Consider the following 47,181-nt stretch of genomic DNA (forward strand, 5'->3'; position numbering starts at 1 on the left):
ACTTTCAACACACTAAATAGCAAAATACAAAAGATGAGGTGACAATTAAAATGGGCCAGATAACAGGAGACTGGCAGGCCGCGCTGAAGAATGAATTTCATCAGCCATATTATGCCAAACTATATAAAACAATAATGGAAGAATACCGCACCAGAAAAGTATTCCCACCGCCCCAGGATATGTTTAATGCTTTCGAATACACCCCGTTAAACGATGTAAAAGTAGTTATTCTGGGTCAGGATCCCTATCATAACGATGGACAGGCCAACGGCCTTTGCTTCTCTGTAAGAGAAGATATAGACATTCCCCCGTCTCTGGTAAACATTTATAAAGAACTCCACAGCGACCTGGGCTGCTATATTCCTGACAACGGCTGCCTGGAAAAATGGGCAAAACAAGGCGTATTTCTTCTGAACACAGTACTGACTGTCCGCGCCCACCAGGCGTTTTCACACAGAGGAATCGGCTGGGAACAGTTTACCGATGCGGTTATCCAGACCCTGAATGATCAGGACCGCCCGATCGTATATCTTCTCTGGGGAAGACCTGCCCAGATGAAAAAAGCAATGCTGAACAATCCGAAGCAGCTGGTACTCACAGCTGCACATCCAAGCCCGCTGTCTGCGTCAAGAGGATTTTTCGGATGCAGGCATTTCAGCCAGACCAATGAATTTCTGGAGAAAAACGGGCTTGCCCCCATTGACTGGCAGATTGAAAATATCAAAAAGGAACAATAAGAAATGGGGAAAAAGAACGATAACACACTTGTAAAAAATGCTTCATTCCTGATGATCGCGGCATTGATCTCCAAGATCATCGGAATGCTCTATAAAAGTCCGCTTTCCAATACTCTTGGAAATAACAGTATGGGTCTTTTCAATTATGCCCAGAATGTTTACTTTATCCTGCTGATGATCGCTTCTTTCAGCATTCCGCAGGCAGTATCCAAGATTATGGCAGAAAAGCTGGCTTTTAAACGTTACAGAGACGCCCAGAAGGTATTTCACTGTGCGCTGTTATATGTAATCATAATGGGAGGCGTAGTAGCACTTTTTTGTCTTTTAGGCTCGTCCATTCTGGTGCCGGAATCCATGTCCGGAGCCAGACTTGCACTGAAAATGCTGGCACCAACCATTTTCCTGTCAGGAATTCTTGGTACCTTCCGAGGTTATTTTCAGGCATATCGAAACATGCTCCCTACCTCATTGTCCCAGATTGTGGAACAGTGTTTTGTAGCGGTTTTTGCAATCCTGATGTCTACTGTCATGCTGAATAAATTCAGTAGTGCGGAAGAATCTGTACGAAATGCCTGGGGGGCTGCCGGAGCTACTATGGGAACCGGTGCCGGAGTTGCATCAGCATTGCTTTTCATGCTTTTTGTATACTGGGTAAATCGAAAGAATATCAAAAAGAGACTGGCAAGGGATACTCATTCCCGTGATGAGGCCACCGGTGAGGTTATGAAGAATATCGTTCTCATCGTAATGCCGATCATCCTCAGCTCTTTTATTTACAATGTAAACGGCTTTATTAACAGTTATATGTATTCCGGTATTCAGGGCTTTAAGGGAATTGACCATGACACTATTACAAGCCTTTATGCGGAATATGGTTATTATATGACCCTGATCAATATTCCCCTTACGCTTGCAAGCACAGCCCCCACATCCATGATTCCGGAAGTTTCTGCCCAGTATGCCAAGAGGGACATGGACAGTGCCAGAGACAAGATTGACCGCGCAACCTGGATCAGTATGTTTATTTCCATTCCATGTGCAGTTGGACTTGCAGTTCTTGCCGGCCCGATCACAAGACTTCTGTTTCCGCGAACAGAGGGGGCAGCAGCTCAGCTGATGATGCTTGGTGTCATTACCATCATCCTCAATGGAAATTCCAATATTTCCAATGGTGTGCTACAGGGAATCGGAAAGCCCAATATCCCCATGATCAATGCGGCAATTGCCCTGGTGGTGGATGTGATCGCCATGGCAATTCTGCTGTTTGCAACTGACCTTGGCGTATATGCCATTGTAGTGGCTATGATTATTTATGCGGTTGTTATGTGTCTGCTGAACGAGCGGGCGATGAAACAGTATATGCAGTACAAAAATCCATGGAGAAGTGCTTATCTGAATCCACTTCTGGCATCTGTGCCTATGGCTGTAGTGGCTGGATTTTCCTATTATGGAATTTATAAGCTGATCCATTCCAATTTTATCAGCCTTGGAATCGCAGTGGTTCTTGGAATGGCTGCCTATTTTATTGTATATCTGGCAGTGAGCAAGCCATCTGATGAGCAGTTTGCCATGATGCCAGGCGGAGCCTACCTGAAGAAAATTGCAGGGAAGCTGCCGTTTTAGAACATGGTTTTTAAATATGCTATTAAAATTATAATATATTGACTTTTAGATATGCATAGGTTATAATGCCATTCGGCAAGAAAGAAGCGATATGTTCAATGTATGCAGCACGAAAGCCCTCAGAGCGGCAACTCTGAGGGCTTTCTTCTTGTATTTTTTCGGAATACGAACCGAGGCTAGTTGTTATTTTTCGCCTCTTCTGTCTTCAAATTCTTCTGTGCAGTAGAAAGCATCAGTTTAATTCGGTTCAGCTGGTTTACCTCGCTTGCACCCGGGTCGTAGTCGATGGCTGCAATATTAGCCTTCGGATACTGACGGCGGATTTCTTTGATAACACCTTTGCCAACAATGTGGTTCGGCAGGCAGCCGAATGGCTGGATACAAACAATATTCGGAACATCATCATGGATCAGCTCCATCATTTCACCGGTCAGGAACCATCCCTCGCCAGTCTGGTTACCCTCAGAAACAATGGGGCGTGCCATCTTCGCCAGATCACGGATATCTGCAGTAGGATGGAAATGACGGCTTTCCGCAAGTGCCTCATTTGCAGTCTTACGAACCCAGTCGATTGCCTTAATACCTATATTTCCAAAGAATGCCTTGGATTTCTTAAATCCAAGATTGTCGACCTTGAAATTCTGATTGTAGAAGCAGTAGGACATAAAGTCGATCAGATCCGGTACCACAGGCTCAGCTCCTTCCGCTTCCAGAAGCTCTGCAAGGTGATTGTTTGCAGCCGGAAGGAATTTAACCAGAATCTCACCTACAATACCAACACGAGGCTTCTTCTCATCACTGATCGGGATGGTATCGAAATCGTGAACCATTTCCCGGCACATTTTCTTAAACTGGCTGTGGCTTAATGAGCTGCCGGTAAGAAATGCAATCACACGTTTTTCCCAGATCTTATGCTTACGGTTTACAATGCCTTTCTCCAGTTCATATGGGCGCATGCGATAAATACATTTCATAAGAATATCACCAAACACAGCGGCATACACAACAGCCTTCACCAGCGGAAGAGTAAGCTTAAATCCAGGGTTGCTCTCCAGACCGCTAAGGTTAAGGGAGATAACCGGAACCTGTTCCATTCCCGCCTTCTTAAGGGCACGGCGGATAAAAGCAATATAGTTGGACGCACGGCATCCACCGCCTGTCTGGGACATGATAACTGCAGTCTTGTTCAGGTCGTATTTGCCTGATAAAAGAGCGTCCATAATCTGTCCCACAACGATCAGGGAAGGATAGCAGGCATCATTATTTACATATTTCAGACCTACATCAACAGCGTGCTTATTGTCATTTGGAAGCACCTCCAGATGATAGCCGTTTGCATTAAAAGCAGCTTCCAATAAGGAGAAGTGCACCGGTGACATCTGCGGGCAGAGGATGGTGTAATCCTTGCGCATCTCCTTGGTAAACGCAACCTTTTCAATAGAGGACGGTTTAATGGTGCGCTCCCTTTTCTGTGCATCCTTTGCACGGAGGGCTGCAAGAAGAGATCTGACACGGATCCTTGCGGCACCAAGGTTGTTAACCTCATCAATTTTTAGGCAGGTGTAAATCTTGCCGCTGCCATCCAGAATTTCGTAAACCTCATCGGTGGTGACCGCGTCAAGTCCGCAGCCAAAGGAGTTCAGCTGGATCAGATCCAGATCATCACGGGTTTTCACAAAGTTTGCTGCTGCATACAGTCTGGAGTGGTACATCCACTGGTCATTGACACGAATCGGGCGCTCAACAGGTACCAGATGGGAAACAGAATCCTCAGTGAGGACTGCCACACCATAGCTGTTGATCAGATCCGGGATACCGTGATGAATCTCAGGGTCAATATGGTAAGGACGACCAGCCAGAACGATGCCCCGGCGGCCTGTCTCCTTCAGGTACTGAAGTGTCTCCTCACCTTTTTTCTCAATGTCCTTATGTACGGCAGCCATTTCCTCCCATGCCTTGTGAGCGGCTTCCTTCACCTCAGATTCCGGGATATCCGGGAAAATCTCAGTCAGTCTCTTTGTAACGATCTCTTCAGAGGTCAGGGCCAGGAACGGATTCATAAAGGTAATGGACGGATCGTGAAGCTCGTCCACATTGTTCTTAATATTCTCTGCATAAGAGGTAACGATAGGGCAGTTGTAGTGGTTGACTGCATCCGGGAATTCATTTCGCTCGTAAGGGATACACGGGTAGAAAATGAATTTCACACCATTTTTGATCAGCCAGGTCACATGTCCGTGGGCAAGCTTGGCCGGATAGCACTCGGATTCACTTGGAATGGATTCAATGCCCAGTTCATAAATCTTTCTGGTGGAGGTAGGAGAAAGCACTACCTGATATTTCAGCTCAGTAAAGAAGGTATACCAGAAAGGATAATTCTCAAACATATTTAAAACTCGCGGAATACCAACTTTTCCCCGGGTAGCCTTATCCGGTGAAAGAGGAGGATAGGAGAAAAGCCGTTTGTACTTGTATTCGTAAAGGTTGGGGATATGATCCTTATTCTTCTCCTTACCAATACCGCGCTCACAGCGGTTACCGCTTACGAACTGACGCCCGCCAGTGAATTTGTTGATGGTAAGACGACAGTTATTGGTACATCCGTGGCAGTTGGCCATGGAGGTGGTATATTTCAGCTCGTTGATCTTGTCAATGGAAAGCATGGTGGTTTCACGGCCTTCTGCGTGGTAGCGCTCCTTGGCAATGAGGGCAGCACCGAAAGCTCCCATAATACCGGCAATGTCAGGACGAATCGCCTCACAGCCTGCTATACGCTCAAAGCTTCGAAGTACACCGTCGTTGTAGAAGGTTCCGCCCTGTACCACAATATGACGTCCCAGCTCTTTGGCATCGGAAACCTTGATAACCTTGTAAAGCGCATTCTTAATAACAGAGTATGCAAGACCTGCGGAAATATCAGCTACGGATGCGCCTTCCTTCTGGGCCTGCTTTACCTTGGAGTTCATAAATACGGTACATCTTGTTCCAAGGTCAATCGGGTGTTCTGCAAAAAGGGCAGCCTTGGCGAAATCCTGTACGGAGTAGTTCAGAGACTTGGCGAAAGTTTCGATAAAGGAACCGCATCCGGAGGAACATGCCTCGTTCAGCTGTACACTGTCTACGGTCTGATTACGGATCTTGATGCATTTCATATCCTGTCCGCCGATATCGACGATACAGTCAACCTCCGGGTCGAAGAAAGCTGCTGCATAGTAATGGGAAACGGTCTCAACTTCCCCCTCATCCAGCAGAAGAGCGGCCTTCATCAGAGCCTCGCCGTAGCCTGTGGAACAGGAAAATGCAATGTGGGCATCCTCTGGAAGAATGCTGTAGATCTCCTGGATAGAACGGATGGCTGTCTTAAGCGGGCTTCCGTTATTATTGCTGTAGAAGGAGTAAAGCAAGGTTCCGTCCTCACCTACAAGAGCAGTCTTGGTGGTGGTGGAGCCTGCATCGATACCCAGATAGCAGTTTCCGTGATATTGGGAAAGATCGCCCTTCTTTACCTGATAGGCACTCTGACGCTTATTAAATGCCTCATAGTCTTCCTCCGTGGCAAAAAGAGGCTCCATACGTTCTACCTCGAAATCCAGTTTGATGGAGTTCTTCAGGCGGTTTGTCATATCTGTAAGGGAAACTGTTACCTCATCCTTCGCATTCATAGCAGAACCCATAGCTGCGAAAAGATGGGAATTTTCAGGTGTGATAGCGTGCTCGTCATCCAGCTTCAGGGTACGGATAAAGGCAGCCTTCAGCTGATCCAGAAAGTGAAGGGGACCACCGAGAAATGCAACATGGCCGCGAATCGGCTTGCCGCAGGCAAGACCGGAAATGGTCTGGTTTACAACTGCCTGGAAAATGGAAGCGGAAAGATCCTCCTTGGTGGCACCATCGTTGATCAGAGGCTGGATGTCAGTCTTGGCAAATACACCGCAGCGGGCTGCGATGGGGTAAAGCGCTTTGTAATTCTTCGCGTATTCGTTCAGCCCGGTAGCATCAGTCTGAAGCAGGGATGCCATCTGATCGATGAAAGAACCGGTACCTCCTGCGCAGATACCATTCATACGCTGCTCAATATTGCCGCCTTCGAAGTAGATGATCTTGGCATCCTCACCGCCAAGCTCGATGGCAACATCCGTCTGGGGCGCAATCTTCTGAAGAGAAGTGGATACCGCAATTACCTCCTGTACAAAAGGAACGCCAAGGTGGTTGGCGAGTGTAAGTCCGCCGGAGCCTGTGATTACCGGATGAAGGGTAAGCTCTCCAAGTTTGCCATAAGCTTTCGTCAGAAGCTCCGCCAGTGTTTCCTGGATGTTGGCGAAATGACGCTGGTAATCTGCGAAAAGTAGGGTGTCGTTTTCATCAAGTATTGCAATTTTGACAGTGGTGGAACCAATGTCAATTCCTAATGTATATTTGTTGCTCATGTAAAGAATATGCCTCCTCATCTGTTGCATATGTGCTTAAATCGTTACCAGTGAATAGTAACCTTAAATCTTCTTATTTATATGTGAAAAATTAAATGCAAATATTCCGTAATATTATACGATACCCCGGCTTAAATGACAATGTAAAAGTTTAACAAGGATTCTTGCAGCAAGTGTTGAATTTTCGTTTATTTCGGGCTATAATGAATAAAGTTTTTGGTAAAAAGAAAGGATTCACATATGGCAAAATATACACTTATGAAAACAGAAGGCCGTGCCAAGCGTGCCCAGTTTGAGACAGTACATGGAACCATCCAGACACCTGTGTTTATGAACGTAGGAACTGTTGGAGCCATCAAGGGTGCAGTATCCACCATGGATCTGAAGGATATCGGAACCCAGGTTGAGCTTTCCAATACCTATCATCTCCATGTAAGAACAGGAGACAAGCTGATCAAGGAATTTGGCGGACTTCACAAATTTATGGTCTGGGACAGACCGATTCTCACTGATTCCGGCGGCTTTCAGGTGTTTTCCCTGGCAGGACTTCGTAAGATCAAGGAAGAGGGGGTCTATTTCCAGTCCCATATTGACGGTCATAAGATTTTTATGGGACCAGAGGAGAGTATGCAGATCCAGTCTAATCTGGGCTCTACCATTGCCATGGCATTTGACGAATGTCCAAGCAGTGTGGCAAGCAGAGAATATGTACAAGCTTCTGTAGACCGCACTACCAGATGGCTGGAGCGCTGCAAGGCAGAGATGGCCAGACTGAACGGGCTGCCGGATACAGTGAATAAAGAGCAGCTGCTTTTCGGAATCAATCAGGGAGCTATCTATGCAGATATCCGTATTGCGCATGCAGATACCATTTCCAAACTGGATCTGGACGGCTACGCAGTTGGCGGTCTTGCAGTTGGGGAAACTCATGAGCAGATGTATCATATTCTGGACGAAGTCGTGCCTCACCTTCCGCAGAACAAACCTACCTATCTGATGGGAGTAGGTACTCCTGCCAATATTCTGGAAGGAGTCGCAAGAGGAATCGACTTCTTTGACTGCGTATATCCAAGCCGTAACGGACGTCATGGACATGTGTACACCAATCGCGGTAAGCTGAATCTGTTTAATGCGAAATATGAATTGGATCCGTCCCCAATCGAAGAGGGATGTCAGTGTCCTGCCTGTCAGCATTACAGCAGAGCCTATATCCGCCACCTTCTGAAAGCGAAAGAAATGCTGGGAATGCGCCTTTGCGTGCTTCATAATCTTTACTTCTACAATCACCTGATGGAGGAAATCCGGGATGCACTGGATCAGGGCAATTTTGCAGAATATAAAGAAATGCGTCTGGCTGGTTTTGAAGAGGGAAAAATTAACAGCAGATACAGTAAATGAAATTAATATAAAAAATCGGAAAAATACTTGAAGAATCAAATTATTTTGTGTATTATATACTATAATGCGCTGGTGAAAAAGACAGGGCGTGATAGTAAGATACAGGAGGAATAGCAAATGGACGCATCAAGCGGAATGAGTATGGGATTTACCATCGTATGGCTGGTTGTACTTTTCGGTATTATGTATTTTCTGATGATCAGACCTCAGAAGAAAGAGCAGAAGAGAGTACAGGCGATGCTCAGCGATATGGCTGTAGGTGACAGTATTGTAACTACAAGCGGCTTCTACGGTGTCATCATCGACATGACAGAAGAAGACGTGATCGTAGAGTTCGGTAACAATAAGAACTGCCGTATCCCTATGAGGAAACAGGCAATTGCCGAAGTTGAGAAAGCAGAGCAGGCTTCTGCATAATCAGATTCATCCGAATATGACAGAAACTAAGAACAGGCTTCATTCCATAAAGGGATGGGGCCTTTTTTCTTCCGTGAATGTTTTTTGAGAATGGGAAAAAAGGCAGTTTTTTGACAGTTTTTTACTTTAACATGTTGAAATATTAAAGAAAGTGCGTTATTATAATAACAATTATCCATTGGTGTCAGGCGAGAGGTGATTTTCCGCTGGCATTCAGAAACGAAGGAGAGGAAATTATTATGAATTACAACATTTCACTGATCCCCGGAGACGGAATCGGTCCGGAAATCGTTGCAGAAGCAAAAAAAGTTCTGGACAAAGTATGTGAGAAATATGGACATACTTTTTCTTATTCTGAAGTACTTTTAGGCGGAGCTTCCATTGATGTACATGGAGTACCGCTTACAGACGAGGCAATCGCTACAGCGAAAGCTTCTGATGCAGTTCTTATGGGCTCTATCGGTGGAGATGCCAAGACATCCCCATGGTATAAGCTGGAGCCATCCAAACGCCCGGAGGCAGGACTTCTTGCCATTCGTAAGGCACTGAATCTTTTTGCAAACCTTCGCCCTGCATATTTATACAACGAACTTCGTGCAGCATGCCCTCTTCGCGATGAGATCATTGGAGACGGATTTGACATGATCATCGTACGAGAGCTTACAGGCGGTCTTTATTTTGGCGAAAGAAAAACAGTAGAAGAGAACGGTGTAAAGAAAGCCATCGATACCCTTTCCTACAACGAAAACGAGATTCGCAGAATTGCCATCAAGGCATTTGACATTGCCATGAAACGCCGCAAAAAAGTAACAAGCGTTGACAAGGCAAATGTTCTGGATTCCTCCAGACTTTGGAGAAAAGTAGTAGAAGAGGTAGCGAAGGATTACCCGGAAGTTACTCTTGAGCATATGCTGGTTGACAACTGTGCAATGCAGCTGGTGAGAGATCCCAAGCAGTTTGATGTTATTCTCACTGAGAATATGTTCGGCGATATTCTTTCTGATGAGGCCAGCATGGTGACAGGATCTATCGGAATGCTTTCCTCTGCCAGCCTGAACGAGACAAAATTTGGTCTTTATGAGCCAAGCCATGGCTCTGCACCTGATATTGCAGGTCAGAATAAGGCCAACCCGATCGCAACCATCCTTTCCGCAGCCATGATGCTTCGTTTTTCCCTGGATCTGGATGAGGAAGCAAATGCAGTTGAGACTGCTGTACAGAAGGTTCTGACTGCCGGATACCGTACCGGTGACATTATGTCTGAGGGATGCACTCTGGTTGGAACGAAAGAGATGGGTGACCTGATCGCTAAGGAAATTTAGAATTCGAAATAAACAAAAAGCAAATGGATCATTTTTCCCGGCTATGAAGCAAAAAGGAGATATAAGTTATGAGAAGTGACGCAGTAAAAACAGGCACACAGCAGGCACCTCACCGTTCCCTGTTCAATGCCCTTGGAATGACAAAAGAAGAAATGGAGCGTCCATTAGTAGGAATCGTTTGTTCCTATAATGAGATCGTACCAGGCCACATGAACCTGGATAAAATCGCACAGGCCGTAAAGCTTGGCGTGGCAATGGCTGGAGGAACTCCGGTCATGTTCCCTGCAATCGCTGTCTGTGACGGTATTGCAATGGGACATATCGGTATGAAATATTCTCTTGTAACAAGAGACCTGATCGCAGATTCCACAGAGGCCATGGCACTGGCTCACCAGTTTGACGCTCTTGTTATGATCCCGAACTGTGACAAGAACGTACCGGGACTTCTGATGGCAGCAGCCAGAATCAACGTTCCTACCGTATTCGTAAGCGGAGGCCCGATGCTGGCTGGTCACTTAAACGGACACAAGACAAGTCTTTCCAGCATGTTTGAGGCTGTTGGTGCTTACGCAGCAGGCAAGCTTACAGAGGAAGGCCTGACTGAGTGTGAGAACAAAACATGTCCGACCTGCGGTTCCTGTTCCGGTATGTACACTGCAAACAGTATGAACTGCCTTACTGAGGTTCTTGGTATGGGACTGAAAGGAAACGGAACCATCCCGGCTGTATATTCCGAGCGTATCCGTCTTGCAAAGCATGCAGGAATGCAGGTTATGGAAATGTACCGCCGCAACATCCGTCCAAGAGATATTATGACAAAAGAGGCACTTCTGAATGCCCTTACGGTAGATATGGCTCTTGGCTGTTCCACAAACAGTATGCTTCATCTTCCGGCAATTGCACATGAGATTGGCTGGGATTTCGATATCAGCTTTGCAAATGAAATCAGTGCAAAGACTCCGAACATCTGCCACCTTGCACCTGCAGGCCCTACCTACATGGAAGACCTGAACGAAGCAGGCGGCGTATACGCAGTTATGAACGAGCTGAATAAGAAGGGACTCCTTCACACAGAGTGCATGACTGTAACCGGAAAAACAGTAGGCGAGAATATCAAGGACTGTGTAAACCTGAACCCGGAAGTAATCCGCCCGATCGACAATCCATACAGTACCACAGGCGGACTTGCTGTACTTCGGGGCAACCTTGCACCAGACGGAAGCGTTGTAAAACGTTCTGCAGTTGTTGCGGAGATGATGGTTCATGAAGGACCTGCAAGAGTTTTTGACTGCGAGGAAGATGCAATCTCAGCAATCAAAGGCGGCAAGATCGTAGAAGGTGACGTTGTTGTCATCCGTTATGAGGGACCGAAGGGTGGTCCTGGAATGAGAGAAATGCTGAATCCTACCTCTGCAATCGCAGGTATGGGACTTGGTTCTTCTGTAGCTCTTATTACAGACGGACGTTTCAGCGGTGCGTCCAGAGGCGCTTCCATCGGACATGTTTCACCAGAGGCAGCAGTAGGCGGTCCCATCGCCCTTGTTGAGGAAGGGGATATCATCAGCATCAATATTCCGGAACTGAAGCTGGAACTGAAGGTTTCTGATGAAGAGCTTGCAGCAAGAAAAGCAAAATGGCAGCCGAGAGAGCCGAAGGTTACAACCGGATACCTGGCAAGATATGCAGCAATGGTTACTTCCGGAAACCGCGGTGCGATTCTCGAGGTTCCGAAAGCGAAATAATAAGATTCTTATCCGGACATGTGAATAGAATTATGGTTCATGAAAGCATGGTTCTTTCATAGCAAATGTCCGGGATTTTACAGTATAATATACCAGGAGGAAACAAAATTGCAGCTTACAGGAGCGGAGATCATCATAGAATGTTTGCTGGAGCAAAGTGTGGATACCGTTTTCGGATATCCAGGCGGAGCTATTCTGAACGTTTATGACGCCCTTTACCGATACAGTGATAAAATTAAACATGTACTTACTTCCCATGAGCAGGGAGCTTCCCACGCGGCAGACGGTTACGCCCGTGCGACAGGAAAGGTCGGAGTGTGTCTGGCAACTTCCGGCCCAGGTGCAACCAACCTGGTAACCGGAATTGCCACCGCGTGTATGGACTCTGTTCCTGTGGTAGCAATTACCTGTAATGTTGGAACTGCCCTTCTTGGAAAAGATTCCTTCCAGGAAGTTGATATCGCAGGCATTGTAATGCCTGTGACAAAACACAGCTATATTGTCAAAGATGTAACAAAACTTGCAGACACCATCCGCAAAGCTTTTATCATCGCCAAAAGCGGTCGTCCTGGTCCGGTACTCGTAGATGTGCCAAAGGACGTAACCGCAGCAAAATGTGAATATATCCGTCACACCATCACAGCCGTAGAGCCGAAGGTTGACACCATCCGTCCGAAGGATGTGGATACAGCAGCCCAGATGATCGCAGCAGCGAAAAAGCCATTTATTTTTGTTGGCGGCGGTGCTGTGATCGCAGATGCATCTGAAGAAGTCCGTGCACTTGCCCACAAGATCCAGGCTCCGGTCTGCGACAGCCTTATGGGAAAAGGGGCTTTTTCCGGAGAGGATGAGCTTTACACAGGTCCGGTTGGAATGCATGGAACCAAAACTTCCAACTACGCAATGTGCGAGTGTGACCTTCTGATCACTCTTGGTGCACGCTTCAGCGACCGTGTGACAGGAGATACAAAGACCTTCGCACCGAAGGCAAAGATCCTGCAGATTGATGTAGATGCAGCGGAGATCAACAAGAATATTGCAGTTGATGCCTCCGTGATCGGAGATCTGAGGGAAGTGCTGAAGCTTCTCCTTGTGAAAATCCCGGAAAAGCGCCATGATGAATGGGTACAGCATATTCAGGATATGAAAGCTAAGTATCCGCTGAATTACGATCATTCCCAGCTTACCGGACCCTACGTGATCCAGAAGCTTTATGAACTGACAGGTGGAGATGCAATCGTTTCCACAGATGTAGGACAGCACCAGATGTGGGCTGCCCAGTATTTCAAATTTAAGGAGCCGAGAACCTTCCTGACATCAGGAGGGCTTGGTACCATGGGTTACGGCCTTGGCGCAGCAATCGGAGCAAAGATGGGCTGCCCGGACAAAACCGTGGTAAATATAGCAGGAGACGGCTGTTTCCGTATGAACATGAACGAGATCGCCACGGCAGTTCGCTGCGGCAAACCTCTTGTCCAGATCATTCTGAACAATCATGTTCTGGGAATGGTACGTCAGTGGCAGACTCTGTTCTATGAACAAAGATATTCTCAGACCATCTTAAATGATGGTGTGGACTTCGTGAAAGTTTCTGAAGCAATGGGAGCAAAAGCAATCCGTGTTACGAAGATGGAAGAAGTAGAGCCTGCACTTAAGATGGCGCTTTCATCAGAGGGTCCGGTAGTTCTCGATTGCTGGATCGACCAGGATTTAAGCGTATATCCTATGGTTCCTGCAGGAGCAAGTTTAGACGAGGTATTTGATGAGGAGGATGTGAAGAAATGAGCAGAGTGTACAATTTTTCCGCAGGACCGGCGGTCCTTCCAGAAGAGGTGTTGAAAGAAGTCGCAGATGAAATGATGGATTACAATGGTACCGGCATGTCCGTTATGGAAATGAGCCACAGAAGTGCTGCATTCCAGGAAATCATTGACACAGCTGAGAAGGATCTTCGTGAGCTGATGAATATTCCGGACAACTATAAGGTACTTTTCCTTCAGGGCGGCGCTTCCCAGCAGTTTGCCATGATCCCAATGAACCTTATGAAAAATAAGGTGGCTGACTACATTGTAACCGGTCAGTGGGCAAAGAAAGCATACCAGGAAGCACAGAAATACGGAAAAGCAAACAAGATTGCTTCTTCCGAGGATAAGACTTTCTCTTACATTCCGGATTGCAGCGATCTGCCGATCAGCCCGGATGCAGACTATGTTTATATCTGTGAGAACAACACCATTTATGGAACCAAGTTCAAAGAGCTTCCAAATACAAAAGGCAAAACACTTGTGGCAGATGTATCCTCCTGTTTCCTTTCCGAGCCGGTTGATGTAAGCAAATATGGTATTATCTATGGCGGCGTTCAGAAGAACATCGGACCTGCAGGTATGGTAATCGCCATTATCCGCGAGGATCTGATCACAGAAGATGTTCTTCCGGGAACACCTACCATGCTTACCTATAAGACACATGCAGACGCTGGTTCCCTTTATAATACACCGAATGCATATTGCATCTACGTATGCGGTAAAGTTTTCAAATGGCTGAAGAAAATGGGCGGTCTGGAAGAGATGAAGAAACGCAACGAGGAGAAAGCAAAGATCCTTTACGATTTCCTTGATTCCAGCAAGCTTTTCCATGGCACCGTTGTTCCGAAAGACCGTTCTCTTATGAATGTTCCTTTTGTAACAGGAGATAAAGAGATGGATGCGAAATTCGTTGCTGAGGCTGCCAAGGCAGGTCTTGTGAACCTGAAAGGCCACAGAACCGTTGGCGGTATGAGAGCAAGTATTTATAACGCAATGCCAAAGGCTGGTGTGGAAGCGCTGGTTGCATTCATGAAAAAGTTTGAGGAGGAAAATGCCTGATGTTTCAGTATCATTGCCTGAATCCTATTGCCCAGAAAGGCCTGGACATTTTTGATGATAATTATAAAAAAGCAGATACTCTGGATGACTGCCAGGCAGTTCTTGTAAGAAGTGCCAAGCTGCATGACATGGAGCTGCCGGAGAGTGTTGCTGTGATCGCACGTGCCGGAGCCGGAGTCAATAACATTCCGGTGAAAGAGTGTGCAGAGAAAGGCATCGTTGTATTTAATACTCCTGGAGCCAATGCAAATGGTGTAAAGGAGCTGGTTCTTGCCGGTATGCTTCTTGCTTCCCGTGACATTGTGGGAGGTATTGAGTGGGTACAGAGAGAAAAAGACCAGGAAGATATTGATAAGCTTGCTGAGAAACAGAAGAAACAGTTTGCAGGCTGTGAGATCATGGGCAAAAAGCTTGGTATCATCGGTCTTGGTGCTATCGGAAGCATGGTGGCAAATGCAGCAGCTTCCCTTGGGATGGAGGTTTATGGATATGATCCATACATTTCCATCGATGCAGCATGGAACCTTTCCCGTACTATTAAGCACAGCAAGAGCTTAGATGAGATTTACAGCAAGTGCGATTATATCACTGTACATGTACCGCTTCTGGATTCCACAAAGAAGATGATCAACAAAGAGGCTTTTGATAAGATGAAAGACGGTGTTGTACTTCTGAACTTTGCCCGTGACCTTCTGGTTGACGAGGATGCGCTGATTGAGGCGCTGAACAGCGGCAAGGTGAAAAAGTATGTAACGGACTTTGCCAACCATACAGTTGCAGGTCATGAGGGCATTCTGGTAACTCCTCATCTTGGAGCATCCACAGAGGAATCTGAGGAGAACTGTGCAGTTATGGCTGTGAAGGAGGTTCGTGATTTCCTTGAGAATGGTAATATCAAAAACTCCGTAAACTTCCCGAACTGTGATATGGGTACCTGCGTAGCAGTAGGACGTATTGCCATTACACATAAGAACATTCCTAACATGATCAGCCAGCTGACCAAGATCCTTGGTGCTGAGGGCCTGAACATTGCAGACATGACCAACAAGAGTAAAGGTGAGTATGCGTATACTCTGATCGATCTGGAGAGTGCAGCTTCCGCAGAGGCGCTAGATGCGCTGAAGGCTATTGAAGGTGTTTCAAAGGTTCGCGTGGTGAAATAAATTCGAATACAGATAATTGACATTAAGACAACAGAATGTTAATATAAGTATAGAAAAAGAGTATTGCCGATAGACGGTTAGTCCATATACTGGTTAGCAAAAATTGCCGCTTAGTTTACAGACAGGGCGGCTATTTTTGTGTATTATTTACATCTTTACCCAATGTGTATCCTATTGTAAAGCAGGTTAAGCCGAAGCTTACAACTGCTATAAGGTCAACAATACTCATTGGCTTAGCCCTCCTTTCCACTGAATTCCCTTACGGGTTTCTATGTAATCAGAGGGTCACAGTCCCTCTGTTGAAGGACTAACCGCCTACCGTTATGGCAACACCCATATAATAATTATATCAGCTTTGGTAAGGAAACACAACCTGGATATTTAACAATAGAATAAAAAATATTTTAATAATAAAAACAGAAACAACTAATTCGGAAGAATTAGTTGTTCCTGTTTTTATTGTTTATATGTTTTATTTTTTATGTAGATTATCTGCCATTCTTTGCAATAAATTCCTCAACCTCTTCGCGAGTTGGCATCACGCGGAGAGCACCCTTGCGGGTAGTGATAAGAGATGCGCCTGCGTTTGCGAAGGTAAGCATTTCCATCAGGTTCTCGTCGGAGAGGTCTTCCAGACCGTGCTCCAGAACATAGTTCAGGATGCTGGCACAGAAGGTGTCTCCGGCACCTGTGGTCTCAATGGTGTGCTCCTGAAGGAATGGAGCGCATTCTACGCGGCGTCCCTTGTAATAAGCGCGGCTTCCGTCTTTACCCATGGTGATAAGAACCAGCGGGATGTGATATTTCTCTTCGATCAGCGCAGCACCCTTGTCATAGTCTGTAGTATCGAAAAGGAATTCCACTTCGTTGTCAGAAATCTTCAGAACGTCACATTTGGTAAGACCGTACTCAATCTCGACACGGGCATCCTCAAGGGATTTCCAGAGTGGCGGGCGCAGATTCGGGTCAAAGGTGATGATACAGCCGGCTTCTTTTGCCACCTCAATGGCGTGACGTGTAGCTTCACGTACGCCCTCATGGGTAGAAGAGAGAGTTCCGAAATGGAAAATACGGGAGTCGCGGATCAGGTCATCCGGAACCTCATCCTTTGTCAGCATCATGTCAGCACCTGGATTACGATAGAAGGAGAAGTCTCTGTCTCCATCCGGATAGGTGTGGACAAATGCCAGTGTGGTATGTACTTCTTCATCCATAATAAGAGCTCTTGTATCAATTCCAACTTCTTCCACAGCAGCCTTCAGCTGGTTTCCGAACATATCCTTTCCAACTTTTCCGATAAAAGCGGTTTTCTTGCCAAGGCGCTCAAGCATAGCCAGAACATTACATGGAGCTCCGCCCGGGTTCGCTTCCATGATTGGGTTGCCCTGCGCGCTGGTTCCATTCTCGGTGAAATCGATGAGAAGCTCGCCAAGTGCAGTCACGTCGTAGTTTCGATTACTCATTGAAAAATCCTCCTTAGGTGTTTTCAAAATCATATACCAATAATTTAACGCAGAGGTGTGTATTTGTCAAACAAATTTCTTTCTTTTTCCCGCTTAAAATGGTAAAATAGAAATATCAAAATTATGGTCGGATCGATGGGAAAAATATAACAATATTAACATATTTTCCGGAAATCCGACAGTCCGTGAAAATTGGCGGGGAAATGGAGAGACTTATGAGCAAAACAGTATATGATTATATGGACTGGCCAGAAATTGAAGCGGTTGTATACGGGGAAGAGACAGCGCCAAGAGATGTGATGGGACCCAGACTGACACCGGATGGTGTACTGATACAGGGCTTTTTTCCGGAAGCCAGAGCTGCGGCAGTGGTTACAGGGCGCACGAAATATGAAATGGAGCTGGAGGACGAGGCTGGCTATTATGCAGTGCTGATCCCAGGCAGAAGAATTCCGGATTATGAATTTCAGGTAGAGTTTGAGAAGGAGACGAAGAACTTTAAGGATGCCTACGCATTTGGCGGACTTCTCACAGAAGAGGATGAAAGAGCCTTCCTTGGCGGCGTATATTATGAAGCCTATAAGAAAATGGGCGCACATCCCATGGTGATGAATGGGGTAGCAGGCACTCATTTCGCAGTGTGGGCACCCAATGCAGTTCGGGTAAGTGTGGTTGGCGAATTCAATAATTGGGATGGCAGAGCACTCCCCATGCATAAGATGCCCATGTCAGGCCTTTTTGAACTTTTTATCCCGGGAGTAAAGGCGGGGGACGCCTATCGTTATGAAATTAAGGCAAAAGGGGATGTGCTCCTTCAGAAAGCAGATCCTTATGGAAACAGAACCCAGCCTGCACCATTGTGGAATTCTGTTGTAGCGGATGTCTCTGATTTTACATGGAATGACAGCAGTTGGATGGCTGAACGTAAGAAATATGATGGCCGCAGGCAGCCGGTTTCCATTTATGAGACAAGCCTGGGACAGTGGGAATCAGGGAAAGAGCTGGTGACCTTTGCGAAAGAAAAGGGATATACCCATGTGGAACTTCATCCGGTTATGGAATTTCTGGAGGATGGTTCAGATGGATATCCTACATCTGCATATTTTGCAGTCAGCACACGTTATGGCACACCAGCAGATTTTGCAGCGCTGGTAGATGAGCTTCATCAGGTGGGAATAGGCGTGATCCTTGACTGGTCACCGGCTCAGTTCCCGAGATACGCAGGTGGTCTGGAGAAATTTGACGGAACGCCCCTTTATGAAGTGAAAGACCCGGAAATGGCAGTCCACCCGATGTGGGGCACCATGCTTTATAATTATGACAGCCCTATGGTAATGGATTTCCTGATTTCCAATGCCTGTTTCTGGCTGGAGGTTTTCCATGTGGACGGGCTTCGTATGGATGATGTAGATGCCATGCTTTATCTGGATTATGGAAGAAAGGATGGATGGACACCGAATATGTATGGCTCCAATGAGAACCTTCCTGCCATTGAATTTCTGAAGCATCTGAATTCCATTGTGAAGAAGCGTGATCCAGGAGCACTTCTGATCGCACAGGAGGATGGTCTGTGGCCGGAGCTGACTGACAGTGTGGAGAATGATCACATTGGGTTTGATTATAAGTGGAGTGGCGGATGGACAAGAGATTTCCTGTTCTATCTGTCAGTAGATCCGATTTTGCGGAAGAATTATCATGACCAGCTGACTTTGTCCACCTTATATGCATATTCTGAGCATTATATTCTGACTCTTGGAAACAGAGATGTGGGAAGCCTGAATGAGTTTATGGCGAAACTTCCGGGAGATGAGAAGCAGAAGCTGGCACAGGTGAGAGAGGCTTATTCCTATATGATGGTGCATCCTGGCTGTAAAATGATGGCACCGGGGACTGATATGCCGGAGGGACTTGCCAAATGCATTCAGGCGTTGAATACCCTTTATAAGAGTTCGCCTGCTCTTTATCAGATGGATGATGAGTATGACGGATTTGAGTGGGTTCAGCTGATGAAATACGAGGAGAATGTGATCACTTTCCTGCGTAAGACAGAGAAACCAGAGGAAACGCTGCTTGTAATCTGTAATTTCGCCGCAATACCCTACGAGAATTACCAGGTGGGCATGCCTTTTGCAGGAAAATATAAAGAAATCTTTAATAGCGATGCAGTAGAATTCGGCGGAGAGGGTGTAGTGAATTCTCGTGTGAAGACAGCAAAAGCAGAAGAGTGCGATGAACGGGAGTATTCTATTAAGGTGAAGCTGCCGGCACTTGGTGTGAGCATTTACAGCTGCACTCCCGGGAAAGCCCCAGCCAGGAAGAAAGTGACCGCAGCGAAAACTGCGAAAGATAAGACTGCGAAAGATAAGACTGCAGGAAAACTGGTAAGGACTGTGAAGGCAAAAACTCCAGCAAAGAAGTCAGTAAAGGAAGAAAAAGCTACGAAAGTAGAAGAAGCTGTCAAGGCAGAGAAAAAGGCAGAAACAGTGAAGAAAAGAGCCACAGTAAAAAATGACAATAACAAAGCAGACAGAAATAAATAGCCAATAAGTAATAAAATAGCAAAAAAGACTGTATTTACATATCTGAATTTCAGATGTGAGGAATGCAGTCTTTTTGAATCTTTTTACAATAAGAAAGTAGCGAAGCAGATCAGAAATATCCGATTGATGCAAATAAAAAAAGCTGGAAATGAGACTCGAACTCACGACCCCTTCATTACGAGTGAAGTGCTCTACCGACTGAGCTATTCCAGCTTATGGAATGATAAGTGTATAAAAATTTATACACTTATCAGACACAAAAGATATTTTAAGTTATAAGCAGCCATTTGTCAAGAAAATCTTGGGTAAAAATTCTGATTTATCGTGGGTGAAAATTCTGATTATACGATTTTAAACCAGTCTTTTTCCTCAAACTCAACTACCGTACAGTCATTGGCATAAGTACATTCCGGTAAAATGATCATTGCATGAAGGACATCGTTGTTTACTGGCAGAGGACATAAATGCCAGATAGCGGCATTGATCTTTACCATACATCCTTTGGGAACAAGGAAGGCCTTTGTAAGTTCCGGGACTGGTGTACCGGCAGATGCAGGAGCAACATGAATGATCATATCATCATCCAGAGCTACGATGCCTTCCCAGGTGGTTGTGTGGTATTCTGCCATCTTAACGATTCGCTCATCTTTGCGTACGGCAATGGGAGAAAATCCCATACTTCCCATACAGGTACCTGAGATACGATCCGGATAAAATTTGTGGATTTCGCCCTGTAAAGGATAACCTTCCGGTTCAGTCATGGAACAGTAGGTGCCAAAGGGCGCAAAATCTGTTGGATTAATTTTTACAGCTGTAATTTCTTTCATGGTAAACCTCCTCAAATGTAGTAAAAACCCTTGAAGCTATTGTATCATGGTGTTGGAAAAAGCTCAATAAATATCTTTAAATGGATAGTGTGAATAAAGAAAGGCAGTTAATATTTTTAATAAAAGTTTTATAGATTTAAGAACGCAGTATGTGTTATTATAAAAATGTAGATAAAGTTCATAAAGAAAGGCTTGTGGTGAATGAAAGTACCAAACAAATTGTCAAAAATGCTTTCTACCGCAGGAGAAAAGGCAGCGTATGATAACGCATGTAAGAAATTATTGTCAAACAAGATTATTCTTGCATGGATTATGAAAAGCTGTCTGCAGGAGTACAGGGAGTGTGCAATACAGGAAATTGCAGAGAAATACATAGAAGGAGATTTGTATGTTTCTGAAATTCCAGTATATCCGGATGAAGAAACTCCCGAATTGATAAAAGGACTATCTACTGAAGATACGACCATAGCGGAAGGAACAGTAACCTATGATATTCGCTTTAGTGCATTGATACCAGGCACTGACAATCGATTGAGTCTGATCATTAATGTGGAACCTCAGAATAATTATTATCCTGGGTATCCCATCATTAAGCGTAGCATTTATTATTGTTGTAGGATGGTTTCTTCACAGTATGGAACGGTTTTTACAAATTCACATTACGAAAAGATAAAGAAGGTATATAACGTATTCATATGTATAAATCCTCCAAATTACCGAAAAAATACAATTAATCGGTATTCTCTAAAAGAGGAAAATATGATAGGAAATGTACATGAAAAAGAAGAAAATTACGATCTTCTGACAAATGTGATTATATGCCTTGGGGATGCATATGATAAAGAAGCGTCTGGCATCCTGCGAATGTTGGAAGTTTTACTTTCAGATAAACGGAATGCTTCAGAGAAAAGGATGATTTTGCAGGACGATTTTGGAATCCAAATGGAAATGGATTTAGAAAGTGAGGTAACAGATGTGGGACATGTTCTTGACGATGTAGCACAGAGAAATTATGAAAAAGGAGTTTGCGAGAGTTTGGTTTCTTCAATTAAAACTCTTACAGAAACAATGAACTGGTCTGTGGATCAGGCTATGGATGCACTTAAAATTTCTGAAGAAGATAAAGAAGAAATACGTAAAAAATATAATATTGGATAACATTTTGCAAGGGAGCAGAGCCAATTTGGTTCTGCTCCTAATCTGTTAAATGAAAATGAAAAAATATGTTATCAATGGGAAAATAACTGTTTTCAAATGATTCATTCTATGATAGAATACACCTTGATTGCAAACAAAGGAGATGAGGTACATGTCAGGTTATTCCGCCCCAGGCTTTTTAGAAAAGTTGTACCTTTTTTTGAAGAATTATATGGGAATACGGGTTACCGATATAGCAATATACAGTAATGGCGCTGTATAAACATGCACCGTGTTTATGCAGAGATTTTCTGAATGTATGGCTATAGGGGTATCCCGTATTTTTTTCGTACTTCACTTAACATTACAGCAGAGCGTGTTAAAAAAGGCTTTCTTCAAAATGCGTGTCACAATTTGTGGAAGCCTGCAGGAATAATTTTCAAACACGCTCCAGAAAGGAGGAGACAAATGTCTGACTCATTTCTTGAATTAAGAAATCTGAAAAAAAGTTTTACATCAGAAGAATATGTTCTACAGGGAATCAATCTGCAAATTGATCAGGGGGAATTCGTCACCTTGCTGGGTGCTTCCGGCTGCGGCAAGACGACCACTCTTCGCATCATCGCAGGACTTGAGCAGCCGGACAGCGGAAGTGTATGGCTGGAGGGGAAAGATGTGACGAATCTGGAGCCAAACCAGAGAGATGTGAACACGGTATTTCAGAATTATGCCCTTTTTCCCCATATGAACGTGGCGGATAACATCGGGTATGGTCTGAAAATACGAAAAGTACCAAAAGCGGATATAAAGAAAAAGGTTAAGGAAATGCTGGAGCTGGTTCAGCTGGAAGGCTTCGAGAAACGAAAACCTGCGGAGCTCTCCGGCGGACAGAAGCAGCGTGTAGCCATTGCAAGAGCATTGGCAAATAATCCACGTGTACTGCTTCTGGACGAGCCTCTCGGAGCTCTGGATCTGCAGCTTCGACGGACGATGCAATTGGAACTGAAGCGACTGCAGAAGAAGCTGGGAATTACCTTTATCTATATCACTCACGACCAGGAAGAGGCCATTAATATGTCCGATCGGATCGTGGTAATGAATCAGGGGCAGTTTGAGCAGATCGGCACTCCGGATGAGATTTACAACCATCCGAAAACAAGCTATGTGGCAACCTTTGTGGGAAATGCCAATATTTTAAAAGGAAAAGTTGTAGAAATAAATGGCTCTTATGTACAGGTTCAAATAGGTAATGACACTGTTTCCGTTTATACAGAAGAGACTGTAATGGTGGGAGAGCATCTTACTCTGGCTGTGAGAAGCGAAAATATTCTGCTGGATGAAGCTGAAATGGAAAATGTAGTTGAGCAAAATGAAGCTGAGAAAACTGGCAGACATCTTCACGCAACTGTGAAGGAGAAGAATTTCGCTGCAGGTCAGTTGCGAGTTCTGCTTGCTTTGTCTGACGGCACAGAAATCACAGCCAGTCGGTTTGGCATGAATGCAAATATTCAGTCAGGTCAGCAGATAAAATGGTATTTTGATCCGCGAAATGCAGTCGTAGTAGATCGGGAGATTAAGACGAAAGAGCCTGCTGATATGTCAGGAGGAAATCAGTGATGGGCGGTCTCAGTAACAGCCGTGGCAACAGCCAGAAATCTGCACCTGCAAAGAACAGCCACGGCAATAGCAAGGAATCCGTGCCTGTAAAAAAAGTCCGAGGCAACAGCAAGAGTGCTGCATCCGCCAGACACACCCGCGCCACCATCTGGATGATCCTGCCATTATATATTTTCACTTTGATCTTCGTGGCATGCCCTCTTATCTACATGGTAGCCTTAAGCTTTGCCACCCCGGGAGAAGTCCACGGCGTGCAGTGGATCTTTACCCTGGATAATTACCGGAAGCTCCTGGAACCAGTGTACCTGGACACCTTTGTCCAGTCCTTTCAGCTGGCCATTACAAGTACTGTTTTTATCACCCTGATCGGGTATCCGTTTGGCTATTTTATGGCGAAATTACCAGCAGGCGGCAAAAAGAAAGCCATGCTTCTTCTTATGCTTCCCTTCTGGGTAAATTCCCTGATCAGACTTTACGGCTGGATCATCATCCTTCAAAAAAAAGGCGTTCTGAATTTTGTGCTGAAAAAGCTTGGCTTGATCGAGAAGTCGCTGAAAATCATGTACAGCTACCCGGCAATCATCATTGGTATGATATATGTGTTGTTGCCATTTATGATTTTATCAGTATATTCCAGTGCAGAAAAACTGGACTGGTCACTGGTAGAAGCAGCCCGTGATCTGGGGGCAGGTAAGGCAAAGGCCTTCTGGACAGTCAGCTTTAAGCTGACCCTGCCAGGACTTTTGTCCGGTGTGATCCTTACCTTTATTCCATCTATGGGACTGTTTTTCATAGCAGATATCCTGGGCGGAAACAAAGTTGTGCTGGTAGGTAGCCTGATACAGGATCAGATGACCCGGGGAAATAACTGGCCCTTTGCGGCAGCTCTGGCAGTGATCATGATGATCCTTACCACTTTGATGATTCTGCTATACCGCAAGGTCACCAATGCGAAAGAAGTGGAGGGGCTGGGATGATAAAAACACAAAATAATGAAATAGAAGTGCTGAATCCGAAAATGCAAGGTGAAGGCGCCGAGGCTAAAAACGGTACATTAGTTAAAAAGTTTGGAAAGAAGAGAAATACAGGCTTTGGCATGAAACGGAGCACCCGCTTTGAGAAGATATACCTTGGTATCATTTTCTTCTTAATGTACCTCCCAGTAGCCGTAGTCATCATTTTCTCCTTCAATGAGTCCAAGCTGCCTGTCCGTCTCACCGGATTTTCCCTCCAGTGGTACGAAAAGCTTTTCGCAGACAGTGCCATGATGGAAGCACTGGTAAACAGCCTGATCCTTGGCGTGGCCAGCTGCGCGGTTTCAGCAGTTATCGGAACTTTAGGCGCTGTAGGCCTGTCACGGATTCACTGGAAAACAAAAGGCGCATTGGAGTACATTTCCATTTTGCCCCTTATGATACCGGAAATTATTCTGGGTATGGTGCTGATGGCATTTTTCTACATGCTGAACCTGCCCTTCGGAATGCTTACTCTGCTGATCGGACATACGGTATTTTGCATTCCTTATATATTGATGGAAGTAAAAGCCAGACTTGTGGGCATGGATCCTTCCCTTGAGGAAGCTGCCCGGGATCTTGGAGCTACTTCCATGAGAGCCTTCAGGGATATTACACTGCCCCTGATCATGCCTGCTGTGGCATCCGGTTCCCTGCTTGCTTTTGCCATGTCCATGGACGATGTGGTAATCAGTATTTTTATCAATGGACCCAGGCTGTCCACTTTGCCCATTAAGGTGTACACACAGATCAAGACCGGAGTAACCCCGGAAATCAATGCGCTGTGTACCATTATGCTGGCTTTTACGGCAGGAATTCTGCTTGTATATTCCCTTGTGAAAAAGTTGCGCCGGAGATCGCAGTAGATTTGCGGATTGAATATTTCTTACTGGACTGTATCCATGGAATCAAGGCGAGATCAGATACATTCCGGGGAATGGAAAGGGTTGCTGGACGTTATGCAGACAGTGGCCGGAAAGGAGCACACGAATGAACAAACTCATAGAGTTGAAAAATCTCACAAAAAATTTTGATGACCAGCAGGTTCTCCGCGGAATCAATCTGGACATCTATGAGAACGAGTTTCTCACCCTTCTGGGGCCAAGTGGCTGTGGAAAGACCACAACCCTTCGTATTATTGCAGGCTTTGAGGAGCCAAGCGGCGGCGAAGTATTGTTTAACGGAATTGAGATTTCCAAGCTGCCTCCCTATAAGAGAGAGGTAAATACCGTTTTCCAGAAATATGCCCTTTTTCCCCATCTGAATGTGGCAGAGAACATTGGATTCGGTCTGAATCTGAAAAAAGTGGACAAGGACGTGATCGCCCAGAAAGTCACTAGAATGCTGAAAATGGTAGGTCTGGAGGGTTTCGAAAAAAGAGATGTCACCCTGCTCTCCGGCGGACAGCAGCAGCGAGTTGCCATTGCCCGTGCGCTGGTAAATGAGCCGAAAATCCTTCTTCTTGACGAGCCTCTTGGCGCCCTGGATGCGAAAATACGAAAACAGATGCAGATTGAGCTGAAAAAAATCCAACAGGAGGTTGGAATTACCTTCATTTACGTTACGCATGACCAGGAGGAAGCCCTTTCCATGTCTGATACTGTGGTCGTTATGAATAACGGTGAAATTCAGCAGATCGGTTCTCCTACCGATATTTACAACGAGCCCGAAAACCGTTTCGTAGCAGGCTTCATTGGAGAGTCCAATATTATAGAAGGAATTATGATCAGAGATTATCTGGTTCAGTTCGACGGATTTGAATTCGAATGCGTGGACAAAGGCTTTGAGGATAATGAAGAAATCGAGGTTGTGCTTCGTCCTGAGGACCTTGACATTGTGGAACCATCTCAGGCGAAAATCAACGGTGTTGTCCGAAACGTCACCTTCAAAGGCGTTCATTACGAAATTCTCGTAGAAACAGAACTGCGCACCTATAAAGTTCAGACCACCGATTATGCGGAAGTGGGCCGCCAGGTAGGACTGAAATTCGGACCGGAAGACATTCACGTCATGTACAGAATGGGAGCTTATTGATGAAACAGTTTAAGCGCCTGATCATTCCTTACTTTATCTGGGCAATTGTTATCCTTGTGATCCCACTGTTTCTCATTGCCCTGTATGCGTTCACCACAGAAGGAAATGAAGTAATGACACTTTCCTTCACCTGGGGGAATTTTGCCAAATTCCTGGAAGCTACCTACCTAAATGTGATCCTGAAATCCTTCTGGCTGGGACTTCTCACCACCTTTATCTGTCTGGTGCTTGGCTATCCCCTTGCCCTGATCATTGCGAGATGCTCTGAGAAAGTCCAGGGACTTCTCATTATGCTGGTAACCATTCCAATGTGGATCAACATGCTTCTTCGTACCTATGCGTGGATGAATCTTCTTGCAGATAACGGAATCATCAATAACCTTCTGGCAAAAATCGGACTGGGACCTATCAGCATGATGTATACGGATTTTTCCGTAATGGTAGGCCTGATCTGCAACTTTATGCCCTTTATGATCATTCCTATCCATACATCCTTAAATAAAATGGATAAATCCCTGATCGAGGCAGCCTACGATCTGGGAGCCAACCGTTTCCAGACCTTCTGGAAGGTAATCTGGAAGCTGTCCCTGCCAGGGGTGGTAAATGGTATTATGATGGTTTTCCTTCTTGCCATTTCCTCCTTCGTTATCCCGAAGCTTCTGGGAGGCGGACAGTACATGCTCATCGGTAACCTGATCGAGTCCCAGTTTATCTCAGTTGGAGACTGGAATTTCGGAAGTGCCATTTCCATGATTCTGGCGGTGATCATTTTGATTTCCATGAGTCTGATGAAGCGGATGGACAAGGAAAAAGGAGAGTAGGAGAGTATCATGCAGAAAAAAACAAGCTTTTTTCAGAGATTTTATGTGGCCATCTGTCTGGTATTCTTTTACCTGCCAATCCTGGTGACCATGATTTTTTCCTTTAATTCCTCCAAATCCCTGACCAGGTTTACGGGATTCTCCATGAGATGGTATACAGAGCTGCTGCACAATACAGAAGTCAGCAAAGCGGTTTACGTGTCTGTGACCATCGCTATCCTGGCAACTGTGATCTCCACAGTGCTGGGAACCATCACTGCAATTGGTCTTTCCAAGTCCAGGAAGGTGTTAAAGGAAACACTTTTAAATATCAACAACCTGCCCATTTTGAACCCGGATATTGTTACCGCAATCGGACTGATGCTTCTGTTTTCATCACTGGGCTTCCGGAAAGGGTACTTTACCATGCTGCTGGCGCACATTTCTTTTTGTACGCCATATGTGATCACCAGTGTTTATCCCAAGGTGCGAAGCCTTGATCCGAACCTGGCAAATGCAGCCATGGACCTTGGAGCAACTCCGTTCCAGGCATTGACCAAGGTAATCGTGCCCATGATCAAGGATGGCATTTTCGCCGGTGCGCTGCTGGCGTTTACCATGTCCTTTGACGATTTCGTAATTTCGTACTTTGTATCCGGAAACGGTGTAAAGAACATTTCCATTGTGGTCTATAATATGACCAAACGAATCAACCCTACCATCAACGCCCTGTCCACAATTGTAATCCTGGTCATTGTGCTTGTCATGGTTTTTGCCAACGTGCTTCCAAAGATCCTGGAAAAGCATGCCAGCAAGCATGCGAAAAAGATTCAGCGTGTGATCGCCCTTCTGCTGGTTTTCGCCCTTGGCTTCGGACTGATCAAGTGCGGGGGCGGTGCAGCGGAGAACCATGTCCTAAAGGTTTATAATGCAGGAGAATATATGGATCTGGATCTTCTGACACAGTTTGAGCAGGAATATAATTGTACTGTAGTTTACGAAACTTTCGAATCCAACGAAATGATGTACACCAAGCTTTCCGGCGGTGAGTCCTATGACGTGCTGATCCCTTCGGATTACATGATCGAGCGTCTGATTAAAGAGGATTACTTACAGTATATTGACTGGGATCTGATCCCGAATAAGGGCAGCCTGATGGATGAGGTCATGAATAAAAGCTATGATCCGGGAAATCGTTATTCCTGCCCGTACTTCTGGGGAACGGTTGGTATTCTTTATGATACGACTGTGGTTGATCCGGCAGATCTTCAGGAGGGCTGGGATCTTCTCAGGGATACCAAATATAAAGGAAATATTTACATGTATGATTCTGAGCGGGATTCCTTTATGATCGCACTGAAGGCTCTTGGATATTCCATGAATACTACAGATGAGAATCAGATTCAGGAAGCTTACCAGTGGCTGGTTGACCAGAGAAATACCATGGACCCGATTTACGCAGGTGATGACGTCATTGACAATATGATTTCCGGAAACAAGGCTATGGCAGTTGTTTATTCTGGAGATGCTTCTTATATTATAAGCGAAAATCCGAATATGGATTACTTCACACCGAGCCAGGGAACCAATAACTGGTATGATGCAATGGTTATTACGAGGGACTGCAATGAGACAGAGCTTGCCCATCAGTTTATTAATTTTATGCTAAATGAAGAATCTGCTCTTTCCAATACGGAAGAAGTAGGTTATACTTCTCCTGTAAAGAGTGTTTACGAAACTATGATCGAGGGAGACTACGAAGGTGTTTCTTCTTACATTCCGGATTTCGAAAATCCAAACAGTGAGATCTTCCGTTATCAGGAACCGAAAATCAAGCAGAAATATGCGGAGCTGTGGACGAAGATCAAGGCAGAGTAAACATGGAAATTTATAAAAACGGAAACGTGGCTGGCAGAAGCCGGCTGTGTTTTTGAAGAAGAGGAGAATGATTATGAAGAAAAAGGTATTTGCGGTAATTCTTGCTGCAGCAGCAATCTGTGGCAGCCTGTCACCTGTATACGCAGCTGACTCCGAGCTGGTCCTCTATACATGGGAGGGAATGTTCCCGCAGGAGGTCCTGGATGGCTTTGAGGAAGAGACCGGATGTAAGATCGTGTATTCCAACTTTGACACTGACGAAACCATGCTGGAGAAGGTTTCCATGGCAAAAGGCGGAGACTATGATGTGGTAATTGCAGATGACTACATTCTCGAGAAAATCGTGGAAGAGGGTCTTGCCACAAAGCTTGACAAAGACAAAATCTCCAATTGGGAAAACATCAATCCTCTTTATCAGGGACAGTTCTATGATGAGAAGGACGAGTACACCGTGCCATATGGCGCAGGTATTCCGCTGATCGTATACGATCCGGAGGAGGTTGATCTTGACATTAAGGGCTATTCTGATCTGTGGGATCCGTCTCTGGAGGACAGCATAGCGCTGATCGGCAACTATCGTGTGATCAACGGCATTACTCTTCTTACCATGGGTAAGAGTATGAATGAAGAAGACGTGGATACCATTGCAGAATCTGGTGAAAAGCTGGTAGAGCTGGCACCCAATGTGCGTATGATCCAGGATGACAACACCCAGAATGCACTGCTGAACGGAGAGGCTTCTGTAGCGTTCCTTTACACCTCCCAGGTAACTGCAGCTCTGGCAGAGAACCCGGATCTGAAAGTGGTTTATCCGGAGGAAGGCCTTGGCTTCGGTGTTATGGGAATGTTTATTCCAAGCGAGGCTCCCAATGCAGATGCAGCTTACCAGTTTGTAGACTACATCTTAAGACCGGAGGTTGCGGCACAGTGCTTCAATTATATCGGTTACTACTGCACCAACAAGGCAGCAGATGAGCTGGTAGACGAGAGCCTGGTGGTTCCGGACAGTGTAACAAGTGGAGAGAGTATTAAGAATGTAAGTCAGGAAGCTGAGGAACAGTATAATAAGAACTGGACTGAGTTTAAGGCTGCCTGCGATTAATTGAATTAATTCAGTAAAAGGATAACATCAGGAAAGAGCCTGTGAGTGAACCATTCGGGAGAAAAACGGATAAATCACTGTGCAGGCTCTTTTTTTATGTAATAGAAAAGTCCTACCGGGCAGGATTGCACTGCGGAGAAAGGAGAGAGGTCGCTGGAGGTGGAGAATGCTTGCACATATATGTTTCCGGGGCCAGAGAAAACAACACTGATATTGACAAAGTTTCGCCAGTGTGTGATTATTATTTACAGAAATAAATGAGTTTTTTAGAGGAGAAACAAAATGGAAATATACAAGGGAGCTTCCGCCTTTGCGGGGATTGCCATTGGGAAAATCAGGTTTTATCGGAAAGGTGAATATCAGATCCGACAGCATCAGGCAGATGATGTAAAAAAGGAACTGAAGAATTTTGATGTGGCTCGTCGGCATGTGATGCAGACCTTGAAGGAAGAGTATGACAGAATGTCAGAAAAGCAAATGGACACAGCTGATCCTGAATTGGATATGGAACCCCAACCTTTGGATAGAATTGTGAAAGTGAATGGGGAAAATGGAACAAACCAGATCCTGGAGCAGGCAGAGCTTCTGGGCTCTGGCAGCTTTCTCCGTGCGGTACAGAGTATGATCACAGGGGAAAAGGTGACTGCTGCTTATGCAGTGCAGACCACAAGAGATGAGATGCAGAGTACTTTTTCCAGGCTGAACGATCCGACCATAAAGGAACGAATCCACAATGTAAGCCGCATCTCCAGTCTCCTTCTGGAGATTCTCGGGGAAGATGAGAACAAAATTGATCTGGGAGAGGAACCAGTCATTCTGGCAGCAGATGCCCTTTCTCTTGCAGAACTGATGGAAATGGATAAGGAGAAGCTTCTGGGTATTGTCACCCGCAAAGGTTCTGCTACCTCTCACGCTGCGATCCTTGCGAAAAATATGGATATTCCCTGTGTTACAGGTATTGGGATTCCCCAGTCAGAAGAAGAGTGGGAAGACAGCATTGCCATTATTGACGGATATACGGGAACCATCTATCTGGAACCGGATAATGAGGTACGAAAAGAATACGAGATTCGCCGAAAAGCAGATCTGGTAGAGCGGGAATCCCTTTTGAAGCTGAAAGACAAGGGCGATATTACGAAAGATGGACGTGAAGTGGGAATCTACGCGAATATTGGCAGTCTGGATGATTTAAACAGTGCCCTTTATTATGGGGCAAAGGGAATCGGACTGCTGCGAAGCGAGTTCCAGTATCTTGGCAGGGAGAATTATCCCGGGGAAGAAGAACTTTTTCAGGCATATAAGAAAACTGCTGAGACTATGGGCGACCGCCTGGTAGTTATCCGCACCGCCGATCTCGGGGCTGATAAGCAGGCTTCCTACCTTGAAATTCCGGTAGAAACCAACCCTCTCATGGGTAATCGCGGAATCCGTCTCAGTCTGGACCGGAAGAACCTGTTTAAAACCCAGATCCGTGCCATTTACCGTGCAAGCTGGTATGGAAATCTGGGGATGATGTACCCTATGATCTGTTCGGAAGAGGAAATGGATGAGGTTGAAGCTTTGGTGATGGAAGTAAAAGAAGAGCTGAAGGCAGCAGGTGTACCATTTAAGGAAATCCGGACTGGAATTATGATGGAGACTCCGGCAGCAGTGATGATCGGGGAAGAGCTGGCGAAACGTGTGGACTTTCTGGGAATCGGAACCAATGACCTGACTCAGTACACCTTGGCCATGGATCGTCAGAATCCGCTTTTACAGAAGAAATATGATGATCATCATCCTGCAATTCTGAAAATGATAAAGATGATTGTAGATGCAGGACATGCGCAGAATTGCAAAGTATGTCTCTGTGGGGAACTGGCAGCGGATACCAGATTGACGGAGACATTTTTGCAGATGGGGGTAGATGCATTGTCTGTGGTACCGGCATGTATATTACCAGTGAGGAAGGCACTGAGGGCGGTTTGCATCGCAGAAATGTGATCTTAGCCTATCCTCTGCGACTGTATTGAGGCGTGCATGTATGTGTGAAAAATTGCAGAATAATTACAAAATAAAACGAGAGCACCAGACATGCAGATCCAGATTACAGGCTGTATGTTTGAAAATATGGGTAGAAACATGAACACAAAAAGCAAAGTAATTGTACTTCCCTGTGAAGCTTACGATGAAGAACGAATTTATACACTTATGAAAAATGGTCTGTCTCAGCTGGGAGGTCTGGACAACTTTATAAATAAAGAAGAAAAAATCCTTTTGAAGCCTAATCTTTTGAAGAAAGCAGAAGTGGAGAAAGCGGTCATCACGCATCCGGTTGTGGTGGGTGCTTTTGCCAGGATTTTACGTGAGGAAGGTTATAAGAATATTGTGCTTGCGGATTCCTGTGGTCACGGGACTACGAAACCGGTAATCCAGGGCACCGGAATGGATACTTATCTGGAGAAGTACCAGATCCCGGCCATTGACTATACGAAGGGCGTGCGTGTGGAAAATCCGGAGGGTAACCAGGCGAAGGAATTTATCCTTCCGAAAGAACTGCTGGAGGCAGAGTGTGTGATTTCTCTTTCCAAAATGAAAACCCACGCTCTGGAGCGAATTACAGGAGCAGTGAAGAACAGCTATGGATTTGTATATGGGAAAAATAAGGCCATTGGTCATACCAAATATCCCAGCGCAGACAGCTTCGCCCGGATGCTTATTGATCTGAACCAGTATGTGAAGCCGAGACTTTACATTATGGATGGAATCACTGCGATGGAGGGAAATGGACCGGGCTCCGGAGACCCGGTAGCCATGAACCTGATTCTGATGTCCACAGATCCGGTGGCACTGGACAGTGTGTTTGCAAGACTGGTTTATCTGAAACCGGAGATGGTTCCTACCAATTACCATGGGGAGAAGATGGGACTTGGAAATTGCAGGGAAGAAAATATTGAGGTTGTGGTAGTTGAGGAGAATCCTTCGGCATCAGCAGTGCGTGATGAAGGAAGTGAAATAACTGGGCGCGAGAAGCAGCGCCAGAATGCAAAGGTTTCTGTAGATAAAAAGCAGATTGGTATTGACGTGGTTTGTAATGTGATTTCGATGGAAGCATTAATAGAAAAATATGGCAATCCCAATTTCAATGTGGACCGCACGAAAGTACGAAACAATGTCTGGACAAAGCTTGCCAAGGCTCTGAATATTTTTCAGAAGAAACCATACATTGAGCCTGACAAATGTATCCGTTGTGGAATCTGTGTAAACAGCTGCCCTGTGCCCGGAAAAGCAGTAGATTTTCGAAATGGCAAAAATAATCCGCCTGTTTATGATTATAAGAAGTGTATTCGATGCTTCTGCTGTCAGGAAATGTGCCCGAAGAAAGCGATTAAGGTGAAGTGAGTGTAAAATACTCCGAAGGGAATATCGGAGAAACATCAGAGTAATTTCGGAGATAAAGAAGAAAAGCCACTACCGAGCGTCAACTAAGTTGTGACGTTCTACAGTGGCTTATGTATTTTATCGTCTGATCATCTTCGCTACTTCCCTGATATATTCCGGTGTAGTACCGCAGCAGCCCCCTACAATACCGGCACCTGCATCAATCAGAGCTTTCACATGTCTGGCAAAATCCGGCGCTTTCATGGAATAAACGGCGTTTCCATTATCATCAATGAACGGCATGCCGGCATTCGGCTTGGCAATGACCGGGATGGAAACATTTTCCTTAATATTGCGGATAACAGAAACCAGCTGATCGGGACCAACAGAGCAGTTCACGCCCACAGCATCTGCACCTGCAGCCTCCAGGGAAACAGCAGCTTCAATAGCATTTCCACCGCTGAAAATACTTCCATCTGCATCTACCGTCATGGTACACATAATCGGCAGCTCGCAAACTGTAGAAGCAGCATCCACAGCTGCCAGAGTCTCTTCAATATTGATCATGGTCTCAGCAACGATCAGATCCACGCCGGAATCCTTCAGAATTCCAATCTGCTCCTGATACATTTCGAAAGCTGCCTCATAGGTCATCTCCCCGGCAGGAGCCATCATTTTACCACTGGTGGTAATATCCGCAGCAACGTAAACCTTATGGTCTGCCGCATCAGCGACTTCTCTTGAATAGGAAACCAGAGTGCGGTTGATCTCCTCCATACGGTCCTGCAGACCATGCATGGTAAGACTTACACGGTTGCCGCCAAAAGTAGGAGCGTAGATAATATTGCTTCCCGCTTCGATATAAGCTCTCTGAAGATTCTGGATCACATCCTTATGTGCCAGCACCCATTCCTCTGTGCATACCCCCTTCGGCATACCGGCAGCCATCAGGTTGGAACCTGTAGCGCCGTCCAGAAGAACAATACTCTGTGTCAGTTCCTGAAACTCGTGTTTTGTCATATTGTAATTCCTCCTTAAATTGGCAGAATATTGCATTCAAAACATATTTGCATAACATGCCGCCCATTGTGGTCTGCAACCATCTGGCGAACATTTATCCTGCCGGATACGGTTGATTTCGTCATATTCCTGTCCGCGTCCTGGAAGTTATAACGTTTTCATAAAAAAATTTTATAAATCTTTCGTATTATAACACTATTTAACTTGATTTTCCAGTTGTCAGCGTATAAAATATAAGATATGCTTTTGATGGGGCTGGCTATAAAGTAAGCAGCAGCCCTTAATGACAAAAGAAATAAAAAAGGAGCTAAAAGATGAGTAGAAGGAGAAGAAGAAACGACTGGATACCAGGCGCGGTGATCACCATCATCGTCATTATGCTTTCTGTTGTTTTTATGGGACTTCTGGCAATGACCAAGATGATCCCGACCATTTATATGCTGATCATCGGCATTGTACTTGCGGTGATCGCAGCGATAATCTGGCTGCTGGTATGGCATACCAGATACACAGGCCGCTTTATTGGCGGAACTGTTTTGGCAGTGATCATGATTGCCATTCTGGCATTCGGCGGTTTTTATATTAATAAGACAAGATCCGCCATCAGCAATATTTCTGGTGAGACCACCGAGGTTACACAGATGGCTGTTTACGTAAAGAGCGATGACGCCGCTGATTCTGTAGAGGCAACTGCCGGATATACTTATGGTATTCTTTCCTCACTTGACCGTGAGAACACAGATGGCGCGGTAGCACACCTGAACAGCGAATTCGGCACAGAGGTACAGACGAAAGAGTACGCAGGTCTGACAGAGCTTGCTGACGGAATCCTGAACGGTGAAGTAAATGCCATGCTTCTGAACAGCGGATATCTTAGTGTATACGAGGATATGGACGGATACACAGATTTCAGCACTAAGATAAAAGAGGTTGGAACAGTAGACGTTGAATCCACAATTCAGTCTGCAGAAGAGTCCACCCCTATAGAGCCGATCACCACTGCTAATGGCGGTAAGGTTTACACCATCTATCTCAGTGGTATTGATACCAGAGGTGAGATGACAGCTAAGAGCCGAAGCGATGTAAATATTATTGCCACTGTGAATACAGATACACATGAGATCCTGCTGGTTTCCACACCTCGTGATTACTTTGTACCGCTTTCTATTTCCGGAGGTGCACCGGATAAGCTGACACATGCCGGTATTTATGGAATCGATGTGTGTATGGATACTCTGGGAATGCTGTATGATATTGACATTAATTATTACTTCCGAATTAACTTCGGTGGATTTGTGAAGGTAATCGATGCACTTGGCGGAATTACCGTTAATTCAGATTATGATTTTGATTCCAAGAATATTCTGGGTTATCATTTTAACAAGGGTGAGAATTATGTGAATGGTGAACAGGCACTTATCTTTGCAAGAGAGCGTTACGCATTCCAGGAGGGTGACCGCCAGCGTGGTAAGAACCAGATGGAGGTTATCCGTGGTGTTGTGAAGAAGGCACTTTCTCCGGAAATCCTTACCAGCTATTCCTCCATTCTTTCCAGTCTGGATGGATGCTTCGGTACTAACATCACATATGAAGAGATCGCACAGATCCTTCAGCAGCAGCTTACCAATGGGGGCGACTGGACAATCGTTTCCTACAGTGTAAATGGTACCGGTGCTACTGAGAAACCATATTCCATGAGCCAGAAGGCATATGTTATGGTTCCGGATTATAACACTGTTGATAAGGCTAAGAGCCTTATGGAAAAGGTTCGCAACGGCGAGGTGGTAACGCAGGAGGAGGCTGATGCACCGGTTAGTGGAAGCACAAGCACTGACAGCACCTCCACAGAAACTGTGACCGAGCCAGGTACAGTAGCATCTGAGACACAGGCTGCGACAGATACCACTGCAGCAGATGGAACTACAACCGAAGGCACAGCTGATACTACTACACAGCAGTAAAGAGAATGAGATTCCTGTGGTGAGAGGAATCTGAATATAGAAAGAAGCAAATCATTATATAACGTGGTTTGCTTCTTTTTTTGATGAATTTATAAACTTTTAAGATGATTTTTATATTATATTGTGATAAAATGGGGATATAGAAGAAGGAAAGGCGGGTGAATCTGAGTTTACATTCTTGGATTTTACAGAAGATGACATCGCACAGCTTAGTATGATACCACTTATGGGTGGACAGATGAGCCGTAAAGATAAAATTAAAGAAGGGATTTTTATAGCGAAAGAAGAGCATAATGACATGGCGGATAAAGTGATGGCTATGTTGTATACTCTGGCAGATAAATTTCTGGATGGAATAGAGCTTGATGAGATTAAGGAGGCGATGGTTATGACGAGACTTGGACAGATGATTTTGGATGATGGAATTAGAATTGGAGAGTTGCGCGGACGTGAAGCTGGTATAAATGAAGGAAGCGAAGAAACTCAAAAGAGGATGGATTCTTTGATTAATATTTTGTTGACATCGAATCGAACAGATGACTGTCTGAAAGCTTCAAAAGATGCTGCCTATCGGAAAAAACTTATGGATGAGTTAGGTATAAAATAATATTAGAGCCTGTTTGAAAAGGCTACTGAAAGATGAGTTAAACACAAAAGGCCGGGACATCACTTACCTGATCGTTCCCGGCCCTAACTATGTTAATGTGTGGTTTAAAAGCAAATTTGCATAACCCACCACCCAACCGGAAACAATAAAAAAAGATGACCTCCAAGTCGCATTATTTCAGTAATGCGACGGTCATCCAGGCAGTTTTTCTGCTTTCTTTCCCATCGTCGTTTTACATTCTATCGCGAATAACAGGGAAAGTCAACCAATTATAGCGACTATAGACTCTTTTTGTCGAATTATACCATAATTTATTCCAAATTCACCTTTTCCCATTAGTTTTTCAAAGGGATTTTTTCGATATAAAATAATTGAGTGGTCATATAATTGGTACATACTTATAGAATAAGGAGGCAGCTATGTGCAGAAAAGGTGAAAACATACGCAAACGCAAGGACGGACGCTGGGAAGCCCGTTATATCAAATACCGTGATCCGGAGGGAAAAATCCACTACGGTTCCCTCTATGGCAAAACATATGGCGAAGTAAAGGACAAACGAAACAAAAAAATTGCAGAGGTACCAAGCTATGGACATCTGGTGCGAAATCCTGGCATTTTAAATTACCAGACTACCTTCGAAACAGCCGCAGAACATTGGAAACAGGAAATCCGCTATACCATCAAGGACAGTACTTTTTCCAATTATGAAGCGATTCTGAAGAATCAGCTTCTTCCGGAGCTTGGCAGCACCCAGATACGGAAAATCAGCAATTCTCAGATCACGCAGCTTATTCATAAGAAAAAAGAGCTGGCATTGTCTGCAGGAACCATTCATGTAATTTTAAGCGTACTCCGCAGCATTTTGAACTTTACATCAAAGGGAGGCGTCTATACCAGTGAACCAATCCGCTACCCCCATTTGGCTGGCACCAGCCAGGAGGTGCAGATTATGAAGCTTGCAAACTATAACCAGCTGGAGAAATTTCTTATTGACAATATCAGCGATTTCCATTTCGGTCTGCTGCTTTGCATGCATACCGGCATCCGTGTAGGCGAACTCAGCGGCCTGCGCTGGGAAGATGTGGATTTCACCCAGCACAAAATCCGCATACAGCGTACTGTGATCCGCATCAAAAATCTAGATCAGACCGCTAATCCGGACACTGGAAAAATTCCAAAAACCATTCTGTATATCGGTCCGCCGAAGACAGAGCATTCCAACAGGGAAATTCCATTGCCAGACAAGCTGCTGTTTTATGCGAAACGTTTTCGCAAAGATGGCTCCGCATATATTTTGTCTGGAACTGCCAGATGCATGGAGCCGCGGGTTATCCAGCGCAGATATGCAGCCTTGCTGAAAACATGTGGAATTCCCCCCATTAAAATCCATGCTCTCCGGCATCAGTTTTCCTGTCGCTGGGTGGAGCATGGCTTCGATACCAAGTCCCTATCCGAAATACTTGGACATACTTCCGTGCGAACCACACTGGATTTGTATGTGCATATTCAGGCGGAAACGAAGCGGCAGTATATGAATCAGATGATGGAGCAGGCAATATAACAGAATGAACAATTTCAGAAAAGGCAGTTATGCCAGAGAACTCTCTTGTGAGAGACCTCTGGTGTGACTGTCTTTTTTTGCTGTCTGGAAAAGGTGACCGGATACTGAAAAATCTCAATTTCCAAAATAAGGGGTCTTTATTCGTGGTCGATAGTCCAAATTGTACTGACTTCTGGCGTGTTTGCAGCGCAAATACGCATTACTGAAATATTACGAAAGAAACCAGCAGAAATCACAGACAAAATTTATGAAAACAGGATACAGCATCCGAACCTGGCGCATGCGCCTGGTTTGTCCGGAGCCTATATGGCTGGCCAGAACAGAAGAATATTTTCAGAACGTGGTGGAGTTTTACTACCACCTTCTGAGACAGCATGAAGAACTGTGGAACAGCAGCCTCTTCGACATCCAGCGCAGCCTGGAGCTCTTGACCCTGACCGGTCGGGATGGCAGACAGCCCACCAACCCCTTACCAATGGGGAAAGTACCTGTCTACCTGAGACGCGCAGCCATTAACAAAGCATCTGCCACAGTAAAAAGCACCCAGGAGCTTCAATCCGGATTCCCTGAGAAGCTGGAAGCCAAGGTTACCTTTTTCAAAGGAATGTATTCAGACCTCACCGACAGATCCATTTGCCTGAAGCTGTGGAACGGTGAGAAATGGATCTGGACAGACTGCAATCTGAAAGGACGCCCCTTTCCCCAAGATGGTCAGCTGATGTCGCCCACCCTGGTAAAGGAGGGCAGGCGCTACCTGCTGAATATCCCGGTGAAACAGGAGAACAGCGACGCCCGCACTGCCAAAGAACGAATGGCAGAAGGCACGAACCTGTGCAGTGTACGCTTTACAAACACAGACACCTTCGCAGTGTGCTGCATTCTGGATGAACAGGGAAAACAGCTGGCTGTACACACCTGCCGGGGCGGAGATGCGTACCGCCACCGCTGCAAGCTGCTGGAGACCAGAATACAGAAATCCAGACCAAACACAGTGGGAGACAATAGTCCCCAGCCAAACCGGAAGTACTACATGCACCTGAAGAACCTGTCCGAGCACTACGCCCATCAGGTCAGCCGTGAAATCCTGAACTTCTGCAAAGAGAATCAGGCAGGAATCATTGTCCTCCCCGATTACGACCAGAACTTCACCCGGATGGCAATGGTAAAAAGCGGCAATTTTTCCCCGCTTCACTTAAGCAGCAAGATCCGGACCAACCTGCAGTACAAAGCCTGGGCAGAAGGAATTCTGGTACTGGAAACCAGAACTGACGGCCTGAAAGACAAATGTGCCATCTGCGGCGGCAGGGTTCGCCGGAAGGGAAATGAATTCCTCTGTGAAAATGGTCATCAGGGAAACCGCTTCCTGAATGATGCCAGAAATCTTGGCAGGAAATGCCAGGACAGTTTTTTTCGCAGAAGCAGAACAAGATAATTATTGACAACAAAGATAAAAATGATAATAAGCAGCGTTACGAACGCTCTTATCTATAAAACCGGGTAACCGGGCAAAGAGGCTGCGCCAGTGACGCAGGCTTTTCGGCCGACCACCGCCGGTGCGGGTTCCGGATTTCCCCAAGATATCATGGGAGTCGTCGAAGCACCAGACAGGAAGCTATCTGGTAAGTGGTCAAAGTTATGAAAAAATGGGAGGAAAGGACTGGGGGGGGTAACTCCGTCCGTATGATTAAGAAATGACAACGAAAAAACAAAAAACCGAACGCAAAAAAAGAAAGTTAGAGCATTGGCAGGTAATCGCACTTTACCTGATGATTTATGATGTGATCGCCGTAAACGCCGCATACTTTCTCGGACTGTGGTTCCGCTTTGATTGTACATACTCCGCAATACCCGGAGAATATTTGTCTGCCTATCTGAAATTTGCACCATGGTATACAGTATTCTCTGTTTTTGTCTTTTGGGCATTGCGCCTCTATAACAGCGTATGGCGCTTCGCAAGCTACAGTGAGCTGTTAAGAATTTGCTTATCTACTGTAATTACATTCCTGTTCCAGATAATTGGAATTACATTTGTCATTCAGAGAATGCCAATGTCCTATTATCTCTTCGGAACCATTATTCAATTTTGCCTGATTACAGGAATCCGTTTTTCATATCGATTTATTCTTCTGGAAAGAACACGGAAACAGAAGGAAGAAGAAGGTCCGCTGCATCACATTATGTTGATCGGTGCCGGCCAGGCAGGACAGATCATTCTCCGCGACGTGGAACGTGCCAAAGAGCCAAAGGGAAAGGTTTGTTGTATTATTGACGATAACCCGAATAAATGGGGACGTTATATGGAGAGTGTGCCCATTGTAGGCGGTCGTGATGACATTCTCGCAAGTGCAAAGAAATATAAAATCGACCAGATTCTTCTGGCAATTCCAAGCGCAAGTGCGGCAGAGCGAAGAGATATCCTGAACATCTGCAAGGAAACCAAATGTGAAATGAAGATTCTTCCAGGTGTGTATCAGTTTGTCACCGGAGAAGTGTCTCTCAGCAAAATGAAAGACGTGGCGGTGGAAGACCTTCTTGGAAGAGATCCTATTAAGGTAAATATGGACGAGATTTTCCGCTACATCAGTGGAAAAACCATTCTGGTAACTGGTGGCGGCGGCTCCATCGGAAGTGAACTTTGCCGTCAGATCGCAGCCCACGTGCCGAAACGACTGGTGATCTTCGATGTCTATGAGAACAATGCCTACGACATTGAACAGGAGCTTCGCTCCAAATATCCACATCTGGATCTGGTGGTACTGATCGGTTCTGTGCGTGATACTCGCAAGATCAATGATGTATTTGAAACCTATAAACCAGACATTGTTTACCATGCAGCAGCCCATAAGCATGTACCCCTTATGGAGACAAGCCCCTGCGAAGCTATTAAGAACAATGTAATGGGAACCTATAAAACTGCCCATGCAGCTTTGAAAAACGGCTGCCAGCGTTTCGTACTGATCAGTACGGACAAAGCTGTAAATCCAACCAACATTATGGGAGCCAGCAAGCGTCTCTGTGAGATGGTTATTCAGACCATGGATAAGATCAGCAGAACCGGAAGAGAAGATCTGCTTCCGTTACTGGGAAGTCATTATGAGGACAGTGAGGAAGCACTTGCTCAGGTGGCAGCGACTTGTGAAAATCCAGGAGCAAATGGTGAGAGAAAATACAGGACTGAATTTGTGGCAGTGCGTTTCGGAAATGTGCTGGGAAGTAATGGATCTGTTATTCCGCTGTTTAAGAAACAGATTGCCAAAGGTGGTCCGGTGACCGTTACCCATCCGGATATTATCCGTTACTTTATGACCATTCCGGAGGCGGTAAGTCTAGTGCTCCAGGCTGGAACCTATGCAAAAGGCGGAGAAATCTTTGTGCTGGATATGGGAGCTCCGGTGAAGATTGATACGCTGGCGAGAAACCTGATCAAGATGTCAGGACTGACACCGGATGTGGATATTAAAGTGGAATACACAGGACTTAGACCTGGGGAGAAGCTTTATGAAGAGAAGCTGATGGCAGAGGAAGGGCTGACGAAGACGGATAATGATCTGATCCATATTGGGAAGCCGATTCCGTTTGATACGGATGAGTTCTTACATCAGCTTGAGAATCTGGCTGTTGTGGCATATGGAAATGATCCAGATATTAGAAGCTATGTGGAAGAAATTGTGCCGACTTATCATGCGGCGAAGGATGATTTGAAACTGCATGGGGAGACATATAAGAAATTATTCAATAAAGCAACTGAAAATAATCATTAATTCATTTGAACATATATTATTAAATTTTAAGAGAGGCAGAGAACAATGAAAATACCATTTTCACCACCAGATATTACAGATGCAGAGGTTGAACAGGTTGCAGAAGCACTTCGTTCCGGTTGGATTACTACCGGACCGAAAACAAAAGAATTAGAGCGTGAAGTTGCGGATTTTTGTGGCGTTAACAGAGCAGTATGTTTGAATTCACAGACAGCTTGTGCGGAAATGACACTGAGAGTTTTAGGAGTAGGAGAAGGTGATGAAGTAATTACCTGCGCTTATACCTATACAGCAAGTGCATCTGTAGTATGCCATGTAGGTGCAAAACTTGTATTAATCGATACACAAAAAGATTCTCTTGAAATGGACTATGAGAAACTTGCAGATGCAATTACAGAAAAAACTAAGGTAATTATTCCTATTGATCTTGGTGGTGTACCATGCGATTATGACAGAATCTTTTCTATAGTTGAAAGTAAGAAACATCTGTTCCATCCGTCAAACGATATTCAAAAAGCAATAGGAAGAATTATTGTAATGACTGATGCAGCTCATGCGTTTGGAGCAGAGTGGCATGGCAAAAAGGTTGGAAGTATTGCTGATTTTAGTAACTTTAGTTTTCATGCAGTGAAAAATTTTACAACTGCAGAAGGTGGAGCTGCTACATGGAAAGATATTGAGGGAATTGATAATGAAGAATTATATCATAAATATCAATTGCTTTCCCTTCACGGACAGTCAAAAGACGCTCTTGCTAAAACTCAGCTTGGTGCATGGGAATATGATATTGTTGGTCCATGGTATAAATGCAATATGACAGATGTTGTTGCAGGAATTGGTCTTGCACAGATGAAACGTTATAAAGGCTTACTTGCCAGAAGAAAAGAAATAATTGGAAGATATGATGATGCATTTAAGCCATTAGGAATTGAAGTCCTGAATCACTATGCAGATGAACATCAGTCATCAGGTCATCTTTATATTACAAGAATTCCAGGGATTACTCTGGAACAGAGACATGAGATTATTGTAAAAATGGCGGAAAAAGGAATTGCATGTAATGTACATTATAAGCCATTGCCAATGATGACTGCATACAAGAATCTTGGGTTTGATATTAAAGATTATCCAAATGCTTATAAGAGATTTGAAAATGAAATTACACTGCCACTTCACACTAAATTGACTGACGAAGAAGTGGAATATGTAATTGAAAATTATTGTGAAATTGTAAAGAACTATATTGGAAAATAATTAGGAGAAGTAATTAATGATTTTGAAAAAATGGGATGACCTTCCTGAATTTATGAAATGTGATGAGGTAAAGGTATACTATGATATTTTATCACGAAAGAAAGGAAGTCTGGTTCTGAAACGGATTTTTGATATTGTAGTGGGGGTTATCCTGTTGATTCTCCTGGCTATACCTATGCTGATTATTGCTGTGATGATAAAAATGGACTCTAAAGGACCTGCTTTTTATCGTCAGGAGCGTGTAACCAGATATGGTAAAAGGTTTAGAATACATAAATTTCGTACTATGGTCAATAATGCCGATAAGATTGGATCTGCTGTAACAGTAGGTGGTGATTCAAGAATCACCAAAGTGGGAGCAAAAATTCGGGATTATCGGTTAGATGAGTTGCCCCAGGTTTTTGATGTACTAAGTGGAGATATGAGCTTTGTGGGAACGAGACCTGAGGCAACTAAGTATGTAGAAAAATATAGTAATGAAATGTTGGCCACACTTTTATTGCCGGCAGGAATAACTAGTGAGGCTAGTATTCGATACAAAGATGAGGCAGAACTTTTGGATTCAGCAGATGATGTGGATCGGGTATATATTGAGAAAGTGCTACCGGAGAAGATGAAATATAATTTGCAAAGTATCAAAAATTTCTGTTTTGTTATTGATGTTTATGTCATGATAAAAACATTATGTGCAGTACTGGGAAAAGAGAAAAATTGATGAGTAAAATAAGTGTTATAATTCCATGCTATAATGCGGAAAAATATATAAAGAAATGTTTTGATGGCTTAGAAAAGCAAATTTTTAAAGAATTTGATGTAATTGTTATAGATGATTTTTCAACAGATAATTCTCTTAATATTTTATACAAGATAAAGCAAAAATCGAAGCTGAAAATAAAAGTTATTGAAATGAAGCAGAATGTTGGTCCTGGAGAAGCAAGAAATGTGGGAATTAAAGCATCTGATTCAGAGTATCTTGCTTTTTGTGATAGTGATGATTATTATGAGGAGAATTTTTTATATTGCTTATATAATAAAGCTGTAGAACAAAGCGCTGATGTAGTAATGTGTAATAGCAAGCTGAAATTGCAAAATGGGTCATTTAGAAATAATAGCTACACTAATATTTTTAAATTATATAATACTAAATCTGACTATATAGCGTTATCCAGAACTTCGCTATGTTATTTACTATTAAGAAGAAATTTGTTTGAAGATTTGCCAATTCCATCATTAAGAAATGGAGAGGATATGGCTATTATCCCATTGCTATTGGCAAAGGCAAAAATTATTACACATATAGATAATGCATTATATGTATATTGCGTTCGAAAGGAATCTGCATCTGTTAGTGTTTCTGCGAATAGTTTTTGGGATTTGCTTAAATGTCAGCAGATAATAGAGAAATCTTGGAATAAAGAATATCAGGAGGCTTTACAATTTATAGGCATAAAAAATGTATTGTATTCTGCTGTGTTGATTGGTATAAAGGCAAAAGTAAATACGAAAGTGATAAAAGATACGATTCGTAAATTTGAAAGAGAACATAATAAGTGGTATTTGAATTCTTATATTAAAACTTTGGATTTTAGACATCGCTTTTTTTTGAAAACTATAAAATATAGATGTCTTGTCTTGACAAAAGCTTATGTATTTTTACATTCATTATTAATGAAATAGGTGGGAAATTATATGGAATATAGTGTTTTGATATCTGTATATTATAAGGAAAAAGCAGAGTATTTGATAGAATGTTTAGAAAGCATGGTACATCAGACGGTTGAGCCGAGTGAGATAGTAATTGTTAAAGATGGAAAGTTGACTGTAGAATTGGAAGATGTTTTGACAGAATATAAAACAAAGTATCAGAGACTTTTTAAATTTGTATGTTTGGAGAAAAATGTTGGATTAGGCTTAGCACTTGCAGAAGGAATTAAAAATTGCAGTTATGAGTTAATTGCTAGAATGGATTCGGATGATATTTCTATACCCAATAGATGTGAGTTACAATTGAGAGAGTTTGCCCAAGATCCATTATTGGATGTTTGTGGGGGATATATTAAAGAGTTTTGTGATTCAAAAGAGGGGGTTGTGTCTATTAGAAAGGTCCCATTGGTGGATAGTGAAATAAAAGAATACCAAAAAAGAAGAGATGCTGTAAATCACGTTACGGTAATGTTTAAAAAGTCTAAAGTTTTGGAGGCTGGGAATTATCAACATGCCTTGCTTATGGAAGATAGTCTACTATGGACGAATATGATATTACATGGTGCAACGTTTAAAAATATTGCTGATTATTTAGTGTATGTAAGAACAGGTGCTGATATGTTTAAAAGAAGAGGAGGATTAAAGTATTTTAAAAAATATAAAAATGGTAGAAAAATAATATTACAGACAGGGTATATTTCAAAATGGGATTATTATTATACATTGTTGGTTCAGCTAATTTTTTCAATTTTACCAAATTCTGTTCGGGAATTTGTATATGAAAAATTGCTTAGGAGTAATAAGGAGTGATAATTAAATGAAAATATCCGTAATGATAATTACATATAATCGAAAACGGGAAATACTCAGAGCTTTAGAATCTTGTGTGTGTAATAAGATTGAAGAAATGGAATTTGTTATTGTAGATAATAATTCAAGTGATGGTACACAAGAAGCAGTAGAAAAATTTTTTTGTGAAAATAATATAAAATATAAATATTATTATTCTAGTGAAAATTTAGGTATTTCAAATGGAAGAAATAAAGCATTTGAAATGTGTACAGGAGAATATATTGTTTGTTTAGATGATGATGCTGTGGTAATAACAAAAGATTTTTTTGCGAAAATATATTCTGAAATGAAAAAACATGATGCAGTGGCTGCAGCATTAAAGATATATGAACCTCAAAATGATAGGTTTTTAAAAGGGTTTGTATACGAAGAAAATAATGAATTATTAGCTCTATCATACATTGGAGCGGGACATGTTTTGAGACGTGATTTTTTTGAAAGCAGTAAATTATATCCTGGTACGTTACGATTTGGTTCTGAAGAATATTATGTCGCATATAGAATAAGAAAGTATAAAAAGAAAATGATATATTTAGAAAATGTTGAAATTCATCATTTACCTAGTAATGTAGCACGAGTGTATGGCGACGAGCGTGATGTAAATATTATTGCAAATAATTACGTTATAAGAAAAATGTGTTATCCTATTTTTTGCATACCTATTTTAAAATTAATGCTATTTTTGAGAATGTTGAAGCACGAATATTACTTTAATGGTTATTCAAAAAAAATCAATAAAATGATTAAGGAAAGATATTCAGTAGAATATGTTGATAGAATGGGGATAAGTACAATGATAAAAATGCTAAAAGATGTGGGAATTGCGCAAGTTTTTTGATGAGTAAAAGGATAGATCAATGAGAAAAAAAATTAAAATTAGTACTGACTTATATTCGTTATTTTCATATATGGTTGCGTTGTTATTAGTTTTTATGTTTAGAAACAATGATAGTTATTTTAACATTAATAACTATAAGATGGGCTTAATAGTTATTA

35 protein-coding genes and 1 tRNA gene are annotated in these 47,181 nt (G+C 43.9%); 31 read left to right on the top strand and 5 right to left on the bottom strand.

What is annotated here, in order from left to right; all coding sequences use genetic code 11:
• Nucleotides 1-50: 50 nt before the first annotated feature.
• Both ung and PGQ38_RS14885 read left to right on the top strand, forming a co-directional pair.
• Complete coding sequence (gene ung, locus PGQ38_RS14880) at nucleotides 51-737, top strand: uracil-DNA glycosylase (protein ID WP_148461839.1); 687 nt, start codon at nucleotides 51-53, stop codon at nucleotides 735-737.
• A 3-nt stretch (nucleotides 738-740) separates the two neighbouring features.
• The gene (locus tag PGQ38_RS14885; protein WP_270432453.1) at nucleotides 741-2,360 is read left to right on the top strand and encodes a putative polysaccharide biosynthesis protein; all 1,620 of its coding nucleotides are present in this window, start codon (nucleotides 741-743) and stop codon (nucleotides 2,358-2,360) included.
• Between the two features lie 176 nt (nucleotides 2,361-2,536).
• On the opposite strand, the gene PGQ38_RS14890 is transcribed toward PGQ38_RS14885, so the two are convergent.
• Nucleotides 2,537-6,787: a 2-hydroxyacyl-CoA dehydratase gene (locus tag PGQ38_RS14890; protein WP_270432454.1), complete on the bottom strand. Its 4,251-nt coding sequence runs from the start codon at nucleotides 6,785-6,787 to the stop codon at nucleotides 2,537-2,539.
• 240 nt (nucleotides 6,788-7,027) lie between these two features.
• Here PGQ38_RS14890 and tgt point away from each other — a divergent pair, with 240 nt between their 5' ends.
• From tgt to PGQ38_RS14925, 7 genes are all read left to right on the top strand, one after another.
• Complete coding sequence (gene tgt, locus PGQ38_RS14895) at nucleotides 7,028-8,185, top strand: tRNA guanosine(34) transglycosylase Tgt (RefSeq protein ID WP_148461836.1); 1,158 nt, start codon at nucleotides 7,028-7,030, stop codon at nucleotides 8,183-8,185.
• 117 nt (nucleotides 8,186-8,302) lie between these two features.
• Nucleotides 8,303-8,602: a preprotein translocase subunit YajC gene (gene yajC / locus PGQ38_RS14900; RefSeq protein WP_118584184.1), complete on the top strand. Its 300-nt coding sequence runs from the start codon at nucleotides 8,303-8,305 to the stop codon at nucleotides 8,600-8,602.
• A gap of 239 nt (nucleotides 8,603-8,841) precedes the next feature.
• Nucleotides 8,842-9,924, top strand: coding sequence for a 3-isopropylmalate dehydrogenase (gene leuB, locus PGQ38_RS14905; RefSeq protein ID WP_148461835.1), 1,083 nt, complete (start codon nucleotides 8,842-8,844; stop codon nucleotides 9,922-9,924).
• A 68-nt stretch (nucleotides 9,925-9,992) separates the two neighbouring features.
• On the top strand, nucleotides 9,993-11,666 hold the full coding sequence (gene ilvD / locus PGQ38_RS14910; protein ID WP_270432458.1) for a dihydroxy-acid dehydratase: 1,674 nt from the start codon (nucleotides 9,993-9,995) through the stop codon (nucleotides 11,664-11,666).
• A 108-nt stretch (nucleotides 11,667-11,774) separates the two neighbouring features.
• Nucleotides 11,775-13,451, top strand: coding sequence for a biosynthetic-type acetolactate synthase large subunit (gene ilvB / locus PGQ38_RS14915; protein WP_270432460.1), 1,677 nt, complete (start codon nucleotides 11,775-11,777; stop codon nucleotides 13,449-13,451).
• Nucleotides 13,448-14,530, top strand: a complete 1,083-nt coding sequence (serC, locus tag PGQ38_RS14920) for a 3-phosphoserine/phosphohydroxythreonine transaminase (RefSeq protein WP_148461832.1) — start codon at nucleotides 13,448-13,450, stop codon at nucleotides 14,528-14,530. Before ilvB ends, serC begins: the two co-directional genes overlap by 4 nt.
• Nucleotides 14,530-15,693: a phosphoglycerate dehydrogenase gene (locus PGQ38_RS14925; RefSeq protein WP_270432462.1), complete on the top strand. Its 1,164-nt coding sequence runs from the start codon at nucleotides 14,530-14,532 to the stop codon at nucleotides 15,691-15,693. The genes serC and PGQ38_RS14925 overlap by 1 nt, the downstream gene beginning before the upstream one ends.
• 488 nt (nucleotides 15,694-16,181) lie before the next feature.
• On the opposite strand, the gene PGQ38_RS14930 is transcribed toward PGQ38_RS14925, so the two are convergent.
• On the bottom strand, nucleotides 16,182-17,156 hold the full coding sequence (locus PGQ38_RS14930; RefSeq protein ID WP_187566169.1) for a carbohydrate kinase family protein: 975 nt from the start codon (nucleotides 17,154-17,156) through the stop codon (nucleotides 16,182-16,184).
• A 215-nt stretch (nucleotides 17,157-17,371) separates the two neighbouring features.
• On the opposite strand from PGQ38_RS14930, the gene glgB reads away from it, so the two are divergent.
• Nucleotides 17,372-19,696, top strand: a complete 2,325-nt coding sequence (gene glgB, locus PGQ38_RS14935; protein WP_204453595.1) for a 1,4-alpha-glucan branching protein GlgB — start codon at nucleotides 17,372-17,374, stop codon at nucleotides 19,694-19,696.
• A gap of 140 nt (nucleotides 19,697-19,836) precedes the next feature.
• Here the strand turns inward: glgB and PGQ38_RS14940 are convergent.
• A tRNA-Thr gene (locus PGQ38_RS14940) sits at nucleotides 19,837-19,909 on the bottom strand.
• Between the two features lie 128 nt (nucleotides 19,910-20,037).
• A complete protein-coding gene (locus PGQ38_RS14945) occupies nucleotides 20,038-20,523 on the bottom strand; it encodes an ureidoglycolate lyase (RefSeq protein WP_118578965.1) in 486 nt (161 codons plus the stop codon).
• A 201-nt stretch (nucleotides 20,524-20,724) separates the two neighbouring features.
• Between PGQ38_RS14945 and PGQ38_RS14950 the strand changes: the two genes are divergently transcribed.
• The 11 genes from PGQ38_RS14950 (at nucleotide 20,725) to PGQ38_RS15000 (ending at nucleotide 33,485) form a co-directional block, all read left to right on the top strand.
• Complete coding sequence (locus PGQ38_RS14950; protein WP_173718979.1) at nucleotides 20,725-21,681, top strand: hypothetical protein; 957 nt, start codon at nucleotides 20,725-20,727, stop codon at nucleotides 21,679-21,681.
• 447 nt (nucleotides 21,682-22,128) lie between these two features.
• The gene (locus PGQ38_RS14955) at nucleotides 22,129-23,277 is read left to right on the top strand and encodes an ABC transporter ATP-binding protein (RefSeq protein WP_204453597.1); all 1,149 of its coding nucleotides are present in this window, start codon (nucleotides 22,129-22,131) and stop codon (nucleotides 23,275-23,277) included.
• A gap of 152 nt (nucleotides 23,278-23,429) precedes the next feature.
• Nucleotides 23,430-24,254 carry an ABC transporter permease gene (locus PGQ38_RS14960; RefSeq protein WP_195699159.1) on the top strand — a complete coding sequence of 275 codons (825 nt, stop codon included), beginning with the start codon at nucleotides 23,430-23,432 and terminating at the stop codon, nucleotides 24,252-24,254.
• A 119-nt stretch (nucleotides 24,255-24,373) separates the two neighbouring features.
• Nucleotides 24,374-25,156 carry an ABC transporter permease gene (locus PGQ38_RS14965; RefSeq protein WP_195699160.1) on the top strand — a complete coding sequence of 261 codons (783 nt, stop codon included), beginning with the start codon at nucleotides 24,374-24,376 and terminating at the stop codon, nucleotides 25,154-25,156.
• Between the two features lie 124 nt (nucleotides 25,157-25,280).
• Complete coding sequence (gene potA, locus PGQ38_RS14970) at nucleotides 25,281-26,324, top strand: spermidine/putrescine ABC transporter ATP-binding protein (protein ID WP_195379445.1); 1,044 nt, start codon at nucleotides 25,281-25,283, stop codon at nucleotides 26,322-26,324.
• Nucleotides 26,324-27,145, top strand: coding sequence for an ABC transporter permease (locus tag PGQ38_RS14975; protein ID WP_148461825.1), 822 nt, complete (start codon nucleotides 26,324-26,326; stop codon nucleotides 27,143-27,145). Before potA ends, PGQ38_RS14975 begins: the two co-directional genes overlap by 1 nt.
• A gap of 9 nt (nucleotides 27,146-27,154) precedes the next feature.
• Nucleotides 27,155-29,002 (top strand): extracellular solute-binding protein, encoded by a 1,848-nt coding sequence (locus PGQ38_RS14980; RefSeq protein ID WP_270432469.1) that lies wholly within the window; start codon nucleotides 27,155-27,157, stop codon nucleotides 29,000-29,002.
• Between the two features lie 73 nt (nucleotides 29,003-29,075).
• Nucleotides 29,076-30,104, top strand: coding sequence for a polyamine ABC transporter substrate-binding protein (locus PGQ38_RS14985; RefSeq protein WP_270432472.1), 1,029 nt, complete (start codon nucleotides 29,076-29,078; stop codon nucleotides 30,102-30,104).
• Between the two features lie 41 nt (nucleotides 30,105-30,145).
• The gene (locus PGQ38_RS14990) at nucleotides 30,146-30,361 is read left to right on the top strand and encodes a hypothetical protein (protein WP_118578947.1); all 216 of its coding nucleotides are present in this window, start codon (nucleotides 30,146-30,148) and stop codon (nucleotides 30,359-30,361) included.
• A gap of 25 nt (nucleotides 30,362-30,386) precedes the next feature.
• Nucleotides 30,387-32,087: a phosphoenolpyruvate--protein phosphotransferase gene (gene ptsP, locus PGQ38_RS14995; protein WP_148461822.1), complete on the top strand. Its 1,701-nt coding sequence runs from the start codon at nucleotides 30,387-30,389 to the stop codon at nucleotides 32,085-32,087.
• Nucleotides 32,088-32,177: 90 nt separating this feature from the next.
• Nucleotides 32,178-33,485 (top strand): DUF362 domain-containing protein, encoded by a 1,308-nt coding sequence (locus PGQ38_RS15000; RefSeq protein WP_270432475.1) that lies wholly within the window; start codon nucleotides 32,178-32,180, stop codon nucleotides 33,483-33,485.
• A gap of 117 nt (nucleotides 33,486-33,602) precedes the next feature.
• Here PGQ38_RS15000 and PGQ38_RS15005 read toward each other — a convergent pair whose 3' ends face one another.
• Nucleotides 33,603-34,484, bottom strand: coding sequence for a homocysteine S-methyltransferase family protein (locus PGQ38_RS15005; RefSeq protein WP_270432477.1), 882 nt, complete (start codon nucleotides 34,482-34,484; stop codon nucleotides 33,603-33,605).
• Between the two features lie 314 nt (nucleotides 34,485-34,798).
• On the opposite strand from PGQ38_RS15005, the gene PGQ38_RS15010 reads away from it, so the two are divergent.
• The 10 genes from PGQ38_RS15010 (at nucleotide 34,799) to PGQ38_RS15055 (ending at nucleotide 47,023) form a co-directional block, all read left to right on the top strand.
• Entirely contained in the window at nucleotides 34,799-36,445 is a 1,647-nt protein-coding gene (locus tag PGQ38_RS15010) for an LCP family glycopolymer transferase (protein ID WP_270432479.1), read from the top strand.
• A 178-nt stretch (nucleotides 36,446-36,623) separates the two neighbouring features.
• Complete coding sequence (locus PGQ38_RS15015) at nucleotides 36,624-37,052, top strand: hypothetical protein (RefSeq protein WP_270432481.1); 429 nt, start codon at nucleotides 36,624-36,626, stop codon at nucleotides 37,050-37,052.
• Nucleotides 37,053-37,471: 419 nt separating this feature from the next.
• Nucleotides 37,472-38,614 carry a tyrosine-type recombinase/integrase gene (locus tag PGQ38_RS15020; RefSeq protein WP_118578929.1) on the top strand — a complete coding sequence of 381 codons (1,143 nt, stop codon included), beginning with the start codon at nucleotides 37,472-37,474 and terminating at the stop codon, nucleotides 38,612-38,614.
• Nucleotides 38,615-38,861: 247 nt separating this feature from the next.
• Complete coding sequence (locus PGQ38_RS15025; protein WP_270432482.1) at nucleotides 38,862-40,046, top strand: transposase; 1,185 nt, start codon at nucleotides 38,862-38,864, stop codon at nucleotides 40,044-40,046.
• 259 nt (nucleotides 40,047-40,305) lie between these two features.
• The gene (locus tag PGQ38_RS15030) at nucleotides 40,306-42,375 is read left to right on the top strand and encodes a polysaccharide biosynthesis protein (RefSeq protein ID WP_270432483.1); all 2,070 of its coding nucleotides are present in this window, start codon (nucleotides 40,306-40,308) and stop codon (nucleotides 42,373-42,375) included.
• Between the two features lie 45 nt (nucleotides 42,376-42,420).
• The gene (locus tag PGQ38_RS15035) at nucleotides 42,421-43,629 is read left to right on the top strand and encodes a DegT/DnrJ/EryC1/StrS family aminotransferase (protein ID WP_195991072.1); all 1,209 of its coding nucleotides are present in this window, start codon (nucleotides 42,421-42,423) and stop codon (nucleotides 43,627-43,629) included.
• Between the two features lie 16 nt (nucleotides 43,630-43,645).
• A complete protein-coding gene (locus tag PGQ38_RS15040) occupies nucleotides 43,646-44,344 on the top strand; it encodes a sugar transferase (protein ID WP_195991071.1) in 699 nt (232 codons plus the stop codon).
• Nucleotides 44,344-45,306 carry a glycosyltransferase family 2 protein gene (locus PGQ38_RS15045; RefSeq protein ID WP_195991070.1) on the top strand — a complete coding sequence of 321 codons (963 nt, stop codon included), beginning with the start codon at nucleotides 44,344-44,346 and terminating at the stop codon, nucleotides 45,304-45,306. Before PGQ38_RS15040 ends, PGQ38_RS15045 begins: the two co-directional genes overlap by 1 nt.
• Before the next feature lie 12 nt (nucleotides 45,307-45,318).
• A complete protein-coding gene (locus tag PGQ38_RS15050) occupies nucleotides 45,319-46,143 on the top strand; it encodes a glycosyltransferase (protein ID WP_195991069.1) in 825 nt (274 codons plus the stop codon).
• A gap of 7 nt (nucleotides 46,144-46,150) precedes the next feature.
• Nucleotides 46,151-47,023, top strand: coding sequence for a glycosyltransferase family 2 protein (locus PGQ38_RS15055; protein ID WP_195991068.1), 873 nt, complete (start codon nucleotides 46,151-46,153; stop codon nucleotides 47,021-47,023).
• Nucleotides 47,024-47,181 lie beyond the last annotated feature (158 nt).

The organism is Blautia faecis, assembly GCF_027662325.1.
Taxonomy (GTDB): Bacteria; Bacillota; Clostridia; order Lachnospirales; family Lachnospiraceae; genus Blautia_A; species Blautia_A faecis.

Bases quoted from the DNA above. Each gene is read 5' to 3' on its own strand.
- ung (WP_148461839.1), top strand. From the start codon at position 51: ATGGGCCAGATAACAGGAGACTGGCAGGCCGCGCTGAAGAATGAATTT.
- PGQ38_RS14885 (WP_270432453.1), top strand. From the start codon at position 741: ATGGGGAAAAAGAACGATAACACACTTGTAAAAAATGCTTCATTCCTG.
- PGQ38_RS14890 (WP_270432454.1), bottom strand. From the start codon at position 6,787: ATGAGCAACAAATATACATTAGGAATTGACATTGGTTCCACCACTGTC.
- tgt (WP_148461836.1), top strand. From the start codon at position 7,028: ATGGCAAAATATACACTTATGAAAACAGAAGGCCGTGCCAAGCGTGCC.
- yajC (WP_118584184.1), top strand. From the start codon at position 8,303: ATGGACGCATCAAGCGGAATGAGTATGGGATTTACCATCGTATGGCTG.
- leuB (WP_148461835.1), top strand. From the start codon at position 8,842: ATGAATTACAACATTTCACTGATCCCCGGAGACGGAATCGGTCCGGAA.
- ilvD (WP_270432458.1), top strand. From the start codon at position 9,993: ATGAGAAGTGACGCAGTAAAAACAGGCACACAGCAGGCACCTCACCGT.
- serC (WP_148461832.1), top strand. From the start codon at position 13,448: ATGAGCAGAGTGTACAATTTTTCCGCAGGACCGGCGGTCCTTCCAGAA.
- PGQ38_RS14925 (WP_270432462.1), top strand. From the start codon at position 14,530: ATGTTTCAGTATCATTGCCTGAATCCTATTGCCCAGAAAGGCCTGGAC.
- PGQ38_RS14930 (WP_187566169.1), bottom strand. From the start codon at position 17,156: ATGAGTAATCGAAACTACGACGTGACTGCACTTGGCGAGCTTCTCATC.
- glgB (WP_204453595.1), top strand. From the start codon at position 17,372: ATGAGCAAAACAGTATATGATTATATGGACTGGCCAGAAATTGAAGCG.
- PGQ38_RS14945 (WP_118578965.1), bottom strand. From the start codon at position 20,523: ATGAAAGAAATTACAGCTGTAAAAATTAATCCAACAGATTTTGCGCCC.
- PGQ38_RS14950 (WP_173718979.1), top strand. From the start codon at position 20,725: ATGAAAGTACCAAACAAATTGTCAAAAATGCTTTCTACCGCAGGAGAA.
- PGQ38_RS14955 (WP_204453597.1), top strand. From the start codon at position 22,129: ATGTCTGACTCATTTCTTGAATTAAGAAATCTGAAAAAAAGTTTTACA.
- PGQ38_RS14960 (WP_195699159.1), top strand. From the start codon at position 23,430: ATGATCCTGCCATTATATATTTTCACTTTGATCTTCGTGGCATGCCCT.
- PGQ38_RS14965 (WP_195699160.1), top strand. From the start codon at position 24,374: ATGAAACGGAGCACCCGCTTTGAGAAGATATACCTTGGTATCATTTTC.
- potA (WP_195379445.1), top strand. From the start codon at position 25,281: ATGAACAAACTCATAGAGTTGAAAAATCTCACAAAAAATTTTGATGAC.
- PGQ38_RS14975 (WP_148461825.1), top strand. From the start codon at position 26,324: ATGAAACAGTTTAAGCGCCTGATCATTCCTTACTTTATCTGGGCAATT.
- PGQ38_RS14980 (WP_270432469.1), top strand. From the start codon at position 27,155: ATGCAGAAAAAAACAAGCTTTTTTCAGAGATTTTATGTGGCCATCTGT.
- PGQ38_RS14985 (WP_270432472.1), top strand. From the start codon at position 29,076: ATGAAGAAAAAGGTATTTGCGGTAATTCTTGCTGCAGCAGCAATCTGT.
- ptsP (WP_148461822.1), top strand. From the start codon at position 30,387: ATGGAAATATACAAGGGAGCTTCCGCCTTTGCGGGGATTGCCATTGGG.
- PGQ38_RS15000 (WP_270432475.1), top strand. From the start codon at position 32,178: ATGCAGATCCAGATTACAGGCTGTATGTTTGAAAATATGGGTAGAAAC.
- PGQ38_RS15005 (WP_270432477.1), bottom strand. From the start codon at position 34,484: ATGACAAAACACGAGTTTCAGGAACTGACACAGAGTATTGTTCTTCTG.
- PGQ38_RS15010 (WP_270432479.1), top strand. From the start codon at position 34,799: ATGAGTAGAAGGAGAAGAAGAAACGACTGGATACCAGGCGCGGTGATC.
- PGQ38_RS15020 (WP_118578929.1), top strand. From the start codon at position 37,472: ATGTGCAGAAAAGGTGAAAACATACGCAAACGCAAGGACGGACGCTGG.
- PGQ38_RS15025 (WP_270432482.1), top strand. From the start codon at position 38,862: ATGAAAACAGGATACAGCATCCGAACCTGGCGCATGCGCCTGGTTTGT.
- PGQ38_RS15030 (WP_270432483.1), top strand. From the start codon at position 40,306: ATGACAACGAAAAAACAAAAAACCGAACGCAAAAAAAGAAAGTTAGAG.
- PGQ38_RS15035 (WP_195991072.1), top strand. From the start codon at position 42,421: ATGAAAATACCATTTTCACCACCAGATATTACAGATGCAGAGGTTGAA.
- PGQ38_RS15040 (WP_195991071.1), top strand. From the start codon at position 43,646: ATGATTTTGAAAAAATGGGATGACCTTCCTGAATTTATGAAATGTGAT.
- PGQ38_RS15045 (WP_195991070.1), top strand. From the start codon at position 44,344: ATGAGTAAAATAAGTGTTATAATTCCATGCTATAATGCGGAAAAATAT.
- PGQ38_RS15050 (WP_195991069.1), top strand. From the start codon at position 45,319: ATGGAATATAGTGTTTTGATATCTGTATATTATAAGGAAAAAGCAGAG.
- PGQ38_RS15055 (WP_195991068.1), top strand. From the start codon at position 46,151: ATGAAAATATCCGTAATGATAATTACATATAATCGAAAACGGGAAATA.